This window comes from Pseudomonas sp. FeN3W (assembly GCA_030263805.2).
GTDB lineage: Bacteria > Pseudomonadota > Gammaproteobacteria > Pseudomonadales > Pseudomonadaceae > Stutzerimonas > Stutzerimonas stutzeri_G.
The window spans coordinates 1,167,760-1,224,323 of sequence record CP136010.1 but is presented as its reverse complement, the minus strand read 5'-3'; the positions used below and the strand labels follow the sequence as shown (position 1 = coordinate 1,224,323).

52 protein-coding genes, 1 tRNA gene and 2 pseudogenes (2 of these 55 only partly in view) are annotated in these 56,564 nt (G+C 61.2%); 30 read left to right on the top strand and 25 right to left on the bottom strand.

Going from position 1 to position 56,564, the window contains the following annotated elements; all coding sequences use genetic code 11:
- On the bottom strand, positions 1-538 hold the 5' portion of the coding sequence (locus P5704_005585; GenBank protein ID WOF79965.1) for a DUF6279 family lipoprotein. It extends 326 nt beyond the left edge of the window; the window shows 538 of its 864 coding nt (coding positions 1-538); the start codon lies at positions 536-538; its stop codon lies off the left edge, out of view.
- Positions 539-717: 179 nt separating this feature from the next.
- Here P5704_005585 and P5704_005580 point away from each other — a divergent pair, with 179 nt between their 5' ends.
- Entirely contained in the window at positions 718-906 is a 189-nt protein-coding gene (locus tag P5704_005580; GenBank protein WOF79964.1) for a hypothetical protein, read from the top strand.
- A 30-nt stretch (positions 907-936) separates the two neighbouring features.
- Here the strand turns inward: P5704_005580 and P5704_005575 are convergent, their stop codons facing one another.
- From P5704_005575 to P5704_005560, 4 genes are all read right to left on the bottom strand, one after another.
- Positions 937-1,485, bottom strand: coding sequence for a hypothetical protein (locus P5704_005575; GenBank protein ID WOF79963.1), 549 nt, complete (start codon positions 1,483-1,485; stop codon positions 937-939).
- A 78-nt stretch (positions 1,486-1,563) separates the two neighbouring features.
- Positions 1,564-2,334 (bottom strand): ABC transporter substrate-binding protein, encoded by a 771-nt coding sequence (locus tag P5704_005570; GenBank protein ID WOF79962.1) that lies wholly within the window; start codon positions 2,332-2,334, stop codon positions 1,564-1,566.
- A gap of 107 nt (positions 2,335-2,441) precedes the next feature.
- Positions 2,442-3,167, bottom strand: coding sequence for an RNA pseudouridine synthase (locus tag P5704_005565; GenBank protein WOF79961.1), 726 nt, complete (start codon positions 3,165-3,167; stop codon positions 2,442-2,444).
- Positions 3,168-3,247: 80 nt separating this feature from the next.
- On the bottom strand, positions 3,248-3,427 hold the full coding sequence (locus P5704_005560; GenBank protein ID WOF79960.1) for a hypothetical protein: 180 nt from the start codon (positions 3,425-3,427) through the stop codon (positions 3,248-3,250).
- Positions 3,428-3,604: 177 nt separating this feature from the next.
- Between P5704_005560 and P5704_005555 the strand changes: the two genes are divergently transcribed.
- The 3 genes from P5704_005555 (at position 3,605) to P5704_005545 (ending at position 8,127) form a co-directional block, all read left to right on the top strand.
- Positions 3,605-4,753, top strand: coding sequence for a PQQ-dependent sugar dehydrogenase (locus P5704_005555; GenBank protein ID WOF79959.1), 1,149 nt, complete (start codon positions 3,605-3,607; stop codon positions 4,751-4,753).
- 165 nt (positions 4,754-4,918) lie between these two features.
- A complete protein-coding gene (locus tag P5704_005550; GenBank protein WOF79958.1) occupies positions 4,919-7,249 on the top strand; it encodes a glucose/quinate/shikimate family membrane-bound PQQ-dependent dehydrogenase in 2,331 nt (776 codons plus the stop codon).
- 41 nt (positions 7,250-7,290) lie between these two features.
- Positions 7,291-8,127 carry a S1-like domain-containing RNA-binding protein gene (locus tag P5704_005545; protein ID WOF79957.1) on the top strand — a complete coding sequence of 279 codons (837 nt, stop codon included), beginning with the start codon at positions 7,291-7,293 and terminating at the stop codon, positions 8,125-8,127.
- A 44-nt stretch (positions 8,128-8,171) separates the two neighbouring features.
- Here the strand turns inward: P5704_005545 and P5704_005540 are convergent, their stop codons facing one another.
- Both P5704_005540 and P5704_005535 read right to left on the bottom strand, forming a co-directional pair.
- Complete coding sequence (locus tag P5704_005540) at positions 8,172-8,753, bottom strand: DUF488 domain-containing protein (GenBank protein ID WOF79956.1); 582 nt, start codon at positions 8,751-8,753, stop codon at positions 8,172-8,174.
- A 3-nt stretch (positions 8,754-8,756) separates the two neighbouring features.
- A complete protein-coding gene (locus P5704_005535) occupies positions 8,757-8,969 on the bottom strand; it encodes a DUF2945 domain-containing protein (GenBank protein ID WOF79955.1) in 213 nt (70 codons plus the stop codon).
- A gap of 531 nt (positions 8,970-9,500) precedes the next feature.
- Here P5704_005535 and P5704_005530 point away from each other — a divergent pair.
- The 11 genes from P5704_005530 to P5704_005480 all read left to right on the top strand — a co-directional run bounded on the left by P5704_005530 (position 9,501) and on the right by P5704_005480 (position 20,320).
- Positions 9,501-11,582 (top strand): glycoside hydrolase family 5 protein, encoded by a 2,082-nt coding sequence (locus P5704_005530; protein ID WOF79954.1) that lies wholly within the window; start codon positions 9,501-9,503, stop codon positions 11,580-11,582.
- Between the two features lie 447 nt (positions 11,583-12,029).
- Positions 12,030-12,797 carry a hypothetical protein gene (locus P5704_005525; GenBank protein WOF79953.1) on the top strand — a complete coding sequence of 256 codons (768 nt, stop codon included), beginning with the start codon at positions 12,030-12,032 and terminating at the stop codon, positions 12,795-12,797.
- Positions 12,794-13,219: a phage holin family protein gene (locus tag P5704_005520; GenBank protein ID WOF79952.1), complete on the top strand. Its 426-nt coding sequence runs from the start codon at positions 12,794-12,796 to the stop codon at positions 13,217-13,219. The genes P5704_005525 and P5704_005520 overlap by 4 nt, the downstream gene beginning before the upstream one ends.
- Complete coding sequence (locus P5704_005515; protein ID WOF79951.1) at positions 13,216-13,974, top strand: DUF3618 domain-containing protein; 759 nt, start codon at positions 13,216-13,218, stop codon at positions 13,972-13,974. The genes P5704_005520 and P5704_005515 overlap by 4 nt, the downstream gene beginning before the upstream one ends.
- 239 nt (positions 13,975-14,213) lie before the next feature.
- Positions 14,214-14,289: transfer RNA gene (locus P5704_005510), tRNA-Thr, on the top strand.
- 407 nt (positions 14,290-14,696) lie between these two features.
- Complete coding sequence (locus P5704_005505) at positions 14,697-14,951, top strand: DNA-binding protein (protein WOF79950.1); 255 nt, start codon at positions 14,697-14,699, stop codon at positions 14,949-14,951.
- Positions 14,948-17,296, top strand: a complete 2,349-nt coding sequence (locus tag P5704_005500; GenBank protein ID WOF79949.1) for a bifunctional DNA primase/polymerase — start codon at positions 14,948-14,950, stop codon at positions 17,294-17,296. Before P5704_005505 ends, P5704_005500 begins: the two co-directional genes overlap by 4 nt.
- Positions 17,297-17,920: 624 nt before the next feature.
- A complete protein-coding gene (locus P5704_005495) occupies positions 17,921-18,430 on the top strand; it encodes a hypothetical protein (protein WOF79948.1) in 510 nt (169 codons plus the stop codon).
- On the top strand, positions 18,420-18,671 hold the full coding sequence (locus P5704_005490) for a hypothetical protein (protein ID WOF79947.1): 252 nt from the start codon (positions 18,420-18,422) through the stop codon (positions 18,669-18,671). The genes P5704_005495 and P5704_005490 overlap by 11 nt, the downstream gene beginning before the upstream one ends.
- A gap of 625 nt (positions 18,672-19,296) precedes the next feature.
- A complete protein-coding gene (locus tag P5704_005485) occupies positions 19,297-20,043 on the top strand; it encodes a hypothetical protein (protein ID WOF79946.1) in 747 nt (248 codons plus the stop codon).
- Positions 20,027-20,320, top strand: a complete 294-nt coding sequence (locus P5704_005480; GenBank protein ID WOF79945.1) for a hypothetical protein — start codon at positions 20,027-20,029, stop codon at positions 20,318-20,320. Before P5704_005485 ends, P5704_005480 begins: the two co-directional genes overlap by 17 nt.
- A 102-nt stretch (positions 20,321-20,422) precedes the next feature.
- Here the strand turns inward: P5704_005480 and P5704_005475 are convergent, their stop codons facing one another.
- Positions 20,423-20,932, bottom strand: coding sequence for a DUF4145 domain-containing protein (locus tag P5704_005475; protein WOF79944.1), 510 nt, complete (start codon positions 20,930-20,932; stop codon positions 20,423-20,425).
- Between the two features lie 6 nt (positions 20,933-20,938).
- On the bottom strand, positions 20,939-21,643 hold the full coding sequence (locus P5704_005470) for a DUF5343 domain-containing protein (GenBank protein WOF79943.1): 705 nt from the start codon (positions 21,641-21,643) through the stop codon (positions 20,939-20,941).
- A gap of 128 nt (positions 21,644-21,771) precedes the next feature.
- Between P5704_005470 and P5704_005465 the strand changes: the two genes are divergently transcribed.
- The gene (locus P5704_005465) at positions 21,772-22,284 is read left to right on the top strand and encodes a hypothetical protein (protein ID WOF79942.1); all 513 of its coding nucleotides are present in this window, start codon (positions 21,772-21,774) and stop codon (positions 22,282-22,284) included.
- Positions 22,285-22,372: 88 nt separating this feature from the next.
- Here P5704_005465 and P5704_005460 read toward each other — a convergent pair whose 3' ends face one another.
- The 5 genes from P5704_005460 to P5704_005440 all read right to left on the bottom strand — a co-directional run bounded on the left by P5704_005460 (position 22,373) and on the right by P5704_005440 (position 26,039).
- Entirely contained in the window at positions 22,373-23,572 is a 1,200-nt protein-coding gene (locus P5704_005460; protein ID WOF79941.1) for an integrase family protein, read from the bottom strand.
- Between the two features lie 243 nt (positions 23,573-23,815).
- Positions 23,816-24,028: a YhfG family protein gene (locus tag P5704_005455; GenBank protein ID WOF79940.1), complete on the bottom strand. Its 213-nt coding sequence runs from the start codon at positions 24,026-24,028 to the stop codon at positions 23,816-23,818.
- A 631-nt stretch (positions 24,029-24,659) separates the two neighbouring features.
- Positions 24,660-25,415 (bottom strand): hypothetical protein, encoded by a 756-nt coding sequence (locus P5704_005450; protein WOF79939.1) that lies wholly within the window; start codon positions 25,413-25,415, stop codon positions 24,660-24,662.
- A 71-nt stretch (positions 25,416-25,486) separates the two neighbouring features.
- On the bottom strand, positions 25,487-25,801 hold the full coding sequence (locus P5704_005445; GenBank protein ID WOF79938.1) for a type II toxin-antitoxin system RelE/ParE family toxin: 315 nt from the start codon (positions 25,799-25,801) through the stop codon (positions 25,487-25,489).
- Positions 25,767-26,039 carry a type II toxin-antitoxin system Phd/YefM family antitoxin gene (locus tag P5704_005440; protein WOF79937.1) on the bottom strand — a complete coding sequence of 91 codons (273 nt, stop codon included), beginning with the start codon at positions 26,037-26,039 and terminating at the stop codon, positions 25,767-25,769. The genes P5704_005445 and P5704_005440 overlap by 35 nt, the downstream gene beginning before the upstream one ends.
- A gap of 849 nt (positions 26,040-26,888) precedes the next feature.
- Here P5704_005440 and P5704_005435 point away from each other — a divergent pair.
- Positions 26,889-28,850: a methyl-accepting chemotaxis protein gene (locus P5704_005435; protein WOF81176.1), complete on the top strand. Its 1,962-nt coding sequence runs from the start codon at positions 26,889-26,891 to the stop codon at positions 28,848-28,850.
- A gap of 167 nt (positions 28,851-29,017) precedes the next feature.
- On the opposite strand, the pseudogene P5704_005430 reads toward P5704_005435, so the two are convergent.
- Positions 29,018-29,212: pseudogene (locus tag P5704_005430) on the bottom strand (hypothetical protein).
- 52 nt (positions 29,213-29,264) lie between these two features.
- The gene (locus tag P5704_005425) at positions 29,265-30,815 is read right to left on the bottom strand and encodes a sensor domain-containing diguanylate cyclase (protein ID WOF79936.1); all 1,551 of its coding nucleotides are present in this window, start codon (positions 30,813-30,815) and stop codon (positions 29,265-29,267) included.
- A 199-nt stretch (positions 30,816-31,014) separates the two neighbouring features.
- Between P5704_005425 and P5704_005420 the strand changes: the two genes are divergently transcribed.
- The 7 genes from P5704_005420 (at position 31,015) to P5704_005390 (ending at position 39,093) form a co-directional block, all read left to right on the top strand.
- Positions 31,015-31,725, top strand: a complete 711-nt coding sequence (locus P5704_005420) for a response regulator transcription factor (GenBank protein ID WOF79935.1) — start codon at positions 31,015-31,017, stop codon at positions 31,723-31,725.
- Positions 31,722-33,065, top strand: a complete 1,344-nt coding sequence (locus P5704_005415) for a histidine kinase sensor domain-containing protein (GenBank protein WOF79934.1) — start codon at positions 31,722-31,724, stop codon at positions 33,063-33,065. Before P5704_005420 ends, P5704_005415 begins: the two co-directional genes overlap by 4 nt.
- Positions 33,066-33,254: 189 nt before the next feature.
- Positions 33,255-35,339, top strand: coding sequence for a TonB-dependent receptor (locus tag P5704_005410; GenBank protein ID WOF79933.1), 2,085 nt, complete (start codon positions 33,255-33,257; stop codon positions 35,337-35,339).
- 110 nt (positions 35,340-35,449) lie between these two features.
- The gene (locus P5704_005405; GenBank protein WOF79932.1) at positions 35,450-36,748 is read left to right on the top strand and encodes a class I SAM-dependent methyltransferase; all 1,299 of its coding nucleotides are present in this window, start codon (positions 35,450-35,452) and stop codon (positions 36,746-36,748) included.
- Positions 36,749-36,845: 97 nt separating this feature from the next.
- Entirely contained in the window at positions 36,846-37,133 is a 288-nt protein-coding gene (locus P5704_005400) for an iron transporter (protein ID WOF79931.1), read from the top strand.
- Positions 37,130-38,758, top strand: a complete 1,629-nt coding sequence (locus P5704_005395) for a PepSY-associated TM helix domain-containing protein (GenBank protein ID WOF79930.1) — start codon at positions 37,130-37,132, stop codon at positions 38,756-38,758. The genes P5704_005400 and P5704_005395 overlap by 4 nt, the downstream gene beginning before the upstream one ends.
- Positions 38,755-39,093 (top strand): DUF3325 domain-containing protein, encoded by a 339-nt coding sequence (locus P5704_005390; protein ID WOF79929.1) that lies wholly within the window; start codon positions 38,755-38,757, stop codon positions 39,091-39,093. Before P5704_005395 ends, P5704_005390 begins: the two co-directional genes overlap by 4 nt.
- A 56-nt stretch (positions 39,094-39,149) precedes the next feature.
- Here P5704_005390 and P5704_005385 read toward each other — a convergent pair.
- Positions 39,150-41,013: pseudogene (locus P5704_005385) on the bottom strand (NAD(P)/FAD-dependent oxidoreductase).
- 256 nt (positions 41,014-41,269) lie between these two features.
- Between P5704_005385 and P5704_005380 the strand changes: the two are divergent.
- The gene (locus P5704_005380) at positions 41,270-43,156 is read left to right on the top strand and encodes a sigma-54-dependent Fis family transcriptional regulator (GenBank protein ID WOF79928.1); all 1,887 of its coding nucleotides are present in this window, start codon (positions 41,270-41,272) and stop codon (positions 43,154-43,156) included.
- A 31-nt stretch (positions 43,157-43,187) separates the two neighbouring features.
- Here the strand turns inward: P5704_005380 and P5704_005375 are convergent, their stop codons facing one another.
- The 6 genes from P5704_005375 to P5704_005350 all read right to left on the bottom strand — a co-directional run bounded on the left by P5704_005375 (position 43,188) and on the right by P5704_005350 (position 49,656).
- Positions 43,188-44,171 carry a lipid A deacylase LpxR family protein gene (locus P5704_005375; GenBank protein WOF79927.1) on the bottom strand — a complete coding sequence of 328 codons (984 nt, stop codon included), beginning with the start codon at positions 44,169-44,171 and terminating at the stop codon, positions 43,188-43,190.
- A 77-nt stretch (positions 44,172-44,248) separates the two neighbouring features.
- Positions 44,249-45,313, bottom strand: coding sequence for a hypothetical protein (locus tag P5704_005370; GenBank protein WOF79926.1), 1,065 nt, complete (start codon positions 45,311-45,313; stop codon positions 44,249-44,251).
- A 3-nt stretch (positions 45,314-45,316) separates the two neighbouring features.
- Positions 45,317-45,565, bottom strand: a complete 249-nt coding sequence (locus tag P5704_005365) for an acyl carrier protein (protein ID WOF79925.1) — start codon at positions 45,563-45,565, stop codon at positions 45,317-45,319.
- Positions 45,562-47,463, bottom strand: a complete 1,902-nt coding sequence (locus tag P5704_005360; protein ID WOF79924.1) for an HAD-IIIC family phosphatase — start codon at positions 47,461-47,463, stop codon at positions 45,562-45,564. The genes P5704_005365 and P5704_005360 overlap by 4 nt, the downstream gene beginning before the upstream one ends.
- A 21-nt stretch (positions 47,464-47,484) precedes the next feature.
- Positions 47,485-49,023 (bottom strand): MBOAT family O-acyltransferase, encoded by a 1,539-nt coding sequence (locus tag P5704_005355; protein WOF79923.1) that lies wholly within the window; start codon positions 49,021-49,023, stop codon positions 47,485-47,487.
- Positions 49,024-49,425: 402 nt separating this feature from the next.
- Entirely contained in the window at positions 49,426-49,656 is a 231-nt protein-coding gene (locus P5704_005350) for a hypothetical protein (GenBank protein WOF79922.1), read from the bottom strand.
- Positions 49,657-49,861: 205 nt separating this feature from the next.
- On the opposite strand from P5704_005350, the gene P5704_005345 reads away from it, so the two are divergent.
- From P5704_005345 to P5704_005325, 5 genes are all read left to right on the top strand, one after another.
- Positions 49,862-50,737, top strand: coding sequence for a YihY/virulence factor BrkB family protein (locus P5704_005345; protein WOF79921.1), 876 nt, complete (start codon positions 49,862-49,864; stop codon positions 50,735-50,737).
- A gap of 153 nt (positions 50,738-50,890) precedes the next feature.
- On the top strand, positions 50,891-52,006 hold the full coding sequence (locus P5704_005340; protein WOF79920.1) for a glycosyltransferase family 1 protein: 1,116 nt from the start codon (positions 50,891-50,893) through the stop codon (positions 52,004-52,006).
- Complete coding sequence (locus P5704_005335; protein ID WOF79919.1) at positions 51,999-52,760, top strand: DUF2334 domain-containing protein; 762 nt, start codon at positions 51,999-52,001, stop codon at positions 52,758-52,760. Before P5704_005340 ends, P5704_005335 begins: the two co-directional genes overlap by 8 nt.
- The gene (locus P5704_005330; protein WOF79918.1) at positions 52,757-53,749 is read left to right on the top strand and encodes a lysylphosphatidylglycerol synthase transmembrane domain-containing protein; all 993 of its coding nucleotides are present in this window, start codon (positions 52,757-52,759) and stop codon (positions 53,747-53,749) included. The genes P5704_005335 and P5704_005330 overlap by 4 nt, the downstream gene beginning before the upstream one ends.
- Before the next feature lie 86 nt (positions 53,750-53,835).
- Positions 53,836-54,027 carry a CsbD family protein gene (locus P5704_005325; protein WOF79917.1) on the top strand — a complete coding sequence of 64 codons (192 nt, stop codon included), beginning with the start codon at positions 53,836-53,838 and terminating at the stop codon, positions 54,025-54,027.
- A gap of 79 nt (positions 54,028-54,106) precedes the next feature.
- Here the strand turns inward: P5704_005325 and P5704_005320 are convergent, their stop codons facing one another.
- Together P5704_005320 and mutS are read right to left on the bottom strand one after the other, a co-directional pair.
- Entirely contained in the window at positions 54,107-54,430 is a 324-nt protein-coding gene (locus P5704_005320; protein ID WOF79916.1) for a ferredoxin family protein, read from the bottom strand.
- Positions 54,431-54,551: 121 nt separating this feature from the next.
- Positions 54,552-56,564: the 3' portion of a DNA mismatch repair protein MutS gene (mutS, locus tag P5704_005315; GenBank protein WOF79915.1), read on the bottom strand. Its footprint extends 567 nt past the window's final position; the window shows 2,013 of its 2,580 coding nt (coding positions 568-2,580); the start codon falls outside the window, past its right edge; the stop codon is at positions 54,552-54,554.

Below are 56,564 nucleotides of genomic sequence, written 5' to 3'. Positions count from 1 at the left end.
CGCGTTGTCGCTGGTCCGCGTTCAACTGGCCGAACCAGTACTGCAAACGCTTCTGCATGCGCTCGGCGCGCTCGCGAATCTGTCGCTCCAGCGGAGGAGCCAGGTATTTCTCCCGGTATTCCTCTCGATTTTCCGCCAGCGCGTTGCGCAGTTCGGTGACCTGCTCGTCGCTCAGGGCACGCAGCAGGTCCGTTGCGGTGGGGGTGATCTGCACGGCAATGCTGTGCATGGCGTCGCGGACGCCGCGGTACTGCGGCTCGAGGTCGCGGCGATCGAGCTGTCCGCTAGCAGTTTCGTGCTCCAGCCGTTCGAGGCTGGCCAGCAGTTCCGGCAATTGCGTGCTGCAGTGCCAGGCCAGATGCTCGCGCAGGCGTTCTCGCAGCTCGTCCTTCTGATGGTTATCCAGGTCGAGATAGTCGTTGAGCGTCCAGGGCACGACCATATCCAGGTTGCGATAGACCAGGGTGGCGCGGCTGCAGCCGTTCAATAGCATGGCGCAGAGCAGGGTCAGCAAGAGCAGGCTGGCAATGGGGCGCATCGTCTTTCCTCGCGGGCGTCAGCGGCTGTTCTGTAGAGCCACGGCAGCGACGGGGGTTCGGCTGGGAGCCGTTTCGTCGGTGCCGGCGAGCAAAGGCGCCTGGCCTGTGGTCTTCCCTACATCGAGTCGTCCGGCGACGGCGGGACGGCCGACTTACCCAGCAGCAGTGGAGAAAAGCCATGACCTCTCAGATCAAGCACCTCAGCGGCGAAGATGTACCCAAGGCCTGGCGCCCGACCTGGGCGGTGTGCTGGGTGGTGGAGTTGAACGGCACCATCGTCGGCGGCCCCTATGCCACCGAGCAGGAGGCGCGTGCGGTGGCCGATGGTGACGAGGAGCCGCGGATCTTGCAGACCCCCGCGCCCTGAAACGGTAACCCCAGGCGCCTGGGGCCGTAGCTAGCGGGCCTGTTCCAGACAGTGCTGCGGGCAGGGCGCCTGATACGGGACCGATGGCGGTGGCGGGGCGACCAGCTGATTGACCAGTTCCAGCGATTTGTCGAAGGAGGGATAGCCACTGCGCGCGACATCCAGCTCGCCGTAGGCGTCGCGGTAGCGTTCCGCGCGGGCCTGATCGGCTTCGTTGAGCAGGTACGGCTCGTGGTAGATCTTGTAGAGCAGCGCCACCGCATGGGGGTGGCCCTTGCGCTTGGCCTTCTCCAACAGGTCCAGCACCTCCGATGGCTCCGGGCCCTGGCGGACCAGCAGCAGGGCCTGGTAGAACTCCGTCTCGCCGCGCCGATCCAGCTTCGCACTGCGATCGAGCAGCGCCTGGGCGAGCTCGTAGCTGTCTTCGTCGCCGATCGAAATCAGAATCTTCGCCTGCATCAGGTCGTTCTGGTAAAGCAGCCGCTCTGCACGACACTGGTCGTTCCAGACGCTGTCGCAGGATTGAGTGGCGCAGCCGCCGAGGGTCAATAGCAGACTGACCAGCAGTGCCTTTTTCATGGCTGAATTGGTACTCCGTTCTCTTTTCGCCAGTATGAGCCGTGCCAGCTTCGATTCGCCAGTGGCGCTTACGTTCGCTCAATAGTTCGGGCAGGGCGCGCTCATCTCTTGCAGGCCATAGCGTCTGAGCAGGGTCTGCCAGCGTGCGCTGTGCGGCAGGTCGGCGATGAGCTGATGCACGAACTGCGTGGTTTCGGCCGGCAGGCTGGCGGTCATGAGCACATGCCGGTCGAAGACGTAGAGCGGAAGTGGCGAAATATGCAGCGGTGCGTCAGGCACCTCGGTCAGGCTGAAGAACAGCCGTGAGGAGCGCGGCATCAGCGCGACATCGATGCGCTGGTTGAGCAGCTTGTTCAGGTTCTGCAGATCGTTGTGCACGTTTTCGCGCTGGATCAGGCCCTTGTCGATGTCGTCTTCCAGCGCCCGGTAGCGATGACCGAGGATCCCGCCCATGCGCAGGCCGTGCAGCGACTTCGGGCCGTCATAGTCGACCGGCTTGTCGCTATGGGAAACGAAATCCTGGATGTCGCACAGCAGCGGCCGGGTCCAGCTGGCGCCGGCGGTGAGGCGCTGTGGAAAGAAGTCCGGCGTGGCCCATAGCAGGATGCCGGGTTCCTTGTTCTCGAGGCGCGCATCGAGCCGTTTGCGTGGCAACTGGGTCAGCTGGAAGTGATAGCGGTCCTGGTTGGTCGGATGCTCGTTGAGCAGTTGCACCAGCGCTTCGGAGAGCCCAGGGTTCTGTCCGGAGGCAAAGGGAGGCGAGGGTTGGTAAGCCCATACGGCGACGGGCTCGGCAGCCAGGATGCTCAGCGGGAAAACGGTCAGCAGCAGGAGCATCAGTTTCTGCATCGCGGTCCTGTCTTGAGTGAGAACGCCATCGTGGCGAATTGCCCTCAAGACTGATTCAGCAGAACAGGTAAAGCAAGCGTGCTCCGCCGGCCGGCGCTGGCGAGGCCTCAGAAACGCTCGTGCTCGCCGAGAAAACGCCACTGGCCGGCCGGTAGTTTGGCCATGGACAGGCGGCCGATACGAATGCGTTTGCAGGCAAGCACCGTCAGGCCGATGGCTTCACAGAGCAGGCGGACTTCGCCGGGTGCGGGTTCCTTGATCACCAGGCGCAGACGGTTTTCGCTCTGCCAGCTGACCTTGGCCTTGGCTAGGATCTTGCCGCGGTGGCCGATGCCCTTGGCGAGCAACGCCAGCCCGTTCTCTTCGGCTTCGCCGCTGACTTCGACGACGTATTCCTGCTCCAGCTTGTCGCGTGCGCTGGTGAGCAGGCGGATCACTTCGCGTTGCTGGCTGAAGACGGTCAGCCCGCTGGCGTCGGCGTCCAGGGGCAACAACAGGTTCTGCTGGAGCAGATGGCGCTGCAGTGCTTCGTTGCGGCTGGGGTCGTCGCTCCAGTGCTCGCTGGCCTGAAGTACGCGGCGCGTGCCGTCGACATCGGCACCGATCACCAGTCCGGCGGGCTTGTGCAGGAGCAGCGTCACAGGCGCGATTTCCCTCGCGGTGGCACCGGCTCGCAGTTCGACGCGCTGTTCGGGGCGCACCTTGATGAACGGCGCTTCCACCAGTTCTCCGTCGACCGTTACCCAACCTCCCTCGATATACAGCTCGGCCTCGCGCCGGGAACAGCCGAGTTGCTCGGCGAGGCGTTTGGCAAGGCGTACGGGGTCGGTCATGGTGCGCTCGGAGACGAGAAAGAGGAGGGGGTAGAACGCGGCGAGCCATGATAAAGCCGGCTCGCCGAAAGCGGTTCAGATCACTTCTTGCTGATGGTGATCTGGCGGGATGGGCCCTGGGTCTGACCACTCACTCCGTTGGGGATGGTCTGGACTTCACCGCCGGCCTTGATGAAAGCGGCCATTTGCGCAGCGAGGGACTGGCTGGTTTCGGTGGCGGGTTCGGGCTTGCGCTTGGCGCTGGTGGTTTTAGTGGCCATGGATCGCTTTTCCTTTAATCAGTCGAACCGGGCATTATACAGATTTGATCAAAATTTGTTCAGGTTTTTGCTGGCCGTCATTTCTTGAAGCGTTTTTGCAACCATCCGACGAGCCGTCTGGTCTTCAATTAGCCGCGAAATAAGCGTTTCTCGACATCGATACCTGAGAGGAAGACCATGCTGCGCCATGCCATTCGCACCACGCTCTGTGGCTTTGCCATCGCCGCTTCGCTGCAGGCTGCCGCCGAAACTGAACGCCACTCCAGCGAGGCGGGCCCGGTAACGGTCAAGGAGATCGTCAGCGGCCTCGAGAATCCCTGGGCGCTGGCCTTTCTGCCGGATGGCAAGCGCATGCTGGTGACCGAACGGCCCGGTCGCCTGCGCGTGGCCGGTCTGGACGGCAGCCTCTCCGAGCCGCTTGCCGGCGTGCCGGACGTCTTCGCCCGCTCCCAGGGTGGCTTGCTCGACGTGAGATTGTCGCCGGCCTTCGAAGCGGATCGCCTGGTCTATCTGACCTATGCCGAGGCCGGCGATCAGGGCAAGGCCGGAACGGCGGTCGGACGCGGCCGATTGAGCGACGATGCCAGTCAGCTGGAAAACTTCGAGGTGATCTTCCGTCAGCTGCCAAAGCTCTCCACCGGAGTGCATTTTGGCTCGCGGCTGGTGTTCGACGGCAACGGACATCTGTTCGTCGCGCTTGGCGAAAACAACCAGCGGCCTACCTCGCAGGACCTCGACAAGCATCAGGGCAAGGTGGTGCGCATCGGCCTGGACGGCAGCGTGCCGGAGGACAACCCCTTCGTCGGCCAGGACGGCGTGCGGCCGGAAATCTGGTCCTACGGCCATCGCAACCAGCAGGGAGCCGCTCTCAACCCCTGGAGCGGCGTGCTCTGGACTCACGAACATGGCCCGCGCGGCGGTGACGAGGTCAACATTCCGCAGGCTGGCAAGAACTACGGCTGGCCGATGGCGACTCACGGCATCAACTACAGCATGCTGCCGATCCCTGAAGCGGAGGGCGAAACGGTCGAGGGCACCGAGCCGCCGCACCACGTCTGGAAGAAATCGCCGGGCGTCAGCGGCATGGCGTTCTACGATGCCGAGCGTTTCCCCGGTTGGCAGCACAGCCTGTTCATCGGCGCGCTGGTGGATCAGTCGCTGATACGCCTGCAGCTCGACGGCGACCGCGTGGTCGGCGAAGAGCGCCTGCTCAAGGACCTGGGCGCGCGCATCCGCGACGTACGCGTCGGGCCCGACGGTTACCTCTATCTGCTGACCGATGCGGGCGACGGTAAGTTGCTTCAGGTTGGTCTGGACGCTCAGTAAACGTCAAAAGGCGGGGCTTCCACCCCGTCGCGGCAAGTCACATCACGCCAATCTCCGTTGTGCACGGAGCATTCCCGCCCGTCGCCTGTCCCACTTTCATGATGGCCAGCCTTGCTGGCCGTCGCAGTGTGGTGGCTCGAATAACAAGATCGAGGGAGATAGGCCGTGGCTGTGGTCATCAGCGGAGTGTTCTGCATCATCGTCGGGCTTGCGCTCGGTGCGGGGGGAGCGAAGGTCGTCAGCCTTGGCGGTACCTGGTATTTCGCCATTGTCGCAGGGGGATTTCTGCTGACCGGGATCCTGCTGCTGATGCGCCGCCGTGCGGCGCTGTGGGTTTACGCGCTACTGATGCTCGGGGCGTTCGGTTGGGCACTGTATGAAGTGGGGCTGGACTGGTGGCAACTGGCGCCGCGCGGCAGCATCATCGCGCCGCTCGGGTTGTGGCTGCTGACGCCCTGGATCGCACAGCGGCTGGGCTGGCAGCACTTCGGTTTTCGCGCCTGGGGTGGCGCCGCGCTGCCGCTGATGCTGGCGGTCGTGCTCTGGGGGGCCGCAGCGGTGTACGCGGTTGGTCATGACAGCCACGACATCAAGGGCATGCTGCCGCGGCCCTTGGCCGAAGCGCCTGCCATGGACGATGCCGTACCGGCCGGCGACTGGCACGCCTATGGACGCACCCAGCAGGGTCAGCGCTACTCGCCGCTGGCGCAGATCACGCCGCACAACGTCGAGCGGCTGGAGCCGGTGTGGCACTACCAGACCGGTGATCTGCGCGGTCCGGACGACCCGGATGAAACCACCTATGAAGTCACGCCGCTCAAGGTCGATGACAGCCTGTACCTGTGCACACCGCATAATCTGGTCATCGCGCTGGACGCCGAAACCGGCCAGGAGCGCTGGCGCTTCGATCCCGAGGTGCCGCATTCGGTCAATCGCCAGCACCTGACCTGCCGCGGGCTTTCCTACCATGCATCGCCGCCGACGGCCGAGGGCCAGGTCTGTCGGCAGCGCCTGTTCATGCCGACCGCCGATGCCAGGCTGATCGCGCTGGATGCGAAGAGCGGCGAGATCTGCCCCGGCTTCGGCGATGACGGTGCGGTGGATCTCTGGGCGAACATGCCCCACGTGAAGGAAGGTTTTTACTATTCCACCTCGCCGCCGGTGGTCGCGCGTGATCTGGTGATCGTCGGCGGGGCGGTGAATGACAACGTTCGCGCCAACGAGCCGTCCGGCGTCATCCGTGCCTATGACGTCTATACCGGCGAGCTGAAATGGAACTGGGATCCGGGCAATCCCGATGAAACAGCGCCGATCGCCGCCGGGCAGACCTACAGCGCGAGCAGCCCGAACAGCTGGAGCATTTCCAGTGCAGACGAGGTGCTGGGCCTGATCTACGTGCCGCTGGGCAATCAGGTGCCGGATCAGTGGGGCGGACAGCGCAGCGAGAACAGCGAGCGTTTTTCCTCGTCCATCGTTGCCCTCGATCTGGATAGCGGCCAGCTGCGCTGGGTTTTCCAGACCGTGCGCCATGACCTCTGGGACATGGATGTGCCGGCGCAGCCGAGCCTGATCGACATCCAGGCCGCGGACGGCCCGGTACCCGCGCTGGTGGCGCCGACCAAACAGGGCGACATCTATGTACTCGACCGCCGCACGGGCGAGCCGATCCTGCCGGTGCGTGAGGTGCCGGCGCCGCAGGGCGCGGCCGAGGGCGACTGGGTCGCCAAGACGCAGCCAGAGTCGGCATTGTCTTACGAGCCACCGAAGCTGCAGGGCAAGGATCTGTGGGGCGCCACGCTGATCGACCAGATGATGTGCCACATCCAGTTCCACTCGCTGCGCTACGAAGGGCGTTACACGCCACCATCGACCCAGGGCACCCTGGTCCATCCGGGCAATTTCGGCGTGTTCAACTGGGGCGGTGTAGCCGTGGACCCGGTGCGGCAGATGGTCTTCAGTACGCCGGCCTATCTGGCCTTCACTTCGAAGCTGATCCCTCGTGAGGATGACGAGACGACCTACGTGTCGGAGCAGGAGCCGTTCCTCAACGAAAACTTCGGTTCGCCTTTCGCCGTGGAGCTGAAGGCCTTCGTTTCGCCCATTGGCCTGCCTTGTACCGCGCCGCCGTGGGGCTACGTGGCCGGCGCCGATCTGCGTACCGGCAAGACCCATTGGCTGCGCAAGAACGGCACGGTGCGCGATCGTGCGCCGATTCCGATGCCGTTCAAGATGGGCGTGCCGAGCCTTGGCGGGCCGATGCTCACCGCCGGTGGCGTTGCGTTCTTGAGCGGGACGCTGGACTACTACCTGCGTGCCTACGATGTCAGCACCGGTCGCGAGCTATGGAAAGCGCGTCTGCCGGCCGGCGGTCAGGCCACGCCGATGACCTACGAGAGCCGCTCTGGTCGGCAAATAGTGGTGGTGGTCGCCGGCGGACATGGCTCGCTGGGCACCAAAGCCGGTGATTCGGTGATCGCCTATGCATTGCCACGCTGACTGGCGCTAGAATCGCCGCCTTTACACTCGGGACCGCCCACATGGCCGCCATCGGACGTTACAACAGCCTGCAGATCGTCAAGCACACCGGTTTCGGCCTCTACCTCGATGGCGGCCCGGACGGCGAAATCCTGCTGCCCAACCGCTACATCCCCAAGGACATGCCGACCGAGGTGGACGACTGGCTGAACGTCTTCATATACCTCGACAGCGAGGACAAGCTGATCGCCACCACCGAAAAGCCCAAGGTGCAGGTCGGTGAATTCGCCAGTCTGAAGGTGGCCGAGATCAACCGGGTCGGATTGTTTCTCGACTGGGGACTACCCAAGGACCTGCTCTTGCCGCACTCGGAAGAGAAGCGGCCGCTGCAGGTCGGTGATTACTGCGTGGTTTACGTTTACATCGACAAGCGCACCCGGCGCATTACCGCCACGGCACGCCTGGATCGCTACCTGGACAAGACCCCGGCGAATTACAAGGTAGGAGAGGCGGTGGACCTGCTGATCGTCGAGGCGACCGAGCTCGGTTTCAAGGCGATCATCAATGGCCAGCACTGGGGGCTTATCCACAAGAACGAGGTGTTCAAGTTCCTCCGTGGAGGCATGCGTGAGCGCGGCTATATCAAGGAGCTGCGGCCCGACGGCAAGATCAGCCTGAGCCTGCAGCCGGTGGGCAGCGAGGCGACCGATGCCCTGCAAGCGTTGATCCTGCAGAAACTGGAAGAAAACCAGGGCTCGCTGGACGTCAGCGACAAGAGCCCGGCCGAGGAAATAGCCCGTCGCTTCGGCGTCAGCAAGGGCAACTTCAAGAAGGCCATCGGTGGTCTTTACAAGCAGGGTCGTATCGTCATCCACCCGGATCGCATCGAACGCGCCTGAGCCAATCCCATAGCCGGGTGGTCGCAATGACCACCCGGCGGCTGCTACAGATCCAGGCTGATCTGCCCGCTGCCGGCATCCTTTCTCAACGACTCGCCTTTGCCCTCCGCATAGCTCAGCTGCCCGTCGACCAGGCGGGCGGGGGCGGTGAACGGGTGGGCGGCCGGCGGCTTCTCGTCCTGGATATGCAGGACTTCGATACCGCGGATTTTCAACACGTCCGAGACCAGCGAACGATGGCAGCGCCACCAGAGCAGCTCGGCGCACATCATCGCCGTGCGTCGTTGCGCCGCCATTTCCAGTAGGCGCTGCAGGCCGCGGTCGAATTCATCGCTGCGCAGATGGTCGGCATAGCCGCGAAAGGAGCTGTTGCGCCACGCCAGGTTTGACGAATCCTTCAGAGGCCGCCGTCTGCCGCCCAGTTCCTCGATCCATTGATAGTGCAGCCCGTGCGCTTCCAGACCTTCGCGCAGGGCTGCCTCGCTGAACTGCGGCAATCGCCTTGAGCCGGGAAAGCGGCGGACGTCGGCGATGGCCTCGATCTGATGGTGGCGCAGTATCTCGATCAGTTGCTCCAGCGAGCGCGTCGAGTGGCCGATGGTCCACACCGTGGCTGGTTGAGCCATGCCTCAGCTCAGCTTCCTTAGTGCCGACTCTTTATGCATCGCCACATGGTCGGTCTTGTCGCTCTTGATCTCGTATTGCGGGGCGTCCGGGCTGGCGCGCCGTGTGCGGCCCATGAATTCGGTGTCGGCCGTGTGCACTCGGGTGATGTGGCCGCTGACCCGTCCCGCTTCCGAATTCCAGCTGACGTGATCGCCCACTTTGTACTTATGGCTCATGGTGCCTCCGTTTCGTCGTTCGGTAAGGCATCGGACAGCCATCGGCCGACGAAAATCGGTTGCTTCCGACACTTGGTTTTTATCCCAAGCAGAGGGCTATTCACCTCTCCACCATATACCGTTCGTCGGCAAGATCGATAGCGGTTAATCCCTTTAATAATTGCCAAAGTTCAAAAAGTCGGCGCTTGTTTTTGCGTCAAGTAACCAACTAGGGCGGTTAAACGCAATATCAATTCGACATCTACCGCCGTGTGCGTAATGGCATATTAATGTTATTTTCTGTTTATGGCGTTTTTCTGGCGATCTATTACTGGCAAAAAAATTTCCATTAATTTTTTGAACCTATTATAAAGCCGCCACGCAAGACGATTGACCGGTTTGTTCAGGGGGTGGACGGCGGGAAATTTCTTGTGAACGGTTCGTTTGTTGTGACACCGCGACCCTCTTCAAGAGCAACGCCCCACGACTTATCGACCTCCCGTTTCTTTTCGAAGGCTCCGCCTTTGAAGTAGTAAGTTCCGGAGAGACTCAATGTCCACCAACCTGTTTTCCGGTGCCCGCAAGGCACTCGTCGCTTCCATCGCTGCCGCTGTTCTGCTGGGTGGCGCCACTGTTGTAACCACGCCTTATGCCGCTGCATCCTCGGTTGCCGCTGTATCGGTTTCCGCCAAGATCAACGCGTTCACCAACAGCGATTGGCTGAACGGTATCTGGCGCACCGGCGCCGGCTTCTCGATCCCCGCCACCTCCGCAAACCGCGCCGCGTTCGTGGCCGGCGCTTCGGTACGACTGGCAGACGGTCAGGTACGCAAGATCAGCCGCGCGCAAATCGTCGGCAGCAACATGAGCATCTTCCTGGAAGGTGCAAAGCTGGACGGCAACAAGGTTGGCGCACCGCAAGTGGTCACCATCGGCAGCACGGCCGTAACGGCCCCGGACACTTCTGCTCCGATCACTACACCGCCTACCGTTACTGCGCACTCGACCAGCATCAACGCATTCACCAACAATGATTGGCTCAATGGTGTATGGCGTAAGTCGCCGGGCTTCTCCATTCCGGCAAGCGCTGCCAACAAGGCTGCTTTCAAAGTTGGAGCGACAGCAAAACTGGCAGATGGCCAGGTTCGCAAAATTACCCAGGTACAAGTTGTTGGCGCCAATATGAGCGTCTATCTGGAAGGTGCGGCAGTTAACGGAAGTGTCGTCGGCGCACCCAACAAGTTGGCGCTGGCTACAACTTCGACTACCAGCCCGGCTCCGACTCCGGCGCCCAGTGCTCCGACCCCTTCGGTCATCGCCACCAGCAACCTGAACAACTACACCAATGCTCAATGGCTCAACGGTATGTACCGTACCGCTGCAGGCTTCTCCATCCAGGCAAGCAGCGCCAACGTGGCGGCATTCAAGGCTGGCGCTTTGGTGAGGCTCGCTGATGGTCAGACCCGCAAGGTGCTGCGCGCTCAGCTGGTCGGCAGCAACATGAGCGTCTTTCTTGACGGCGCGGTAATCAACGGTACGACCCTGGGCTATCCGAAGACCATCTCGGTGGTCAGTACGTCGACCGGCACTCCTTCGTCTCCTGCTCTGACTACCCCACCGGTAGAGCCAGCACCGGCTCCGGTGCCCACCGCACCTGACACCACCAATGGCAAGCCGCTGCTGGTTGGCGTCAATCTGTCCGGCGCCGGCTTCGGTCCCTCGGTTGTTCCCGGCAAGCATGGCACCAACTACACCTATCCTGCCGAGTCGTACTACAAGAAGTATTCCGACCTGGGCATGCCGCTGGTTCGCCTGCCGTTCCTCTGGGAGCGTATCCAGCCCAAGCTGAACTCTCCGCTGAACGCCGAGGAGTTCGCCCGTCTGAAGCAGTCGCTGGATTTCGCGCAGAAGCACAACGTCAAGGTGATTCTCGACCTGCACAACTACTACCGTTATTACGGCAAGCTGATCGGCTCCAAAGAAGTGCCCATCAGTTCCTTCGCCGCGGTATGGAAGCAGATCGTGCAGCAAGTAGTGAACCACCCGGCCGTCGAAGGCTACGGCCTGATGAACGAGCCGCACTCGACCAACGGGCTCTGGCCGCAGGCTGCCCTGGCGGCTGCTCAGGCAATCCGCACCGTCGACTCCAAGCGCTGGATCTACGTAGCAGGCGATCGCTGGTCGAGCGCTTTCCACTGGCCGCACTACAACACTCAGCTGGTCACCAACCCGTGGATGCGCGATCCGAAGAACAATCTGGTTTACGAAGCGCACATGTACGTGGACAAGGATTTCTCGGGCAACTACTTCGACAAGGCCGAGAAGTTCGACCCGATGATTGGCGTCAACCGCGTCAAGCCCTTCGTCGACTGGCTCAAGCAGCACAAACTGCGCGGCTACATCGGTGAGCACGGCGTACCGGATTTCTCGCCCTCGGCCATCGTCGCAACCGATAACCTGCTGGCCTACCTGCGTCAGAACTGCATCCCGAGCACCTATTGGGCTGCCGGTCCCTGGTGGGGCGAGTACGCGATGTCCCTGGACGTAAGCAGCGGCAAGCACCGTCCGCAGCTGCCGGTTCTGCAGAAGCACGCCAAAACCGCAAACAGCTGCACCAGCATCGGTCCGCTGTAACGACAATCCGCGCAAGCAAGAACGGGCCCCTGGGGGCCCGTTTTTGCGTTCCGGTACTTGTATGGCAGTTACAGCTCGTCGGCTCGCTGTAACGGGTCGTTTTGCCTATTGAGCTGACCCGCTGGTCACAGCTGCAGTGCTTTTGCCGTTTCGCTTGTTCGGCCCACACATTGTCGTAAGCCAAGCCGCACGCCGGCTGCGCGCCATCGCAGGCAGATCGTCATTGGATCTCGCCGTTACACGTCTTCGCTCTCTGTCGAGCGCCGCAGGTAAGTATCGGCCTCGAGGCCCCGTACCGCCTGGCCAAAATCACGGAACTCGAAAATTGGGGTCCGGTCACCATTTATGTGCGTATTGAAATCGCACAGCCGCGGAACCCCGCATTGCTGTGCTTCACGGACCGTGGTCATCCGGCCAAACCCTATGACCCTATAAAAGGTGGACAAAATGACGACACCCGATGAAGAGATCACAGGTTACGGCGGTCAAGCCAGAACCGACGCCAACGTCCAGTCAACGAGCACTTCCGCTCAGCCCACCGGCCAGACGGGCCAGGCTGGCACCACGCAGACGAGCAGCTCAGCTTCCGCTCCGAGTGCCGAGGAGCTCAAGGCGAAGGCGCGCGAAGCCGGCGAGCAGGTCAAGAACCAGGGCAAGGCACAGCTGGACAGCTACCGCGGTACGGCCGCCGATGAGCTGGAAAAGGTTGCCCAAAGTGCCAAGGCGGCAGCGGCGGAACTTGAAAACCAGGATCGCACGGGCCTGTCCCATTACGTCTCCGACATGGCGCAGAGCATGGTCGACCTGGCTGACAACCTGCGCGGCAAGAGCGTCGATGAACTGGTAGGCGAGGTCAATCGCTTGGCTCGCAACAATCCGGGCCTGTTCATTGCCGGCAGCGTTGCGCTTGGATTCGGCTTGACCCGTTTCGCCCGCGCTTCCAGCCACCGGGCTGAATCCGCTGCTCGCGAACCGACGACCGACTACGGTCATTCCGACGCCAGTCGCCCGCATCCGACATCGCCGCTCGGCGTTCCGGCAGACGTGACCGCCGAGACCCTGCCAAGCCAGTCCGAACTGGACTCGCGTATTTCCAGTGGCGCACCGGGCAATACCGTCGGCAGCGTAAGCAACGCTGGCATGGCGCCGTCCACGGGCAGCACCAATGGCATAGGCGGCACTGGTAAAGGCACAAACGGAGGGCTTAATCGATGAACGAGCAACGCAACCTCAATTCGCCTTACGAACCCGGCAACTCCGAGCACGATAACTCTGTCGGCGGTTTGCTACGGCAGCTGACCCGCGAAGTGCCGTCGCTGTTCACCAAGGAATTGGCGCTGGCCAAGGCCGAACTGAACGAATCGCTGCGTGCCACCAAGGCTGGCGCTGCCAGCGTCGCAACTGGCGGTGCGGTGCTCCTGGCTGGCTTTATCATCCTGCTGATGTCGGCGGTCTACTTCCTCAGCACCATGATGGAACCCTGGCTGGCCGCGTTGATCGTCGGCGTGGTCGTGGTGGTCATCGGCCTGATCATGGTCTCGGCCGGCAAGAAGAAATTCGAAGCCTCTTCGTTCAAACCCGACCGCACCATCCATTCGCTGCAAAAGGATAAAGAAGTCGTAAGGGGGCACGCATGAGCACGCATAACCAGGTTGACATAGAAGCACAAAAGGATCCGGACACGCTGGAGCGCGAGATCGACCAGCAGCGCGCCGAAATCGGCAACATCGTCCACGCGCTGGAAAGCAAGCTCTCCCCCGGACAGATGATCGATACCGCCCTCGGTTATGCCAAAGGCGGCGGCGGTGAGTTCCTGCACAACCTCACCGATACCGTTAAGGCCAACCCGGTACCGACGCTGCTCACCTCTATCGGTCTGGTATGGCTGATGGCCGGGCAGAACCGCCGCCCGGACTACAGCGACAGCGTTTCAACCGGTCCGTCGATGACCGATAAACTGGCCGACAAGGCCTCTAATCTCAAGCAGCAGGGCAGTGGCATCAAAGACAAGGCGGCGCAGATGAGTCATAGCGCCTCCAGCTCACTGGGCAATGCCCGTCATCGTGTCAGCGACTCCAGCCGGCACGCCGCGGAAAGCCTGAGGCACACCGCAGACCGTGCACGCGGCGGTTTCACTCAACTACTCAACGAACAACCGCTGGCACTTGGCGCCATGGGTATCGCTCTCGGCGCGCTGCTGGCGGCCTCGGTTCCACCGACCCGTCGTGAAGACGAACTGATGGGCCGGAAGAGTGACGAGCTGACCGGCAAGATCAAGGACAAGGCCCGAGAGGGCTACGCGATGGCCAGCGCCGAAGGCGAGCAACTGGCCGGCCAGGTCAAGCACGACCTGGAGCGCGACCACGGCCAGCCCGCGTCGCGACCGCACTGATCGCCTGATGCGGATTGCAGTATCGAGGGCGATGCGCACGGGCTTGAGTCCAACCGCAGAACCCCCGATAATCCGCGGCCTGGCGCCGGTGTAGCTCAGTAGGTAGAGCAGCGCATTCGTAATCGGTGCACTTTGTCTCGATAAATCGGCTGTAAGCCTTGCGGCACTAGGCTTGCAGCCGATTTGGTTCGAAACAAGGGAGCGTCCCAAACACGAATTGAACAACACCGACAGCCGATGCCGCTTTAGCTCATCTGGTAGAGCACATCATTCGTAATGATGGGGTGGCCCGTTCGAGTCGGGCAAGCGGCACCATTTTGTCGATAAAAGGCCACCTGCAATGGGTGGCTTTTTTGTTTTCAGCCTCGACAGCCCCGGCGGTGGCCGACATTGCAGCCTTCGGTCTCCTCAGGTCGCGTGTGGCGCTTGCGGCGCAGCTTCGCCTGACGCTGAGCTATCAGGTCTGTTTCGACGCGACATGCGGGCACCTGGACGGTCGGGGGAAGTGCTGGTTTTCATCGATCAAAATCCATGTAACGATATGAACCAATCGAGCTTCAATGGCTCGAGGGCTTGCCATCAGGCCAGCCAGAAGTGCTTTCAGTGGCAAGAACAGCTGAGACCCGCCCTTTGACTGAAGGGAGCAACGGGTTCTTTTCCGCGACGTACAGCGGGCAGTCTTCCCGCGGCTATGCCGCACGACTGAGCTGGAGTGCCCTGAGATGGCTTACCACCCGAAAACCCTTACCCTCGAAGAGCTGGCTGTACTTCACGCTCTTCCCGACGATGTACTTGTCAACTCAGCGGAGGCTGCTGCCTTCCTGTCCCTCAAACCAAACTCGCTTAACTGGTACCGCTGTTACGGCGGTGGCCCCAATTACGTTCGCGTTGGCTCGAAAGCTATCCGCTACCGCCTGGGCGATCTGCGCGCCTATCTCGCCGCCAGTAACGCGAAGCGGAAAGGGGGTGGCCAATGAACAGGCAAAAAGAAGCCCGCGGGCAAGGCGGGCTCCAGGGGAACACATCAAAGGGGACTTACGGAAGCAATGATGCCGCCGCACTTCCTCAAAAAACACCGTTGATTGACGTTGACAGTCTGATCCGCGCTGGGCTGACATTGATTCCCCTCCATCGCTGGAATGCTAAAGACACAAGGGGGCGCCCTCGTGGCAAATCCCCTATCGACGGCAGCTGGCAAGTGAAGGACTACTGCAACGAGGCGGTACTGGAACGCGCTAAGCGGGACGGCTTGAATGTAGGAGTACGCCTGCCGGCTAGCTGGGTAGTTCTCGACGTGGACCCGCGGAATTTCGAAGGTGGCGTTGATAGCCTTGCGAAGCTGGTGGCCGACTCAGGGATCGACCTGTCCTCCGCGCCACACGTCATCACGGGCTCAGGCGGCCACCATTATTACTTCCGCAAGCCTGAAGACCTTTCGCTCATGGACAGCCTGGAGAACTATCCGGGGATCGAATTTAAGAGTCTCGGCCGTCAAGTGGTGGCTCCTGGCTCAATCCATCCGTGCGGCAAGCGCTATGAGTGGGACGACCTAACGCCCCCGCCCATCGAAGCACCTCAAATGCCTGAATCGCTACTTTCTCTGGCGAAGCGGCCTGTCAGGGCAAACGGAGAGGCTGCAGGTTACGGCGAATTGACGCCCGAGATGCTCGCCGAGACCCTGGATCAGCTCGACCCTGACGACTTTAAGGACCATGACTCTGAGTGGCTGCCGCTGATGATGGCCTGTCACCACGCAACTGCCGGCGAAGGTCGTCAGGAGTTCATCGACTGGTCCACTCAGGCCTCAGGGTATGAAGACCACGGCTACCTGATCGGTCGCCGCTGGGATTCGCTGCATGCCAACCCATCAGCTGGCCGGCGAGGCCGCCCCGTAACCATTAAGTACCTGTACAAGGTCGTTCAGGCTGCCGGCGGTGAAGTCGCACGAGTCCAGCCAGAGTGTGACTTCGAAGTCTGGGAGGATGAAGAGTTTGGCCTCGGCGTGGATGACGCTCTCATGCGTCAGCCGCCGAAGCTGTCCGCTCTCGATGCCATCATCGAGGAAATGAACGCGCGGCATTACGTTGTGCTGGATAGCGGATTCCAAGTTATCACGGAGGAGCGCGATCCAATTTTCGATGGACGTGTCCGTTATCAACGCCTGTCCAAGAGCGACTTTCGTTCAGCCTATGAAAACCAGCTTGTAGAGAAGGGCGACAAGCTGGTGACGAAGGCCGACCTGTGGCTCAAGAGCCCCCAACGTAGGGCTTATAAAGGCATCATCTTTGACCCTTCGCGTGAGCACGAAGGTTGGTTGAATATGTGGAAAGGCTGGGCCGTCGAGCCAAAACCAGGCGACTGGTCGCTACTGCGCGAGCTCATTCGTGACGTTCTTACCGATGGGGATGCGGAATCGTTTGAATATGTCCTTAACTGGATGGCGTTCATGTTCCAGTACCCTGAGAAGGTTGCGGAAGTTGCCATTGCATTCAGGGGGTTGAAAGGTACTGGCAAGGGCACCCTGGGCCGCGCGCTGTTCAAGCTATCCGGTGCAAGCGGGCTTCACATCAGCTCACCTGGGCATCTTGTTGGGCGCTTCAATTCACACCTACAGAACTGCGTATGCCTCTTCGCCGATGAAGCATTCTGGGCTGGTGACAAGGCGGGGGAGGCGGTGCTCAAACAGCTCGTGACCGAGCCCACTTTGACCTACGAGGGCAAGGGGCGCGACGCGGTAACAGGCAAGAACCACGTTCACATCATCATGGCGTCCAATAACGATTGGGTCGTTCCTGCCGGCATGGACGGGGAGCGAAGGTTCGCAGTGTTCAACGTGAACGAGCGCCGTTTAGGGGATCGAGAGTTCTTTCTCGCTTTGAACAAGCAGCTCGATGAAGGAGGGCTTGCCGGTCTGCTGTTCGACATGCTTCAACGAGATATCAGGGGCTGGCACCCTAGGGACAACGTGCCGAGGACCGAAGCACTGGCTGAGCAGATCGAGATGAGCCAGGGGGCTGAAGAGTCTTGGTGGGACGGCTTATTGGAGGGTGGGCGTTTACCTGGTTTGATGGACGAGCTGCCTTGGAGTGAGGAGGCGGTAGAAGCGGACACCGAAGAGCTCTATTTGAACTACGTGGCGTACGCAAAGATGCTTGGTGTGAGGCCCAGGGATAAGAAAGGGTGGGCCATGAAGATCAAGCGCAAAGCGGGCATCGGCCAGCGGCAGGTCTCCCTTGACGGTGGGCATAGGGTCTGGAGATGGGTATTACCCCGCCTTGACGAGGCTCGCTCTACTTGGGCGAAATCAATTGGACGCGGCTGACAGCACAGAGGGCAATTCCGGCCACGGACTTACGGTCGACCTATCGAAATGATAGGTCGGCCGTTTTTCTTTATAGATCAATAATTTATGCTCTGAACGCACTAACGCTCGCTCGCACTAACGAGTCTTGCGTTCGCCCGGATAACGAGCCGAAATTAAATAGCTAAATACTAAATAGCCAAGGTAGCATTTAGTATTTATTTATGGATTATTCTATTCTTATATCTTATTTATTGTTTGTGAAGATAGTGAAGATAGTGAAATATAAGAAAAACAAGGCTTTGGGACGCACGGACTTTATTAAGGGGCACGGACAATAGTCCGTGTGGGTCTGAACTTAAATCGAGCGATCAACCGTGGCCGACCTTAGCGGGGCGTCGGTGAATCAAGGGGCACTTGCGCAATCCTCCCTCCTGCCCGATAAGCCTCTACGCTGAATCGCTATAAATATTGTCCTCTCTACCGTGCCAGGCCTTACCCTCACGTGCGTAGACCCTGGCCGTCTAATCAATGATCTGAGCGCCCCTCAATCTAAGCTGTTGTTTCTCATTGATATATGAGGGCATGCCCGCGCGCATAAACACGGCACGATAACTTTTAAAACCAGTTAACTGAGGTCGTGCCATGACCATTAAGAAGTTCACCCCTGAAGTTCAGGACCTGTTTATTCAGATACTCGAAGACACCGCATCGCCTAAACAGGCGGCAGCGGCGTGTGGCATCTCTCGTACTCTGGCATTCGAGTACAAGCGAAACGACCTGGAATTTCGCCGCCGTTGGGAACAGGCAATTGATGTCGCGATGGATGCCCTGTTGGACGAAGCCTATCGACGCGCCTGCATCGGGGTGGAAGAGCCTGTTATTTACCAGGGCCAAGTTTCTATGACTCGCGATTCAACTACCGGTGAAGAGCGCCCGCTGACTATGCGGAAACATAGTGATCGGCTCTTGGAAGTGATGCTCAAGTTCCGCTATGGCGACCAGCTGGCCGACCGACTCCGCGTGAAGGTAGATGACACAGGCCTCAGCGCCGATGCACTCCTGAAGATGAGCAGCGAAGACCGTAAGGCTCTGACAGGCCTTCTGGCGAAGTACAAGGCGAGCGAAGACGAGGGTGAAGACGATGGCGAATGAAAAGTTAACCGTGGCCGAAGCCCTTCATCGGGCCGAGATGATCGATCGCACCCTGGATGCCTGGGAAGTGACCGCACCTGAAGGTGTCGCTGCGCTCGGCGGCCGTGATGCGCTTTCACCGCTTTGCGAGATGACTTGCATCGGTCCGGTGCCTCGGCTGCCACAGGCCGAATGGGAGCGCTTGAGCAATGAGTATGAGGACCGCCGGTGGTGGTCCGGGAAAGGCGGCTATGGAAGCTAATAGCAATAACGCCATATCCGTCGAAATAGACGGAGTAGCGTATTCCAGCATTAGTGAGGCGGCGCAGAAACTCGGCCTCTACTACTCGCTTGTGAACTATCGAGTTAGTAGCCCCAACTTTCCAAATTACCGCAGGCTGGGCGAGACCACCCGATGCCTCGTGAAGACCTTCGAGGAGAGGGCGATAGCGAAGCCGCTGATTGAACCCAAACCGTGGCCGTTCGATGGAGGAGTTCGACGCGCTCAGGTGCTCAACCCCAACTTTAATCCGCCCCGCGTCATTCGCAAGATGGGTTGGATTCGCTGCATGGCCTGCAGGCGTTACCACTTCTCTCAAGACGTAGCGAGGGTGCGAATTTGCAGTCCCTGCGGCGGCAACGGTGGCGATAAATTGCACAAAGGCTGATTGATCGTTAGCAGGTCCCTCAGCCCAAGCCCTTGAACTGCAAGCAACCACATAGACTGCAACACTGGCCGAACACGCCTGAACAACGTGGGGTTACGCTGAACAGCTTGCTCGACAAATTGGCATTCAACCGGTCGACATTGGCGTCGACCTTCCCAGTGGCCTGGGAGAGTGCTCGTTAACGCGACCGGTGGCCCCCCAACCACTGGAGCAATGAGCATGAAAGTCGAACTCGTCCAAACCCCATTCCTCACCGTCTCTGAAATCGGCGAACTCGCCTCCGGCCTTGATAGCCTGCATGGTCGTGTCCTCAAGACCATCGAACGCCTGCAGTCAGACGTAGACGCCCGCAAGGCTGCAATTGCCGAGCGCTGGAAGCTGGTTGACCTGAACCTGACCACTGCAGAGCGTAACCGCTTCGCCGAGCAAGAGACCTCCGCAGCTATCGGGCAGATCAGGGACGCCGCTACCGATGAAGTCGATGCCTTCTACAAGCAAGCCGGCGCCCTGTATAACCCGCTGGTAGCTCAGAGGCTCTATTACGAAAGCCCTGTGAAGGTGCTTGCTCGTGAAGCCCTTGGAGATGAGCGCCGCTCGGCCTACCTCCAACAGCTTTCCCTTGCAGGTCCCGCCGAGTTGGCGCACTTCGGCCAGTTTGCAGTCGGCACCAAGAACAAAGCGTTGGGCGCAGCTGTACTGTCCCGCCTCGACGCGCTTCCCATGAAGGAGCGCCCGTTTACGCCTAACGAGTTTGCCACTGCCATGGAACTCGATGCCTACATCAAGGCGCGCGAGTACCTGAAGATTGGTGAACTGCGCTTCCAGGGGCTCATTGTCGCCATCCGCACCTGGAAGCAGGGGCGCTCCAACCCCATCAACACCCTGAGTCTGGCGCTGCGTAGCCAGCAGCTCGACATGAACGTGCTCGACTCGCTGGAGGATGACGATCATGGACAGGACGAATAAGTATCGGCGAGAGGATGGCTGCTACCCTGCAGGCCATCCGTTCACCCTGGCAATCACCGCGTTCGTGATGGTGCTTATGGGCAAGGGCAGTCGGTTTGCTGCCTTGTCCCAACAGGCGAAGCAGGAGGGAATCGCCATCGGAAGTGACGTGTTCGATGAGGCAGCAGAAATACTGGGTGTGCCTTATTGCGACAAGCTGGACCTGTACGTCCCTCGGGCGGTAAAGGACAAGGCAGAGCGTCTGCCGAGGCATCAAATCACCAATGCCTTCGCCTGAGGCCTGTTCCTGTCGTGCTTAAAAGGGTCGTCCATCGTGGCGACCCTTTTCATTTCAGCCGCTTGCGGCCACCCGCGCGCCGATCAAACATGAGGCGTCGTGCTATTTCAATCCTGCGAGGGTTATTAATTCCTGAATCACGACTCGCAAATCAGGAATTAACTTATCAATGTCTTGCCTGTGGGCTACAAAATATCGGCTGTGAGCTGACTTGTCCCCGACGTCTTTCAATCTAGGAAGCGCGGCTTTGGCATTTCTACTTAGGTTCCATGTGTTCTCGGCGAGAAGCTTCGATATTAAGTCACCTAGATAGAGAAAATCGCCACCACCATTTTTAATTCTGTCTGCTATCCCTCGAGCCTCGAAAAGCTCGATAATCAAGGTCTCAATCAGTCTTCTTGTCATGACGGCCGAGGCGTCGTACCAGCCTCCTTCGTATGACCCGTTGATCTGGTGAACAATCTTTTCCAGATAAGGGCGTGTCCCCCTTACGAGGGACACATATACAACGGGCTCATCGTGGCTAGGTGCGCCTTCCTCCGGTGGAGGATTTTTGGCTCTTACTGCGTCGCGCAGTTCTTTCGCAATTGCTAAGGTTCGAGAAATAGTCATTACTATTTACGCTCGGAAGTCCTTAAGGTGCTTAGCCATGCTTTCAAATATCTTGTCTATTTGTTCAGGTGGGCTTTCTGGCGAGATATGAATCTGTATATCGATATGGAGCTTGGGAGTGAATCCAGTTACGCCTACGCTTGAGTTTTCACTCGGAGCTTCGGGAACTGCCGGGATTTTTGATTCAGTGCTCTTGCCATTCACTTGGGAGGGTGTCGATTTGCGTACCGTTTGCTTCACCTGGCTAGCTGCACGTGGGCTTTTTGCTTGCTTAGATTCTGCTTTTTCGAGATCGCCCTCCAATAGCATTAGGAAAGTCGTTCCATACATCCGTGCAGCGCTTTCGCCAACTTTGGAGTAGCGGGCAAACCAAGAATTTACGTCCTGCGCCTGAACGTCGGGGCCATGAAATAGGTCTAGGAGCTCTTGGGGATATATCTTCTCTAAAATCTCTTTGCATACCTCGGGGTATTTGGAGTCATCCCTCCACTCGTACGCGAGGTCGCTGGGCTTCCCATCTTCGAGCACTAGGCCAAATGTTCTCAGCGAAGGGAGAATGTTTGCGCTCGCGGATGGCTCTGACATGGATAGTGCGCTAGCGACGTAGCTAGGGGAAACTTCGGCGGGAACCCTTTGCTTAAACTTTTCGCGAAGCGTGAACCAAGATGATTTAGGGATTTTGGGGAAGCTGCGCTTTTTGTCTTCTGCCACGTTCAACTCCTTTTATACGTAGTGTTCGGAAAGCTGATTGCCACTATTTCGATACTATACAAAGCGCTGGGGCTCCTGTCTCCAGGCTTTCACAGCATGATGGAGGCTCGTATATACGGAGGGTCGTCATGGACCTTGAAAGCATGAGCATGGCCGAGCTGCTGGATATCCACAACGAGCTGGCCGACACGAAGGCGGGACCGAAGACGTTCGCGTCCAAAGCGAAGCTGATCGAGCGAATAACCAAGACGGCGGAGGCGAAAAGCATCGACCTGGGCTCTTTCAGGCAGCGTAGCGAGCCTGAGGTAGCCGTCAGGGATGCAGAGCAACAGACCGAGCGCACCGAAGCGCCAGAGGCTACGACAGAGACAAAGCCGAAGCGCGGCAAAGGCGTGGGTGACCTCGCCCGAGCACTCATCATGGATGAAGCCGGCTATCCCTATCAGCTGATCGCAGCAATGGTAAACGCCCAGGTGGACGGCGCTTCGGCATCACCTAAGTCGGTTGCATGGTATGCCAGCAAAATGCGAAAGGCTGGCATCGACGTGCCCGCCAGGAAGAAGCACTTCTCCGCTGACTTGAACGAAGAGGATTCGGCGGAGTGGCTGGCAGGTGTGACGGTCACCCCACCCGCCGAGTGAATGTTTCTGCCGTGGAAAAACAAAAGGCCTCCACCCCGGAGGCCTTGTTGTTTCAGCAGCTTACGTTTCGAAGGGCACCGACAGCGGATTAGGCAGCCTTCTGTTCAGCTGCCGCCTCTTTGAGCACTGGTGGCCATACACCAGGCGTCCATTGCAGCCCGAGCCGTTCGAGAATGTGCCCGGAAGCCTTTTCTTGGTAGGGCCGAAGGTGCTCAGGGCCGACATGGATGTAGCCCATGGTCACGTTGCTGGCTGCGTGGTTGAGCAGGTATTTCAGTTCCAGCAAGGGCACGCCTGACTCAACGGCCAAGGTGGAGAACACATGCCGCAAGGCATGACCTGTCAGCCCATTCAGCTCGTGTTGCGCAACCTCGGTGACGTGCCCCGACTTCGAGTCCGAAGGAAAGAGCCACTTTGTCTTGCGATTAATGCGAGGCGCTTCGGTTGCCCGATGGCCGAGCAGGTCTTTCAACGGGCCTGACAGAGGCAGATCGAATGCTCGATTTGTGCCGCCTTTAGGGTTGGGCACATGCAGGCATCCATCGGACAGGTGCTCAAGGCGAGCTTCGCAGGCTGAGGTCCGACGCATGCCGCTCAGCAGCATGAACAGATGAAGGTCTCGCCTCACTGGGTTCAGCTCCAGGACGGCTTTGCCCCACTCTTTAAGCTGTTCCGCGTTGGCATCCACCTTGCGACGCCTTAGCCCGTGGTAGTCCACGTTCAAGCAGGGGTTGGCCGGAAGGTCGGGATGCTCGCGAAGGCCTCGGTTATAGAGGGCGCGGAAGATGCGGAAAACATTGTCTGCCGAGGGGGCGCCATTCTCTTTGGTGATCCGCTTGTGCCGCTCCCTGACAGCGGCCCTGTTGCTGCCAATATCGGCCAGCGGCCTATCCAACCAGTCGGAGAGGTATTGCTCGCAGTTGTACCTGTAGTCCGAGGCGGTGCGAGGGGAGAGCTTTTTGGCGGCAAGGTGAAGGTCCAGCGCCTCCCTGAGGGTGATGCCTTTTACCCTCGCTTTGCGCTTCTCTTCATTTGGATTCACACCTGAGCGCATCGTCACCAGCGTCTGCATAGCAAGCTCTCTTGCGGCCTTTGCCGTCAGAGACGGATGGTCGCCCAGCTTGACCCTGACCTGCTTCCCGTTGACGAGGCTTTGGACGTAGAAGCCTTTCTTGCTTTTAGAGACGATAAGGTAGAAACCGCGCAGTTCTGGGTCCGCATACAGGGTGGTCTTATCAGTCACCGCCGAAACACGTTCGACCAGGGCTTGGGTGATTTTGGCTTTCATTAATAGGTGCTCCGAACAAAGCATAAACACGCTTTTTTGCCCCATGAAACCTGTGTTCAGGCCAGGCAAAACAAGCTCGAAACCCTATTAAGTCGAGCATTTTCAATGCTGTAAGCGATTTTCCGTTCTAATTTTTGCTTCGAACCAAATCTTCACAAAAGTGACGCGCGCCGATTCGTAATGCGAAGGTCGCAGGTTCGACTCCTGTCTCCGGCACCAATGAAATCAAAGGGTTAGCTTCGGCTAGCCCTTTTGTTTTTGGGCTGGTGTCCCACAAGTGTCCCTTTCTTGTCCTGCGTTCTGTAATGCTTCCAGCGCGGCTTGCCGGGTCGGGAGCTCGCGGTCTGCATCAGCGGGCGTCACGTCGAATCCCACGAGGCGTAGGCTCGCTATGTAGCTGGATCGACGGACCCGTGCGTAATACGCGCGCTTTGCTTCCAAAAAAATGTCGGACACGCTGTTCGCCTCGCTTTAGCGGTGATTCTGGGCCAAGAGTGAAAGCGGCGAAAGCGTCAGCACAGTCGCGAAGTGATCCGGCGCCAGATGTGAGTACCGCATCGTCCGGCACGGGGATGGTCCGTACGCGGCCATTCTTCGTCCTGGCGAAGCGAACTTGCTCGTTCAGCAACTGGTTACGGGTGATCGACTCCGCTTCATCCCATCGAGCACCGGTAGCCAGACAGAGCTTGGCGACGGGCAGGGTGTGGCTGTTGGTCGACGCGGCGCATTTATTCAACACCAACCGGCATTCGTCCAGGGTGAAATATCTCAGTCCAGCAGTCGTTGCTAAAAAGACAGGCCTTGACCGGCGGCGCTGGGGGGGGCTGTTGCGCACAACCTGAAGGTGAGGGTACGCATCGAGGACATGGACGCATTGCTTGATGCGTTTCCTGAATACGAGCTGTGGATCTGGAAGGGGGCGTAGATCCCGCGAAGGGTCAGATCAGCCCGACCTACGCCGAAGCGGACCTAAAGTTGGCAGTACAAAACGCGGGCAGCAAATAACAGCGGAAGCGGCCCGGCGATGGTTTGTCAGAACATAGATTTGTTCGGCTACGACAGTCGTACTATTTCTTCTAAGGAGGTACTACCGCGGACGACCATAATGCTTGCGCACGGTGGAGATATCAGACAATAAATCTTCCGTTGTAAAGCTTTTGAGAAGTGCCTCGCGGTAGCTTTCTGTAATCTTCTTTAGTTCTTGCAGGCGATCAGCTGGTTTTTCTTTGAGCAAATATTCTTCTAAAGCATCGAAGAAAGCATCGCCATCATGGATGCTGACATCCAATATCGTTTTTTCCCTACCGTTACAGCCATATAGAAATTTTTCAATCTCGCGCCGGTCCTCGGTGGTTGGTTCTGGGGAGAACCAAAGAGTTCGATACGTACCATCAGGCGAGGCTGGAAATGTGCCTGGATCTGTCTCTGCTAGCGGAAGGCGCCCCGTAGCCAGTAGGTTTTGAGCTTCAAATAGAATTCCTGTCTTGCCTGGAATAAGGCTCCTATAAGTTTCAGCAAAGTTGTTGTCGACTAAGCGAAGCTCGTCTAACAAATCGTATGTTAGGGTTTCCATTACTGTGATGTTTGATGATTGTCGAGCGATCAAAGAAGATAAGTAATAGGGGCTAAGATAGAAGCAATGACGGTTGCTGATCTTTTTATGTGATTCGAGAGCGGCTTCTAGCTCATCTAGCAAAGCCTCGTATAGCTCTAATATTTCGTAAGATTGAATCAATATAAGATGCAGTCGCGCGGCGTTGCGTCGATTTCCACGCTTACGGACATACTCCGCTATGGCTATAAAATCGAGCTTTTCAAATAGGAATTTGAGAAGTTCTAGCATGGGAAGCCTCAGGGGTAGGTGTCAGCGATGAACCCGCTAGGGTTGATGGGGTGTACTTGGGAAGAAGTTCATTACATGCGCTTGGAAGCACTGCCATAAACCTTGCTTCGCTCTCGCTTACCTACAGCGATCACCGTGACGACGAGTCGGCTGTCGATTACTTCATAAACCAAACGATAGCCGATGGAGCGGAGCTTGATCTTGTAGCAGTTGGGCATATCCCGAAGCTTGTCGGCTTCCACTCGGGGATTCGTAAGGCGTTCTTTCAGCTTCTTGGCGAACTGCAGCTGGATCGTATTGCCCAGCTTGCCCCATTCCTTGAGCGCTTGAGTGTTGAACTCCAGCGCGTACTTAGTCGGCTCCGCCGGCTTGCGCGATGAGGGCATCGATATCTACTCGTACAGTAGGTTCACCAGCGCGGGCGCGTACGATTTCAGCCAGCCGCAGATCGTCAATCAGCTCCAGCATGGCTTCATAGCGTGCGGGTGGCACGGCATAGAAGGCTGGCTCGTTTCGATTGAGGATCACGACCGTTTCGCCGCCACCTTCGCGGATGGTGCCCATTGGGTCCTTTTTTAGTTCTGTCACCGACGCCGCAACGTCAGCCAGTACCGTGTAAGTCATCGCCATATCCACCTGTTCTCTGCTATCCGCGCTTCTAGGGTGCCTGAGCTCTATCTGTGGGCCGAACCGTCACGCTTCGTTGAGCGAATGTGGGTTCTCTACTGTGGGCCGAGCTATCTTGATTAAGGTCTTCGTAAGGTCATTTGTGCGAATGGGGTAAGCGCGCATAGCGTAGCACTCTGAAAAGCACTCTGTAAGATGTTTTTTGATGTGCTTTATGCCCTTGAGGCGTGCAGCGATTGGGTGTCCCAAAACGGGCTGAAATCTACAGAGAGCGGGGCAGGGCGACGACGAAGGCAAGCTGGAGGCCCCGTTTTTACTGACTTCCAGCTTTTGCGATGACAGGTGCCGATCTTTCGTAATGCGAAGGTCGCAGGTTCGACTCCTGTCTCCGCACCAATGAAATCAAAGGGTTAGCTTCGGCTAGCCCTTTTGTTTTTGGGCCGATCTCCCTTCTTGCCAGCCTCAGGCTGCGTTGCCTCCTTCACCTCTAGGCTTCCAGCTCAAGGAAGGCTTGTTTCGTTGCATAAACCTCGAGCTCCCAATCCCTTCTCCCAAGCTGGCCAGCCCCCAACGAGGTTGGCAGCTAGTTGGCAGCCGCCGTTGTACCCGACAACCGGCATTAGATTGACGTTAATTTATTGACTTTGGTCAGGGATGCACGCCTGTGCACCAGAAAGAATACCTGCCTGTTCGAGACAGTCGCTGATAAGCGCTGTGGGGCCGTTTCTCCTGCGACGCGTCAGCAATCGATCACCGATAAATCGCTTCCACGCGCGTGCCGAGCGGTGCGCGCACATCCTGCCTTCTGCCACTCGTAGCTCCATGACCTGGAGTACTGAGGTACACATGCTTAGAAACATTCCCTTGAGTGCGAAGCTTCTCTTGATCCTGGCGTGTCCGATGCTCGGTTTTCTGTGGCTGGCAAGTCTGTATGTCGCTGACAGCTACGCCACCCTGAGGCAAATGGAGCGCACCGTCGAGGTCAGCGTGGCTGCGCAGAACGTGAGTCGGCTGATTACCGCATTGCAGCGTGAACGTGGTGCGAGCGGCGTCTATCTGGGGAGCCAGGGGCGGACCATGGCGCGGCGCCTGCCGGGAATGCGGCAAGCGACTGATGAAGCGTTCAGCGCCATGCAAGCGCTTGCCAAACAGGACGGCTCGCAGCTCGGGAGCGTCTTGGCTTCGCTCGATGAGCTTCAGGCAACACGTTCGCAAATCGACTCGTTCGCAATCAACAGCATCGACTCCGGTTCTCGCTTTACTGGCTACATCAAGGCGTTGATCGGTTTTACCCACAAGGTTGAGCGCAGCGTGCAGGACGTCACGCTTGCACGAGCGTTAGGCGGGCTCAATCAGTTCGTCGAGATGAAGGAGCGGGCCGGTCGCGAGCGCGCGTTGTTGGGCGTGGTGTTCGGTCAGGACAGGTTCGACGCGGCGCTGCTTGCCTCCTTCAGCCGGAACCTGGGTGAATTCTCGGCCTATATGGATGGCTTCCGTCGTGCGGCCTCGGAGCGCTTCGTCCGTTTGCTCGACGAAAAGCTGCAGCAGCCGAGCGCCCTTGAAGTCGCACGTCTGCAACGTCTGGCTTTCGAGGTGCCGACCGGGCAGAGCCTGGGTATCGATAGCGAGAACTGGTTCGATACGGCGACCAGCCGGATCGACCTTATGGGTGAGCTGGAGCAGGCCTTGTCGCAGGATGTGGGCACACTGGCCGCTCAGGCTCGCGATGAGGCACGCAACGCGCTTTGGCTGACGCTCGCCGCGGTGATCATTGCGCTGCTGGTGGTGACAGGCCTTTCCTTCCTGATCATGCGCAACATCAAACGGGCCGTGCAGGATGTGAATCATGCGCTGTTGTCGCTTTCGGCTCGGGATCTGACCGCAACGGCGCACTACGAAGGCAGGGACGAGTTTGGCGAAATCTCGCGTAACCTCAATCTCATGGCTGTCGAGCTCAAGCAGGTCGTGGGCGAGATCAGCAACGCCACCGCGCAGGTGGCCACGGCGGCGGAGGAGTCCTCCGCGGTGACCGTGCAAACGAGCCAGAGCATCGATCGGCAGCGGCAGGGAACCGAGCTGGTGGTTACCGCGATAAACGAGATGAGCGCGACCGTGCGCGATGTTGCGAGAAGCACCAGCGATGCCGCCGAACTCTCGCAGCACCTCAACGCCAATACTGCGCAAGGCCGAGCCGAAGTCGAGAACACCATCGAGCTCATTCGCCAGTTGTCGAGCCAGGCCGATCAGACTGCAAGCATCATTGCGGACCTCAAGCGTGAGAGCGATTCGATCTCGTCCGTGCTGGATGTAATCCGCGGCATTGCCGACCAGACCAATCTGCTCGCTCTGAACGCGGCTATCGAGGCGGCGCGAGCAGGGGAGCATGGCCGCGGCTTCGCTGTCGTTGCGTCCGAGGTGCGCACGCTTGCCCAGAAAACACAGGAATCCACCGGCAGCATTCAGGACATGATTGCCAATCTCCAGGGCGGGGCCGACCGGGCCGCGCGCTCGATGCAGGAGACGCTCTCCAAGGCTCAGAACGGCTCGAGCAACATCGGGCGGGCCGGGGAATTGCTGGCGGAGATTGCCGAGGGAGTGTCTGCTATCAGTGATCGCAACCTGCAGATTGCCACGGCGGCGGAGGAGCAGAGCGCGGTGGCCGAAGACATCAATCGCAACGTCGTCGAGATCAACGATGTCGCGATTCAGGTGAGCGCCGGTGCGGAGCAGACGGCGATGACCAGTCTGGAGCTTGCGCGCCTGGCCGAGCAGCAACAGCAGCTCGTTGGTCGCTTCAAGGTCGCTTGACGCGTGCGTCTGCTGAGCTGAATCCGTAAGCCCGGCCGCAGCTGGGCCGAGGTTGGGGGCGGTGAGGGGCGCAGCCATACGTGGCTGCGCCCTTCTTCGTTACAGCGTCGCGATGCCTGCCTGCAGGGTGCGGGGGCGCCCGGGTAGGCGCAGATGCTGCCCCAGGCTTCCCGCGTGCTGGCTTCGGGCATGTTGGAGTAGCCGCGGTTTACCGCGAAGCCGTTGCGGTAGAGCTCCTGGGGGCTGAAGCCGCGTACGAGCAACTCGGTCAGGCTCTGACCGCCGAAGTTGTTGCCGTGCTCCACGCCGCTGGCGTAATCGAGCGCATCTTCAAGGCGCGTTGTGCCGATGTCTTCGACGATCTAGCACTCTGCGCAACGCGGATGAACTACGGTTGCCAAGCGGCCCGGGCGCTCAAATGGCGGCGAGAACGACGCGGTCGCGGCCGGCTCTTTTGGCCTGGTATAGCGCTTCGTCCGCGGCCTTGAAGGTCGCCTCGGGCGATGCATGATTGTCGCTGCAGGCGATGCCGATGGACGCCGTCACCGGTGCGCCAGTCGGACTTGCAGATTGCCGCAGGCGAGCGAGCAGGCGCTCTGCCGCAATGCCGGCGCCGGCGGCGTCGGTCTCGGGCAGCAGCATGAGGAACTCTTCGCCACCCATGCGGCACAGCACGTCGGTGGGGCGTGAGCAGTCCTTCATGATCTCGGCGAGAAAGCGCAACACCTTGTCGCCCACGTCATGGCCGTGTTGGTCGTTGACCTGTTTGAAGTGATCGAGATCCAGCGTCACCGCCGCGTAGCGCTGGTCGAGCAGCTCGAACTGCTTGAGCGCCAAGTCGAGGCCGCGGCGGTTACGCAGACCGGTCAGCGGGTCGGTCATGGACGCCGCTTCCAGCGCTCCCATCTTCTGCTGCAGCAGGGAGACGCCGGCGAGCATCGCGACCTTCAATCGCGAGACCTCGAAATACCAGGAATTGACCGTCGAAATACGGCTGGCCGCTTCCGGCGCACCCCAGTGTTCGGCGGTGTCGGCCAGGGCGCGAATGGGTCTGGAGATAAGTCTGGACAGCCACCAGAACACCGCGAGCGAGATGAGGGTGAACGGCACCGCATTGAGTAGCGTGGTACGTGTCAGTTGTTGGAGCTTCACCGTGATGGCTGCGGTCGGGCGCTGCGCGATGATGCCCCAGCCGGTGCTCTGCACCGGCGCGAAGCCGGCGAGCATGTCGACGCCAAGTGTATTGATGACGCGCTGGCTGCCCTCCTGGCCCGATAGCACTTCCCGGACCACCGCATTGTCCGATACGTTCTGGCCGACCCGCTTGCCATCTTCGTGGAAGATCAATCGGCCCTGGGTATCGACCACGTACAGGTAGGAGCCGTCGCGGTAGTAATGCACGCCGAGCAGGCCGTGCAGCGCGTTGCGCTCGAGCAGGAACAGCGAGGCGCTGATGTAGCCGAGGTAGCTGCCATCGGGGGCGAAGATAGGATGGGTCACCGCGATCAGATAGATGCCATCGGTGGCAACGTAGGGATCGGTGGTCAGCGGCTGGCGCTCTTTAAGCGCACGCGTCGCGCCTGCGCTGTTGACCTTGACCCCAACCAGGCCGGCGCTTTCCGGCGACGCCGAAACGATCTCCCCGGCGGCGCTGACGATGACCGCCCGGCTGAACTGCTCGCTTTTGAGCTTGAGCCGTTCGGTCTCGTTGTCCCGTGCGATCGGGTCGGCGAAGCGGGTCGACAGCTCTTCTGCGGCATAGGCGAGCTCGCGACGGCTATTAAGGAAGAATTGATCGGTGGTGTCGGCAAGTTTGCGTGCATAGGCCCGGTTTGCCTCCAGGGTCTGCTCGAACAACTGGTCACGCTGCGAACTGTAGCCGGCGAAGAAGCTGTTACCGAAGGTCAGCAGGCCAGCGACGAGTGCCAGCAGCAGCGTGAGTTTCTGTAGATCCAGCCGGGACATGCAGCTTCAGTCTCTAAATACGTGCTTGGCGCGGGCCAATGGAGTTTTATCGTGCAGACTTCTTGCGAGCGGAAGCCAAAGGCAGGCCATGATACAGGCGCCGTACCGTCAGGAGCAGTTCCCCGAGGAAAAACAGGGCTGGCAGATGATATGAGTTCGTGGATAATAATCGATCTCATTCGTCCTGCGCCTACCGCTCATGCCCGATACTACCGCCCTTGCCACGCGTCTCCTGGCCGTCGAAGACGACCCCATATTCGCCCGGCACCTGGTGGATCATCTGCAGTCGATCGGGTATTCGGTCAGTCACTGTACGGACGGCGAGGAGGGGCTCTCCCGGGTGCAGACCGAGCACTTCGATCTGATCCTGATGGACATCATGCTGCCCGGTGCCAGCGGCCTGGACGTCTTGCAGCAGTTACGCCGTCGCCGCGGCGTGCCCGTCATCCTGATGTCCGCACTGGGCAACGAGCAGGATCGCATCACCGGTTTCAGCCAGGGTGCCGACGACTATCTGCCCAAGCCCTTCAGTCTGCTGGAATTGAGCGTGCGCATCGAGGCGGTGCTGCGGCGCGTGGCCTATGAGCGTTCGGAGGGGCAGCCTGCGAATGATTGCGAGCGCTTGCACTTCGATGAGCTGAGGCGCGATGTCGCGGTGGGTAATCGATGGGCCGGCCTGACGCCCAGCGAGTATCGTGTGCTGGTGATGCTCTGGCAGCACGCCGGCACCGCATTGAGCAAGGCTTACCTTTATCAGCAGGCGCTGCATCGCAATTATTCGAGTCATGATCGCAGCCTGGACATGCACGTGAGTCATCTGCGGCGCAAGCTGAAGGCGCTTGATTGTACGGCGCTGCAGCTGGAGACCGTATGGGGCACCGGCTATATGGCCACCCGGGGCGAGCGATGAGCCTGCCTTCGCGCCATTCGTTGTTCTGGCAACTGGCGCTGCTGCAGATCGGCTTCTGCCTGTCGTTGATCTGGCTGAGCCAGTCCTGGACGCAATATGTGCGTGATCGCAGCAGCTATCTGCCAAGCGAGTCGCGAGAGCAACTGCTGCACTACGCCGCTGACGCCGAGCGAAGCTGGCGCAACGGTGGTGGCGAAGGTGTGCATCGCTGGCTGGAGGCGTTTCGTCAGACTCAAGACACCTGGGCCGTCGTGGTCAGTCCCGACCTGGATTCGCTGAGCGTCCGCTCGCTCGGCCGCGATGATTACGCGCGGCTGAAAATGGTGCGCGGGATCGACTGGCGAATCAGCCGCCGCGGCGCAGGGCCACCTTATATAAGTGTTCCATTCCCGGAGCACCCGGATGGCGGGCAGTTGATACTGCAGTTGCCCGAGCGGCTGATGCCCAGCACCTCGATGTTTCTGCTGCAAGTGGTCATCAATATCGTGGTGCCAGGCGTGCTGGCGCTGCTGCTGTGCGGGTTGATCTATCGGTTGTTGATCCGTCCTCTTAAGCGGCTGCAGGCTCAGGCCAATGCGCTACGGGCGGACCAACTCGGCATGCGTGGGGGCGCGCTGATCGACCGTCGCGATGAGCTTGGCGAGCTGGCCCAGGCGTTCGACCACATGGCCGAGCGGCTGCAGAGCGCGGTGTCCTTCCAGCGCCAGTTGCTGCGTGACCTGTCCCATGAGCTGCGCGCACCGCTCAGTCGCCTGCGCGCGGCCGCCGAACGTGAACCTCGCGCCGGCGCGCTCAGCCGTCGGGTGAACCAGGAGGTGCAGGGCATGGAGCAGCTGATCGGCGGCATTCTCGAACTGGTGTGGCTGGATACCGAGCGTCCGTCGCTACCGCGCGAAGCGGTCGATGTCGGCGCGTTGTGGGACGTACTGCGCGACAACGCCTGTTTCGAATCCGGCTGGGGCCCGGCGCGGCTGCCGTGCGACCTGCCTGAAGACTGCCGGGTTAGCGCCAACCTGAACGGCCTGGCCCAGGCACTGGAGAACATCCTGCGCAATGCCATCCGTCATTCGCCTGTTGAAGGCTGCGTGCGGCTGGCTGGCCAGCGAGAGGAAGGATGCTGGCACCTGTGGATCGAGGACAGCGGCCCCGGCGTGGCAGCGGACCAGCTGGAGCTTATCTTTCAGCCTTTCACTCGCCTCAATGCGGCCCGACCCGGTGGTGATGGGTTTGGCCTGGGTTTGGCGATTGCGCGGCGCATGGTTCGCCTGCAGGGCGGCGAGCTCTGGGCGGAACCTCTCGATCCCGGGCTGCGCCTGCATCTGACCTTGCAAACTGTATAGTTTGTAAATGCACTTTACTCTCAAATGAGAATCTCTAGCATTCGGTTGCCTGCGCAACATACAAACGACGCGTTGCGCGGGCTGACGCACGCTTAGTTATCCATTCCCATAGCCTAGCCCTGCTAATAGTCCAAGCATGGAAGGCATGCCTACGGGCCGGGGAATATTCGAAGAACCAGAGATAAAGACATGCCAACCCTCAAAAGCCCTCTTATCGCAACGCCACATCCCACGTTCCAGAAAACCCTCATCGCAGCCACGCTGGCCACATTGGCATATTCAGCCTCAGCACAGGAACGGCTGGAGCTGGATTCGATTGTAGTTACTGCCTCGGGCTTCGAGCAAAACATCAAGGATGCGCCAGCCACGATCTCCGTCATCACGGCCGAGGAGTTGAAGAAGCGTTCCTATACCGACATCACCGATGCGTTGAAAAACGTGGCGGGGGTGCAGATTGTTGGCGGCGGCGTTGAACAGTCGATCATGGTCCGGGGCATGACTTCGGCTTACACCCTCTTCCTCATCGACGGTCGCCCTGCCCAAGGTAACGATGCGTTCTCCGAGAGGGGTTCTCAGCAGGGTACCCCTATCAACTTCCTGCCGCCGCTCGAGTCCATCGAGCGCATTGAGGTCATCCGCGGCCCGGCATCGTCCCTATATGGCTCCGATGCCATGGGCGGCGTGATCAATATCATTACCAAGAAGGTGTCGAACGAGCTGAGCGGCAGCATCACCACCGAATATACGGTGCCGTCCAAGTCCAACGAGCTCAATGAGGATACCTGGCAAACCAGTGCTTACCTCAACGTACCGCTGATCGAGGATGTCCTGGGTCTGCAGCTGACCGGTGCTTACCACGATCAGGACGAGAGCAACTTCGTAGGTGGCAGCGACGCCGCGGCCACCGATCCCGAATACGAAAAGCGTAATGTTGGCGGAAAACTGTCCTGGAATATCAACGAGCAAAACAATCTGACGCTCGGCCACACCTATACCAAGCAGGAACGCTGGAAAAACCCAGGTAGAAGCCTGCTCGAGACTGACGATCCGAGCTACACCGAGTCCATCAAGAAGAATTACTTCATCGAGCATGATGGAAATTACGGCAACGTGCTGGCCAAGACGTACATCAACTACGACAACTCTGAAAATGCCACCACGCTAAATCCCGTAACTGGTAAGGGCATCGAGTACGAGGTAATCACGGCCAATACCCAGGCGACTTACTTCATCGGCTCTCACGCCATCACGGGTGGTTTGACGCACAAATACGAGAACCTGGAACACAACTCCAACGGCCTGCGAGAGCCGGTAGTTGCAGACGCCAACGCCACCGTCGAAATGAATCGCTATCAGAACTCCATATTCCTGGAGGACAACTGGAACCTGACCGATGATTTCATCCTGACTCTGAGCGGACGCTACGACGACAACCAGGCTTTTGGTGGCCAATTCAGTCCAAAGGTTTATGGCGTCTACCACCTGAACGACAACTTCACCATCAAGGGTGGCGTCACCACCGGCTACAAAGCGCCTGACCTGCGCTCCAGCGCCACTGACTTCGGTTCCACCTCAATGGGCGGCGTGATCATCGGCAACCCAGATCTGGTACCAGAAACCAGCCTCAACCGTGAAATCGGCATCGCTTACGAAGAGCAGGACCTTGGGCTGCTCACCACCCTGACCGCCTACGTGATCGATTACGAGGACAAGATCAATCGTACCGGCCGGGTTTGCCCTCAGGACCCCACCGAGAGCGTCCCATGTGAATACAACGGCACGACGTACCCAGGCCATCGCTTCGGTTACACCGCCTACGAGAACGTCGACGAGGCGGAGCTGCGCGGTATCGAGTGGACCCTGGACTACCGTCTGCTCGACAACCTGACCTATCGGCACAGCTACACCTACACCGAGACCGAGCAGAAGTCGGGCGACTACAAGGGCAAGCCGCTCAACGATGTAGCCAAGCACATGTTCAACGCCTCGCTTGACTGGCAGGCCACCGGCCGGATCAATGTCTGGACCCAGTACAACTACCGCGGCAAGACCTCCGGTCGCTGGCAGACCGGCACCAGCGGTTCCCAAACCAACGGTTTCCGTTACCCTGCATACAGCTTCGTTGACGCTGGCGTAGCCTTCAAAGCGACGAACGACCTGACCTTGAAGGCGGGTGTCTACAACCTTGGCAACAAGGAAGTCACCACGGATGGCGAGTACGCCTACAACCTGGACGGCCGACGCTTCATCTTCTCGTTGACCCAAGCGTTCTAAAGCGCTGCAAGCGATGCTCCCTGCCGATCTGCTTTCGCCAGGGAGCATTCGCGTGTATGGCATTAACGTATCGAGCTCCGATCGCTCGGCTCGACGAGGTTCAAGTCGACATGAATACATATGATGGCTACGTGATGGACGTCGCTTATCCGCCGCATTTCCACAAGGAAATCCAGCCCGTCTGGCTAGCCAGCCTGGCTCAGTTCTTGGGCACGGCTGCTCCCGATATCACCAAGCCCTACTCCTATTGCGAGCTGGGTTGTGGCATGGGCATCAACCTGCTGGTCGCCGCTGCGACGAATCCGCTAGGCCAGTTCGTTGGTGTGGATGCCAACGAGAAGGCGCTGGCCATCGCCAGAGAGGCAGCAAAATCAGTCGGTCTGACGAACGTCCACTTCGTTCACGCAGATTTCGCCCACTTTGCGCAGAGTAACAATCTATTTTTCGATTTCATCGTCAGCCATGGTGTCTGGTCGTGGATTGCGCCGAACCAACAGAAGCACATCCTTCAGGTGGTTGCCAAATTCCTAAAGCCCAAGGGGCTCTTCTATTTGCACTACATGTGCCATCCAGGCGCGACTCAAATGATGCCGGTGCAGAAGCTGCTGAATGACCTGGCTCGACAGTTGCCAGGCTCTTCCGAGCAGAAGCTGCAAGCTGCGCTGGATTTCGTATGTGAGCTGGACGTCGCCGGCACTTTCATAGATCAGCCCAACTTGAGCGAAAAGATAAAGTCACTCAAGCAGAAACCTGCCTGTTATCTCGCCCATGATTTCCTGACCGACAATTGGGCTCCGCAGCATTCGACCGATGTTCATCAATCGGTGGCACAGACCGGCGTTACCTATATAGGCAGTGCCAGTGCCTTCGACAATTTGGACAGCCTGTCCGTACCGGGCGCCGTACAGCCGCTTCTGGCAAAGCTGGCATCGCCCGCGCTAAGGGAAACGGTCAAGGATCTGGCGAAGAATCAGCATCAGCGCAGCGATCTGTTTCAGCGTACTCCGGTTCGACTGGCCCAGCAGGACGTTCTACAGCAGGTCGATGCCCTTCGGCTACAGCTGATGCCCCAAGCGCCACGCTCAGGCGCGCTGTCGTTCCAAACGCCAATCGGGGAAATCCAAGGCCCTGACGACATTTTCTCACCCCTGCTGGAAAAGCTAGCCGAACGCCCCACCACTTTTGCCGAGCTAAGACAGCTGCCCGCTTTTACCGAAAAGCTCGGCACGTTATCGCAAGCGTTGCAGATGCTGATGTGGCAGGGCCATATCCATCCGCAACGTCCGGATGGCCTCAGCTGCAGCGACCAGGCAAGCAAATTGAAAGCATGGATCGAGCGGAACCAACTGAAATTGAAAATTGTGGAGGATTGCGGAACAGCCGTTAACTACCTGGCTGGCAACTCATGAAAAACGATGACGCAACACAGCGTGGTGTTCGTTTCGGTCTGTACGTTTCGCCCGGCCCCAACTTCGTATCCTGTTCAATAATGAAGAGAACGCACCGATGAAAGCCCCTTCACAGCCCTGGCCGGTAGTATCGCGAACCCTCGCGGCCGTGCTGGGCGGCTACGTGTTCACCTACTGTTGCACGGCGGCGCTGGCGCGCTTGCTTCCTCTGGCAAAATCCGATGCGGTAGTAGTCGCGACGCTGGCAGCCTTTATCATCTATACGGCGGCTATCCTCTGGGCCTTTGGTTGCCGCAGCGCATGGCGTGCCTGGGCCGTGATAGCGCTGGCCCTGCCGCTGGCTCTGATTGGCTTCTGGCCACAATTGCTGGAGCGCATCGGATGAAGAAGCAGAGCTTCACGCAGTCCATGGCCTGGCTGCATACCTGGGGTGGCCTGCTGTTGGGGTGGGTGCTGTTCGCCATCTTTCTGACCGGCACACTGGCGGTGTTCGACAAGGAAATCGATGGCTGGATGCGCCCGGAGGTGCCTGCTTACGCGGGCAGTCAGGAGGAGGCGCTGCAGCGTGCGGTCGATTATCTGCGGGCGCGCCACGCCGATGCGCCGAACTGGAACATCAATCTGCCCAGCGAGCGCTCGTCGAACCTCAGCGTGTCGACTGGTGAGCAGCGCCGCGGCGGCGGGCAACTGCTCGATCCGGCGACCGGCGAGCCGATCTCGGCGCGGGAAACGGCGGGTGGCGGGTTTTTCTTTCGTTTCCATTTCACCCTGAACATGCCGCGCAATATCGGTATCTGGGTGGTCGGGCTGGCGGCCATGGCGATGCTGGTAGCGCTGATCAGCGGTATCGTGATTCACAAGAAGATCTTCAAGGATTTCTTCACCTTCCGCCCCGGCAAGGGGCAGCGCTCTTGGCTCGACGCGCACAATGCCAGTGGCGTGCTGTTGTTGCCCTTTCACCTGATGATCACCTACACCGGGTTGGTGATCTTCTACCTGCTCTATATGCCCGCTGCGGTGGACGTCCTGTATGACGGTGACCGGCAGGCGGCCAGCCGCGATCTGCGAGGCGGCGCTGCGGAGCAACGAACCGAGCGTCCGCCAGCCGGCGGGCGTGGCCAGCAACGCGATGCCGGTATGGATCAGGCAATGGCAGGGCGCTCCGACGTCACTGCGCAGTCGGCAAGCGCTGTGCCCCTGGCGCCGCTCGGGCCGATCCTGGCGCAGGCCGAAGCGGCGATGGGCCCGGTCGGCGGGCTGTCCATCCAGAATCCGGGGCGGCCCGATGCGCGCATCGACGTGCGCCCCGTGCTCGGTAACCGAATCGAGCTGACCAAAGGCCGCAGCATGTCATTCGATGGCGTCAGCGGCGTCGTGCTGCGCAAGCCCGACGAGAGCCGGCCGAGCCTGCTCACGCAAAGAGTCATGGCGGGGCTGCACTTCGCCCAGTTCGGCGGCTATCCGATGCGCTGGTTGTACTTTCTCTGCGGCATGGTCAGTTGCGCCATGATCGCCACCGGCCTGCTGCACTTCTGCATCAAGCGCCGACGCAAGTACGCCGAGCAGAGCGCCGCATCGCAGCGTTTCCATCGCCTGGTGGAGTCGCTCAACCTGGCAGTGGTGGTCGGCCTGTCATTGGCCTGCATCGGCCTGCTCTGGGCCAATCGGCTGCTGCCGGTTCAGCTGGCCCAGCGTGGCGAATGGGAAGTGCGTGTGTTCTTCCTGATCTGGATGGTCGCGCTGGCCCATGCGCTGTGGCGACCGACGCTGCGCGGCTGGGCCGAACAGCTGGCGCTATTGGCGCTGCTCTGTGTCACGTTGCCGCTACTGAACATGGTGACTGCTGGCGGCGCGCCATGGGCGGATCCGACGCGGCTATGGCTGGAGCTCACCTGTGTGACGATGGGCGCGATCCTGCTGTGGCTGATGCGCAAGGTCACGCTGCGCACGGGCACTGTGCAGGAGCGACCGCGCCGCGCGGCGATGAAGCTGAAGGAGATGCACCCATGATGCTGCCGTTCGTGGCTGGCCTGCTGCTCGCCTATGGCGGCATGGTCGGGTTGTGTCAGGGCATGGAGCGCAACTTCAAGCTGGTCTGGAAGCGCGAGCCGTCGCGGGTGCTGCGCCATGCATTGCGCGTGCTCGGAACAGTCTTGCTGGCGGGCAGTTTCGCTAGTTGCGTCTGGGCCTGGGGTTGGGCGATGGGGCCGGTGGGCTGGTTTGGTGCGATCTCGCTGGCGGCGTTGCTAGTGGCGTGGCTGCTGCCGTATCAGGCGCGGGCCGCCGTGGTCTTCCCTGTCGCGGGTATTCCGTTGTGGCTGTTGGTCTGGGCGGTGGCAGGCTGATGACGAAACAGGCCCGCACCGGCGGGGCCTGTTTCGTCTGGTGGTCAAGGCGGCTATCAGCCCTGGTGATAGCTCGGCGCGAGCTTGTAGACCGAGGTGTCCAGCCCCTCGAAGCGTGCCTTCAGCTGCAATGCCAGGTACAGCGAGTAGTGCCGTGACTGGTGCAGGTTGCCGCCGTGGAACCAGAGGTTCTGCTGCTGGGTTGGCTTCCACATGTTGCGCAGCTCGCCTTCGTACGGGCCCGGGTCCTTGGTGGTGCCGGAGCCGAGGCCCCAGCAGCGCCCGACCTTGTCGGCGACGTCCTGGGAGATCAGTCGCGCCGCCCAGCCGTTCATCGAACCGTAGCCGGTGGCGTAGACGATCAGGTCGGCCGGCAGGCGGCTGCCATCGTCGAGTACCACGGCATCCGGCTCGATGTGAGCGACGCCGAGACCGGGCCCGCTTTTCAGCTTGATGGTGCCGTCGGCGATCAGCTCGCAGGCGCCGACGTCGATGTAGTAGCCCGATCCGCGGCGCACGTACTTGAGGAACAGGCCGGATTCGTCATCGCCGAAGTCGAGCATGAAGCCGGCTGCAGCCAGGCGATCGTAGAAGGCTTTGTCGCGTTCCTTGACCTGCTCGAAGGCCTGGCGATGGAACTGCGGCAGCACCTTGTAGGGGATCGAGGCGAACAGCATGTCGGCCTTGTCGGTGGTCAGCCCGCTCTCGACCGCATCCTCCGAATAGAGCGGGCCGAAGACCACGTCCATCAGGGTGTCGGAACGCACGATATGGGTGCTGGAGCGCTGCACCATGGTGACGTCCGCGCCGTTCTCCACCAGGTCCGCGCAGATATCGTGGGCCGAGTTGTTGGCACCGATGACCACCGCGCGCTTGCCACGCCAGGCGTCGCCGCCGGGATGCTGGCTGGAATGGTGTTGCTGGCCGGCGAAGGTCTCCGCACCCGGATAGACCGGCACGTTGGGCACACCGGACATGCCGGTGGCGAGGATCAGCTGCGCGGGCTTGAGCGTCATCGGTTTGCCGTCGCGCAGCACCTCGACCGTCCAGCGGCCCTCGGCTTCGTCGAAGCTCGCCTTTATGCACTCGGTTTTCGCCCAGTAATTGAGATCCATGACCTTGGCGTACATCTCCAGCCAGTCGCCGATCTGGTCCTTGGGCGTGAAGATCGGCCAGTGATCGGGGAAGGGCAGATAAGGCATGTGGTCGTACCAAACCGGGTCATGCAGGCACAGCGACTTGTAACGGCCGCGCCATTGGTCGCCGGGACGCTCGGCCTTGTCGACGATCAGCGTTGGTACGCCGAGGCGCTTGAGCCGTGCGCCGAGGCCGAGGCCGCCCTGGCCGCCGCCGATGACCAGGCAGTAGGGCTGTTCGGTGATGCCCAGCGCGGCTTCCTCGTCGCGGCGCTTTTCCAGCCAGTTGCGCTTGTCGGCCAGGCCGTGGCCATGTTCGGCGCCCGAGCGGTTCCTCGTGCCCCTTCAGCTCGCGCATGGTGGTCAGCAGTGTCCAGCACAGGCCGTCCTTCAGCCGTACATAACCCTTGCCGCGGGCAACATCGGTTTCCAGGCTGATCCAGCCTTCGAGCACGCCGCCGGCCAGGCTCGCTTCGCCTTCGAGCTTCCAGTTGTCCGGCTGGGTGGCTTGCAGGCGGCTTTCCAGCATGTCGCGAATGTCGGCCTTGCCTTCGAGGGTGATCAGGTTCCAGCTGAACAGCACGAGGTCACGCCAGTGGCAATCTTCGGCGAACAACTCGAGCGTGCCATCGATGTCACGCTGGGCCAGGTGCTGGCCGAGGCGTTCGACCCAGGCGGCCAGTTGTTCGGTGGCGGTGCGGGCGGTAGTAGCCTGGCTGTCGCCGCCGAGGTCACTGCCGTTATCGGTTTTCAGATCGAAGGGAACGTCGTTGCTGGGACGCATGGGGGGTCTCCTGGTCTTTGTTGTTATTCACGGGGATACCGTGCTTCCAGCAGAGCAAGCGCCGGGCCAGCCCGCGGCGCACAGCGTCGTGGCTGGCCTGGAGTCGTATCGGGACTGGCCGGTCGAGACTGCGCTGTACCATCCCTGGCGCGGTCGGGGTGACACTCTGTACCAAGCGTGGCACAGCATGCGGCGGCCGGGTGATTGGCCTATGCTGGGCGCAAACCGCCTCGAAACATCGCGGAGAACAACAAGAATGACCTCTCGACTCAGTCAGCATGTGCACCAGGTCCTGAGCTTCGGTGAAGGCACGTCCGCCAGCCAGGGCCCGGCTGCCGATCCCGCCATTGCACGTTCCTGGCGCCGTTGCCTGGAGCAGCATCAGCTGGACCCCACCAGCCTGCGCGCGCCCTGCGTAATCGAGCGTCCGCGACTCAACGAGCACCGCGAGCGGCTGGACCGGGTTATCGCCGTCGCCCACTGGCAGATGAACAGCCTGCACCAGCAGCTGGGCAGCAGCGGACATGCGGTACTGCTGACCGACGCCAGCGGCGTAGTGATCGACAGCGTAGCCGATCAGGCCGAGCGTGCGCAGTTCCAGCGCGCCGGACTGTGGCTCGGCGCGGTGTGGAACGAGGCGACCGAGGGCACCAATGGCGTCGGCCTGTGCCTGCTGGAGCGCCAGGCGCTGACCATTCGGCGTGACGAGCACTTCCGTGGCCGGCACGCAGCACTGACCTGTTCGGCGAGCCCGGTGTTCGATGCCGAGGGTGGGTTGCTCGCCGTACTCAACGTGTCGTCGGCGCGTGAGGATTTGTCGCGCCAGCGGCGTTTTCACACCATGGCGCTGACCAACCTGTCGGCCAAGCTCATCGAAAGCTGTTTCTTCCTGCAGCACTGCGAGGGCAACTACCTGCTGCGCTTCCATGCCCAGCCCGAATACATCGGCCTGCTCAGCGAAGGCCTGCTGGCGTTCGATGGCGAGGGACGGATCACCGCGATCAACGAAACCGCGCTCAACCTGCTCGCCAGTAGCCGCGAGGCGCTATTAGGCCGGCCCTTGGAAACTGTGCTCGATGTGCGTCTGGATCAGTTGCTGGAGCGTGCGCGACCGCAGCCGGGGGCTTGCTGGCCCTTGCATACCCATGACGGTCAGCGGCTGTTCTGCCAGCTGCGCGGGCCGCAGATGCGTGTGGTTGCCGCGCCGCGTCAGGAGCCGGCCGACGTGGCGGGCCTGTGCCTGCTCGATCCGTCAATGCGCAGCGGTTTCAGCCGTGCGCTGAAGGTGCTCGAGCGGGACGTACCGGTGTTGCTGCAAGGCGAAACCGGCACCGGCAAGGAGGCGTTCGCCGGTGCGTTGCATCGCGCCAGCAGCCGCGCCGGCCGGCCATTCGTGGCACTGAACTGCGCGGCGATTCCGGAGACGCTGATCGAAAGCGAGCTGTTCGGCTATCGCGGCGGCAGTTTCACCGGCGCGCGTCGCGAGGGCATGGTCGGCAAGCTGGAGCAGGCCAACGGCGGCATTCTCTTTCTCGACGAGATCGGCGACATGCCGTTGGCGCTGCAGACGCGATTGCTGCGTGTGCTGGAGGAGCGCAAGGTCACCCCGCTGGGGGCTGCCGCACCGGCCGAATTGAACATCCGCCTGATCAGCGCCAGCCATCATGACCTGCGCTCGCTGGTGGCCAGCGGCGCGTTCCGTGAGGATCTGTACTACCGCCTTGGCGGGCTGATGGTCGCGTTGCCGCCGTTGCGCGAGCGCAGCGATAAGCCGGCGTTGCTTGATCATCTGCTGGCGGAAGAAGCGCAAGGCGAGGCTATCTGCCTCGAGCCGGCTGCACGGCAGGCCTTGCTGCGCTACAGCTGGCCGGGCAACGTGCGGCAGCTGCGCAATCTGTTGCGCACGTTGGTGGCGCTGAGCGAACAGGGTCGTATTGGGCTGGACGAGGTGCTTGCTGTATTGCCGACCGAAATGGGCGAGGTCGAGGCACCGCGTGATCCGTTGCAGTCGGCCGAGCGCGAGGCGCTGCTGAGCGTACTGCGCGAGCGGCACTGGCAGGTCAGTCGGGTGGCCGAACAGCTCGGGATCAGTCGCAACACGCTCTATCGCAAGCTGCGCAAGCACGGCATCTCGCGTAACTGAACGGCGGGCGTGAACGCCCGCCGTCACGGAGTCAGAGCGCGGTAGACAGGGTGATCGAGCCGAATTGGTCGTGTTCCTGCTGGCCCTGGAATTCGCGGGTGCGCCAGACGCTGGCGAACGCCAGCTGCCAGCGGCTCCAGGTCAGTGCCACGCCAAGCTTGGCGTCGCCGACCCACTCGCGGCGGTCCACCGAATGGCTGTCCTCGAAGGTGTTGCCGTCCAGCAGCATGTTGTGCGCCATGTAGCGCCCTTCGACATTGGCGAAGCCGTACCAGGCGAAATCGCCACCCGGTCGGAAGAACTGGCTGCCGCTTTGCGCCGGCGTTACCGCGGGGATGCTGAAGCTGCGCTGCAGGTTCTGCCCCAGGCGCAGGCCCAGCCCGGCCGAGCCATAGCTATAAAGGTTGCCGAGGGCGAAGCCCACGCTCGGGCCGTATTCCAGCTCCAGCCCGGCGAAGCGCTCCTGCAGCCACCAGCGATGCTGATAGCCCAGATTGACGAAGGGCTCGTTCTCCAGCTGGTTGTCCCAGCCGTTGGGTTCGTCGCTGTCGGTCACCTTGTGCACGGCACGCTGCAGGCGTTTGCCACCGGCGGCCGGGCCGACGATACCGACATCAAGGTGCAGCCCTTGCGCGGCGCGCCAGCCGTCGTACTGGGTGTCGGAGAACATCGACATGCCGGCGAACAGCAGTCCGGCGTAGGGGCGGTCATCTTCGATCAGCGCTCGGGTTTCGATTTCCTCCGGCGTGTAGATCTGATGACCGAAGCGATAGGAGACGTTGTCGACGGCACTGCCCGACCAGCCGGGCAGCAGATCGGCGAAGCGTCGCGTCCAGCTCTGTTCGTCCGGTTCGAAACCCCAGATGACTTCCAGGCCATTGGTGTAATGACCATCACTGCCCGAGGCGATGATGTCGTTCTCCACCTTGATGGCGAGGATGTCGGCATGGCTGACGATGGGGGCGGTGATGGATGCGGCGAGCAGGCACAAGCACGGCAAAGAACGAGAATGCATGATCAAACTCCTGGCTTACGTTCTTGTTTGTATGTTCTTTCTCGGACCATCACCGCTTCCAGCGGTTCGCTTGTTGCTCAAGGCGCGTCGTATGTGCCGTTTCTAGCCAGCCCCGACTCGCTGACCATCTGCTGCCTGGCTTCCTGCAGATGCTCGGCCAGTGCCACGGTAAAGCCCTGCACGGCTGACCAGCGCAAGTGAATGGCATCGACGAATGCGGCCGGTGGGGCAACCCATTCCCGGTCGGCGTTCCAGTACTGCGCGTGGGTGTTGTCGGCGATGGCGGCGTTCAGTTTGGCGTCGAAGCGGGCGAGAAAGCTGCCATCACCATCGACCTTGGCCTTCCACTGCGGATGCAGTGGCGTGGAAACCACCAGCAGCTGGCGTTGTTCGTCCTCCAGGCGTTTCGACAACTGGCCCAGCGCGGCGAAGCAGCTGTCATCCAGTGGGTCCGGTTTGTCGTAGAACAGGCCACGGTCACCCTGCGGTTCCAGCGGCCCGTCGCCGTGACGGGTGAACACCAGTGGGTCCCATTCGATCTCGTTGGCCCGTTGCGCCTTGACCGTCTGCGCATTGCGCAGCAGCGAGCGCGGCGAGAAGTAGCGCATGTAGTAGCCCCAGCGCGAGGCCTGCTGATAGACGTACTGGTCGGCGTGAGTGCGGTCGAACACCGCATCCGGCACCTTCCAGCAGCCGGCGAAGTCCAGCGGATCGACGATCATCACTACCTGGCGGATGCTTGGTTCGCGGTCCAGCAGCCAGTTGGCGACATAGCTCGACTGGTTGGCGTGCAGGCCGCAGAACGCACCGTTGAGCGGGCGCAAGCCGGGCGTCTGCTCGATCAGCACGTCGCCATCGACATGGCGCCAGGCGACCGAGGAACCGACGATCAGCAGGTTCGGATCGGCGATGGGGTTGTGCCGTAGAAAATGCAGCTTTTCGTCCACGCACAGGCTGTTGGAGAAGGCTGGTGGCGGCAGGTTGTCGGTGTGATTGAGCCAGGCGAGCAGGACGGCAAAGCCGCCGAGCATCCCGAACAGCCCGGCGAACATGCCCAGCAGGTAACCGGCACGTATCCGCCGCTGATCTGCTTCGGCCTGGTCGGCAACGCCGTCCGGGCAGGTATCGACGTACCTGGCCATGACTTAACGTCCTCCGAGTTTGGTCTGAATCAACTGGGCGAAGTGGCCGACGTTCTTCAGCGACTCCAATTCGGCGGTGCGGAACTTGATGCCGAAGCGTTGCTCGGCGGCCACGATCAGCAATACATGGGTCTGGCTATCCCAGCCATCGATGTCGTCAGCGGTGGTTTCGGGGGTGAGGACGATGTCGTCATCGTCGAACACGTCGTGGAAGACCTGGGTCAGCGCCTGGAGAATGTCCTTTTCGTTCATGCTTGCACCTGAATGTGATGATGGATGAGGGCGCGCGAGGCCAGCTCGTAGCGCCAGAAACTTGCATCGCTGGTGGCGTTGGCAGGCGCGGGTCGCTGCTCGAAGCCCAGCCGTGGGTAGTGTTCGGCGACCATACCGTTGCGTTCGGTGGGGCGGTATTCGCCGACCAGGGCGCGCCAGCCGGCAGCCGCTGCCGCATCGGCCAGCACCTCGAGCACCGCTTGCTCCACCTCGCGTCCCAGCACCCGGCAGCTCATCAGCCAGCTGTCGATCAGCAGTTCGTCAGCCTCGATGGCTGCATCCGGTCGCGCCAGCACCACGCTGATCAGGCCGTTATCGCCGAACTTGTCTTCCAGCCGCAGGGCCAGCGCGATGGCCTGCGGATCGCTGGCCATGCGCTCGACTTCGGCTTCGGTATAGCGGCGGGTGGTGAGGTTGAACTGATTGGTCTTGTTGATCAGCTGGGTGGCGCGGGCCTGCTCGGCGGTGCCGATGCGGCTGACGCGCAGCACCATCTGCAGCCCGCGCAGGTAGCCGTCCATGTCCGTGGCCTGACTCAGCGCGGCCTTGCGTTCGGCATTCAACGCATAGCTGCGGCCACGTTCGGCGTCGTCGGAGGTAAAGGACACGGCCTCGAAATAGCCCGCCGCGGCTATGCGCGCGGGGTAGTCGGCGACATCCTCGGGCAGCTCCGGTACGGCGACTTCCGGCAGCTCGCGGCGCACGATGTCGCGCTCGGCAGGGTTGTCGTCGACGAAGACCAGGCTGTCCAGGCCGATATCGAGGATGCTCGCGATGCGCCTCAGGTTGCCGGCCTTGTCTTCCCAGTTGGCGACGAAGGCCGCGATATCGCTGCGCTTGAGTGCCATCTCGGTATGTTCAAAGGCTGCTTCGGCAACGTGCAGGTCGTTCTTGCTGCACACCGCGAGGATCACCCCGCGGCGCGCCAGCTGCGCGGCATAACGCTGAAAGGCGAGAAATGCCTCGCCGCTGGGGCTGCCCTGGCCGAGCTGGATACCGTCGATGCCGTCGTCGCCGATCACGCCGCCCCAGAGCGTGTTGTCCAGATCCAGCACCAGGCATTTGCGCGACAGCCCGGCAGTGGCTGCCGCGATCCGCGCAAAGTGTTCGCCATAAAGCGGTGCCAGGGTCGGGCTGACCAGCTGCTTGGCCTGGTGCCAGCGCACCGGCTCGGCCAGCCCGTCGCCATAGGCAGCCGCCTGCCAGGCAAGATCGAGCAGCAGCACGCCATCCCCACGGGCAGCGGCTCGGATGGCGGCATTCAACCGTTCGATGACTGCCCGCGGCGAAGCCGGCACCAGTGCTTCGTAAGCGCCGAACAGTGGCGGCGTGACCGGCACCAGCGTTTGCTGCACCACCTGCGCGGCATAGCGCTCGCGGGCCCGGCGCCAGAGCATGCGCAGCTCATCGACGCGTTCCGCCACGGCGGCATCCACCTCCGCCTGGCTTGCCTGCAGGGGCAGTTGCAGCGGCGCGTCATGGGCGTCCAGCGCCAGCAGCACCATTTGCGGGGCGAAGGCGTTCAGCGCCGGATCATCGGCCAACAATGCCTGGCGGTACATGCCATAGGGCGCAACGTGCAGCGACAGCGCCAGACGCCGTTGCAGCCCGGCCACGCGGATGGCCGGCAGCAGGTGATCGACCGTATGCGAGGACAGTAGCGCCACCCGCAGCGGCGTCAGCCGTGCCGCCGCGGCATGCTGTTCGATACCCGCGGCGGCCAGCTTGTCCAGCCGTGCGGTCAGGGTGAAATCCCGCTGATAGGATGCCAGTCGGACGGCTTCATACAGGCGCTGCAGCGGATCATCGATACGTTTGGCTTGGCTGATCGCGGCGGAGAGGTCCGGGTGCGCCGGCAGCCAGTGAAGTTGTTGCATGCCTGGGACTCCTTGTCGTGGTCAGAACTGGAAGTAGAGGAATTCGGTCGGCGCCATGGAAAAGGCGATCGCCAGGGCGAAGAAACCGAGCACACCGACCGCCATACCGTGGATCGCCGATGGGCGCCAGGCGCTGACCGGCAGCAGCCGTTCGGTCCAGTGCGGCTGGGCCTGGAAGTTGAGCGCGGTGCGGAAGTGGCCCATCCACTGCTGCACGTTGGGCATGCCCCAGACGAACACCAGCAACGCGGCGATATAGACGAAGTCGGAGCGATCCATCGCCGTGCTGGTCGGGCTCAGGCCGAGCATGCCGGCGAGGATCGCCATGGCCGCCGGTACGTCGCTGGCGCGGAAGAACACCATCGCCACCACCACGCAGCCAAAGGTCAGCGCAACGGCCGCGGCCTTGTGCCACCAGATATCGCTGTCCAGCTTCCAGCCCTGACGCGCCTTCCAGGCCCGCCAACCATGGGCCACCACCAGATAGAAGCCGTGCAGCAGGCCGAACGCGACGAAGTGCCAGCCGGCGCCGTGCCAGATACCGGAGATGAACATGGTGAATACGGTGGGGTAGGCGACCAGTGCGAAGAAGGTACCGGCCGTCATCTTGCCGCGCCGTGGCTGTGGCTTGCCGGCCGCCATGCGCGCGCGGGTCACGCGCAGCACGATGGGGTTGTAGATGTAGGCGGTGAGGAAGCGCGTCAGCGTCATGTGCCAGCGCGACCAGTAGTCGATGACGTTGCGCGCCTTGAACGGGCTGTTGAAGTTCGCCGGCAGGCTGATGCCGAACAGCAGCGCCAGGCCGATGGCCATGTCGCTGTAGCCGGAGAAGTCGAAGTAGATCTGCAGCGTGTAGGTCAGCGCGCCGGTCCAGGCATCGTAGAACGCCGGGATGCTGCCGTCGGCAGCCAGGCTGAAGACCGGCGTGGCTTTCAGCGCGAGGGTGTCGGCGATCACCACCTTCTTGAACAGCCCGAGCAGAAACACCGTGGTGCCCAGCGACAGGTTGTCGATGCGCGCGCGGAAGCTGTCGCGGTCGTTGAACTGCGCGAGCATTTCCCCGTGGTGGGTGATCGGCCCGGCGATCAGTTGCGGAAAGAAGCTGATGAACAGGCAGTAGTTGGCGAAGTCGTGTTCTTCCACCACGCCGTCATGGGCATCGACCAGGTAGGCGATCTGCTGGAAGGTGAAGAAGGAGATCGCCAGCGGCAGGATGATGTCTTCCACCCGCCAACCGAGATCCAGCGCCGCATCCAGCGTACCGAGCAGGAAGCCGGTGTATTTGTAGTAGACCAGCAGCAGCACGTTGGCCGCGACCGCCAGCCCGAGCACCAGACGTGAGGGGTGTCGGCGCAGGTAGCCACCGAGCAGATAGTTGACCAGCATGCTGCCGACCAGCAGCGGTACGTAGACCGGGTTCCACCAGCCGTAGAACACCAACGAGACGACGGTCAGCCAGATCACCGCGAGCCGCTGTCGGCCCGATCCGGTCAGCACGAAGAATCCAATCAACACCACCGGAAGAAAGCCGGCGATGAATTCCACTGAATTGAAAAGCATCTTCCCTATCCCTGCTCAGCATACGTGCATCGCTGCTCAGGCCGCCGGCAAGGCGGGGCGAGTCATCCATTCAGTCCTGGCGCCACATCGCCGGCAATTCTTCCTGATCGGCGTTGCGGCATCCTCGGTCCATCATTGGGTGCTCGCTCGGGCTACGGCCATCGTGGCCGCCTTCCCCTGAGCTCCTTTGGCTCGGACGTGAACGTGTAAGAAAAAGTTTCAATGTTTGTTGTGCCGCCGGGCGCTTTATTGTCGCAGGCCACAAAGTCCCCGGCTGGCCTGGCCTGCGGCTTATATCCGTCAGTCGGGAAAGTTCCCAGGCGTTCTTGGGCTTCGTAAATTCGAGCGCCAACGAACTGCTTGCGATATCTAGCTGACCACCCGGGAATGCACGCCTGTCGTTCAGCGGACGCTGCTCAACCCTGCACTGCTTCGCGCGCGCTGAACGCCTATCGAGGCGGCGGGTGGCTCGACCTTGCGCTGCAGGTGCCGCACAGTGCGCTTGAGGCGCTGCACCTTGTCTTCCAGCTGGAAGACCTTGCGGTTGTTATAGAACATGCCCAGCACGAACCCCACCGAAGTGAAGACCAGGCCATAAATGAGTGCGGCTTCATAGAGATAGCTGGAAAACATCCTGTCGTCCTCTGCGGGTAGTGGCCTACGCTCGTCGAGCGAATCAACCCGGAATGGGCTGATGCCAATCTGCCCTTGTGTGACAGGGCACGCATTGAAAACGTTCCCGGTGCACCGGCTGCGTCAGATGTTCAGCAGCGAACTCTCCAGCAGAGCGGTCGTCCCATTTTCTAGACCGCACATTTCACTGATTGGGGACACATCGATGGCCATGCTGGACACCCGCGGTATCGGGGCCGTGACCTTGCTCAAGCGTACGTTCAAGGAATTCGGCAACGACGACATGTCGACCTATGCCTCGGCGCTGGCGTACCGCGGCCTGTTCTCGATGTTTCCGTTCCTGCTGTTTCTTATCGCCTTGCTCGGCTTTCTCGATCTGCAGAATTTCTTCGACTGGTTGCGCATGCAGGCCGCACTGGCCTTGCCGCCGATGGCGATGGAGCAGATCAATCCGGTCATTGACCAGTTGCAGGAACAGAAGGCAGGGCTGCTGTCGTTCGGTATCGTCGTGGCGCTGTGGACGGCTTCGGTCGGTTTTCGCACGTTAATGAATGCGATGAATCGTGCCTACGACGTGGAGGAGGGGCGACCGAGCTGGAAGCTGATCCTGCTTTCGTTGGCGTACACGGTGGGTACCGCCGTGTTGCTGCTGTTGTCGGCCGGGTTGATGATCGTCGGGCCGCAGGTGATGGAGTGGCTGGCCTCTCAGGTCGGCCTGAAGGACGTCGTCGTGCTGCTCTGGACCTGGCTGCGCTGGCCGGTGATCGTGCTCATGCTGATGCTGGTGGTAGCCCTGCTGTACTACGTGGCGCCGGATGTGAAGCAGGAGTTTCGCTTTATCACGCCGGGCTCGGTGCTGGCTGTGCTGGTGTGGATTCTCGCCTCGATCGCGTTCGGTATCTATGTGCAGAACTTCGCCGATTACAACGCGACCTACGGCAGCATCGGCGCCATCATCGTGTTGCTGCTTTATCTGTATATCTCCTCGGCGGTGCTGCTCTTCGGTGCCGAACTGAACGCGGTGATCGAACACGCTTCGGTCGAAGGCAAGGATCCGGGCGAGAAGGTGCCGAACGCCTGAGACGCCGTCTGGCGCTCCGCTGCGAACAACCCTTCTACGTAACGGTCATCTATTTCATTACAGAATTATTCCGCAGGGATTGCGGAGCATGTTGCCGGCGCGCGACATGCCCGGTGCGCCGGAGTTCTGCTATGGGACCGACGGAGAAGTACCTTGCATATCGCGGATATGACCATGTTCTATGCGCCCGCCAGTGGTGGCGTGCGCACCTACCTCGAGGCGAAGCATCGCAGGCTGCAGCTCTACTCCGGCGTGCGACACAGCATTCTGGTGCCGGGCGGCGACTACAGTCACAACGATGGCCTCTATGAGGTGCCGGCACCGATTCTGCCCTTTGGCAAGGGCTATCGCTTTCCAATCCGCCGCGCGCCCTGGCGCAATCTGCTGCGTTCGCTGCGCCCCGATCTGATCGAGGTCGGCGATCCCTACATGACCGCATGGGCGGCACTGGATGCCGGGCGCCGGCTCAATGTTCCGGTCATCGGTTTCTATCATTCCGATCTGCCGCTGCTGGTCAGCAACCGTATCGGCAGCTGGCTGGGTACCAACCTCAACGGCTACGTTTCAAAGCTGTACGGCAGTTTCGATCGGGTATTGGCACCCAGCGAAGTGATGGCCGACAAGCTCATTCATCTCGGCGTGAAGAATGTCTTCGTGCAGCCCCTGGGGGTTGATCTGGACACCTTCCGCCCCGAGCGGCGCGATGCCGGTCTGCGCCGCGAGCTGGGCCTGGCCGACGACACCCGGCTGATGATCTTTGCCGGACGCGGTTCGCGGGAGAAGAACCTGCACATCCTGCTGGAAACCGCGCGCCAGCTCGGCAAGCCCTATCACCTGTTGCTGGTGGGTTCGAGCATGCCACAGCGGGTGCCGGACAACGTCACGGTGATCGACCGCTTCTGTTGTGCCAGCGAAGTGGCGCGCTACATGGCCAGTAGCGATGTGCTGCTGCATGCCGGCAATCAGGAAACCTTCGGCCTGGTGGCGCTCGAAGCCATGGCCAGCGGTATTCCGGTGATCGCCGCGCGTGCCGGTGCGTTGCCGGAGCTGGTGCCGTTCTACAGTGGGCGCCTGTGCCGGCCGCTGGACCCGAGGGCCATGGCGCATACCGTGCGCGAGCTGTTCGAGGACGATCCACGGCTGCTCGGGCAGCAGGCGCGCCAGCATGTCGAGGCGCACCATGCCTGGGATGCCGTGGTGGCGGGGTTGCTCGCCCATTACCACGCGGTGCTCGGCACGGCGGACCTGCCGGTAGCCGTACATGGCTGAGGCGGCTCTGACGCTGGTGCTGCACGACGTGGCCGCGGAAACCTGGCCGGACTACCGGCCCTTCGTCGAGGCGGTGGACGCCATCGGCGGTGTGCCGATCACCTGGCTGGTGGTCCCGGACTTTCATCAGCGCAATCCGCTGGAGCGACAGCCGGATTTCCGCCGGCTGCTGGACCAGCGCGTGCAGCGCGGTGACGAACTGGTGCTGCACGGCTGCTACCACGCCGATCTCGAGCCCGCACCGAAGACGCCGCGGGACTGGTTCATGCGCCGGATATATACCCATGAAGGCGAGTTCTACGGCCTCGACGAACAGGCTGCGGGCGAGCGGCTGGCGCGTGGCCTGGAGCTGTTCCGGCGCCAGCAATGGCCGCTGCATGGCTTCGTCGCACCCGCCTGGCTGATGAGCGAGGGCACGCGGCGGGTACTGGCCCGTAGCGGGCTGACCTATACCAGTGATCCAGGCCATCTTTATCTGCTGCCTGATTTTTCTCCGATCAGGGCGCCGGGGCTGGTCTGGAGTGCTCGCAGCCCCTGGCGCCGTGGTGTGTCCTGGCTGGTCAGCGAACGGCAGCTACGGCAGAGCCGGCAGGCGCCATTGCTGCGGCTGGGCCTGCATCCGGTGGATATGCGCCACGAGTTCTCCCGGGGCTATTGGCTCGATGTGCTCGAGCGTCTGCTGCGGGACGGCAGGACCCCGCTGACCAAGATCGACTGGCTGCGCCGATACCGCCAGACGAGCGCCGTGGCATGAACCGGCGCTGGTGGTTGTTGGGCGGTGCTTTGCTCGCGGCGGCCATGGTGCCGCTTTTGCTTGGCGGCACCGGCCTGTTCGAACGGCTGCGCCATTTTCCGGGCAGCTTGTTGGCCTCCATGCTTGCCATGGTGCTGGTCGGCTGGAATCTGAATGCGCTGCGCCTGCGCCTGCTGCTCGGTCGGCGAAAGCTGGGGCAGCGCCGCGCATTCGGCATCGTGGTGGCCACCGAATTCGCCATTTGTGCGACGCCCGGGGGAGCCGGCGGGCCGCTGACCCTGATGGCGCTGCTGATGCGCCAGGGCGTGGCGCCGGCCAAGGGCACGGCGACCTATGCCGTCGAGCAGCTGAGTGATCTGCTGTTCTTCGCCTGCGCCCTGGTCGGTGTGCTGTTCTATGCACTGACCCACAAGCTCAACGCGCACATCGCCAGCCTGCTGGGCTTCAGCGTCGCGTTACTGATCGGTGTGATGGTGCTGCTGGCGCTGCTCGGCCGCTTCCACCGGCAGGTATTTCTGCTCAATGGCTGGCTGGTTGGCCGGTTTGGCATGAAACCGTCACGCAAGCGCCGTTGGGCACGCAAGGTGCTGGGCTTCCGAAATGCGCTGGTCGACTGTTTTCGCCTGCCGCGTCGTCTTCTGCTTGCGGTGTTCGGGCTGACCACGCTGCATTGGCTGCTGCGCTTCAGCGTGCTCTATCTGACGCTGCGCGGCCTGGGCAGCGAGTTGGCCTGGGCCTGGACCTTTCTCGTCCAGCTACTGGCGCTGACCGCCGGCCAACTGAGCCTGCTGCCCGGTGGTGCCGGTAGTGCCGAACTGGCATCGGCAGCGCTGCTGACCCCGATGGTAGGCAAGTCGACGACGGCGGCGGCGATTCTGATCTGGCGTTTCGTGACCTATTACTTCTATCTCATCGTGGGCGCGCCGGTCTTTCTGCACCTGGCGGGGCGGCCATTGCTGCGTCGTCTGCTGCCTTCGCGCCACGCGTGAGCCGTTCCGTTCCGATGGCCGGGGGAAACTAACGCTTCGCGTGGGCGGTCCACCCTATGTCACCAATGAGAAGCCAGGAGTTCGCCATGGGCAGTACTGAAGACAAGATCAAGGGCAACACCAACGAAGCCGTCGGCAAGATCAAGCAAGGCGTGGGCGAGGCGACCGACAACGAGCGCATGAAAGCCGAAGGCCAGCGCCAGGAAGTGAAGGGCGAGGCCCAGCAGGTCAAGGGTGATGTGAAAGACACCCTGAAAAAAGGCATCGACAAGGCCTGACCGGTCGACGTCTTACGGTAGTAAAAATGAAAATGCCCGCATCGCTGCGGGCATTTTTTTGTCTGGATTCGGCTGGCGATCAGCGCTCCAGATACTGCAGTTTGTCCTTCACGCCATCCCACTCTTCGGCATCGGCCAAGGCGTCTTTCTTCTCGGTGATGTTCGGCCAGACTTCCGCCAGATCCGCGTTGAGCTCGATGAACTCCTGCTGATCCTCCGGTACCTCGTCTTCGGAGAAGATCGCCTGGGCCGGGCACTCGGGCTCGCACAGTGCGCAGTCGATGCACTCGTCCGGGTGGATCACCAGGAAGTTCGGGCCTTCGTAGAAGCAGTCCACCGGGCAGACTTCCACGCAGTCGGTGTATTTGCACTTGATGCAGTTGTCGGTGACGACGAAGGTCATGTCTAGCTATCTCCTCAGGCGTGTCAGGTAGGCGTTACGGTGACGCCCCTGCGAGTAGGCGGCACAGGCAAATGCCGCTTATCAAAAAAATGCGCGCGATTCTAGCAGCTTTCGCGGCGTATCAAATGCGAGTTTTCAAGCTGTATAGCAGGTCCAGCGCCTGGCGCGGCGTCACATCATCGGGATTGATCCGCCCCAATTCCTCGAGCACCGGATGCGGCAGGCTGGCGAACAGGTCGCTCTGCATCGGTGGTGCCGGCTGGCCGGGCGCTATTCTCGGCGCTTCGTGAGGCAGGCTGGTGGTTTCCAGCCGCGACAGATGGTCGCGCGCGCGCTGGATCACCTCGCCCGGTACGCCGGCCAATTGCGCCACCGCCAAGCCGTAGCTCTGGCTGGCCGGCCCCGGCAGCACGTGATGAAGGAAGACGATACGCTCGTTGTGCTCGGTGGCCGAGAGGTGCACGTTGGCCACCACCGGCTCGCTTTCCGGCAGCACGGTCAGCTCGAAGTAGTGGGTGGCGAACAGGGAGAAGGCGCGCAGGCGGGCCAGGTGCTCGGCCGCCGCCCAGGCCAGCGACAGGCCGTCGAAGGTGCTGGTGCCGCGACCCACCTCGTCCATCAGCACCAGGCTGCGATCGCTGGCGTTGTGCAGGATGTTGGCGGTCTCGCTCATTTCCACCATGAAGGTGGAGCGCCCGCCGGCCAGGTCGTCGGACGAGCCGATGCGGGTGAAGATGCGGTCCACGAGCGACAGCTCGCAGGCGGCTGCCGGGACGAAGCTGCCGATCTGCGCCAGCAGCACTATCAGCGCGGTCTGGCGCATGTAGGTCGATTTACCGCCCATGTTCGGCCCGGTGATGACCAGCATGCGGGTGGCGTCGTCGAGTCCCAGATCGTTGGCGACGAAAGGTGTCTCCAATACCTGCTCGACCACCGGATGGCGACCCTGCTCGATGCGCATGCACGGTTGCTCGACGAAGCGCGGGCGGTTCAGGTCGAGGTTCAGCGCGCGCTCGGCCAGGTTGCTCAGTACGTCCAGCTCGGCCAGTGCGGCGGCGCTTTCCTGCAGCGGTGCCAGGTGGCCGATGAGCATTTCCAGCAGCTCGTCGTAGAGCAGCTTTTCGCGGGCCAGGGCACGGCTCTTGGCCGACAGAGCCTTGTCCTCGAACTCCTTCAGCTCAGGGGTGATGAAGCGCTCGGCGCCCTTGAGCGTCTGCCGGCGGATGTAGTCGGCCGGCGCCGATTCCGCCTGCTTGCTCGGCAGCTCGATGAAGTAGCCGTGTACGCGGTTGTAGCCGACCTTGAGATTGGCCAGCCCGGTGCGCGCCTTCTCGCGGGTTTCCAGGTCCATCAGGTACTGGCCGGCGTTCTCGGAGAGCGACTGCAACTCATCCAGCTCGGCGTCGTAGCCGGTCTTGAGCACGCCACCGTCGCGGATCACCGCCGGCGGATTGTCGATGATGGCGCGCGCTAGCAGCTCGGCCAACTCCGGGTAAGTACTGATGCTTTTTGCCAGTGCCAGCAGATGTGGTGCGACCAGCTCCTGCATGCCGGCTTGCAGCTGCGGCAGTGCGGCCAGGGCATCGCGCAGGCGCGCCAGATCACGCGGACGGGCGTTGCGCAGGCCGATCCGGGCGAGGATGCGCTCCAGATCGCCGATGTCCTTGAGTTGCGGCTGCAGCTGCTCGAAGCGGTAGTGCTCCAGCAGGCAGGTGATCGAGTCCTGGCGCGCTTCGAGGGTCTCGCGGTTGCGCAGCGGGCGGTTCAGCCAGCGGGTCAGCAGGCGCGAGCCCATGGCGGTCTGGCAGCGATCCATGACCGATTGCAGCGTGTTGTCACGACCGCCGGCCAGGTTGACGTCCAGCTCCAGGTTGCGCCGGCTGGCACCGTCGAGGATCACCGTGTCGTCGAGGCGCTCGTGGCGCAGGCTGCGCAGATGGGGTAGGGCGGTGCGCTGGGTTTCCTTGGCGTAGGCGAGCAGGCAGCCGGCGGCGCCGATGGCCAGGGTCAGGTTCTCGCAGCCGAAACCCTTGAGGTCCTGGGTGGAGAACTGCTGGCAGAGGCTCTTGAATGCTGAATCACGATCGAAATCCCAGGGGGCGCGGCGGCGCACGCCGCGGCGTTTCTCCAGCGG

Excerpts from the sequence above, each read along its gene's own strand:
- P5704_005580 (WOF79964.1), top strand. The coding sequence starts at position 718 with ATGACCTCTCAGATCAAGCACCTCAGCGGCGAAGATGTACCCAAGGCC.
- P5704_005575 (WOF79963.1), bottom strand. The coding sequence starts at position 1,485 with ATGAAAAAGGCACTGCTGGTCAGTCTGCTATTGACCCTCGGCGGCTGC.
- P5704_005570 (WOF79962.1), bottom strand. The coding sequence starts at position 2,334 with ATGCAGAAACTGATGCTCCTGCTGCTGACCGTTTTCCCGCTGAGCATC.
- P5704_005565 (WOF79961.1), bottom strand. The coding sequence starts at position 3,167 with ATGACCGACCCCGTACGCCTTGCCAAACGCCTCGCCGAGCAACTCGGC.
- P5704_005560 (WOF79960.1), bottom strand. The coding sequence starts at position 3,427 with ATGGCCACTAAAACCACCAGCGCCAAGCGCAAGCCCGAACCCGCCACC.
- P5704_005555 (WOF79959.1), top strand. The coding sequence starts at position 3,605 with ATGCTGCGCCATGCCATTCGCACCACGCTCTGTGGCTTTGCCATCGCC.
- P5704_005545 (WOF79957.1), top strand. The coding sequence starts at position 7,291 with ATGGCCGCCATCGGACGTTACAACAGCCTGCAGATCGTCAAGCACACC.
- P5704_005540 (WOF79956.1), bottom strand. The coding sequence starts at position 8,753 with ATGGCTCAACCAGCCACGGTGTGGACCATCGGCCACTCGACGCGCTCG.
- P5704_005535 (WOF79955.1), bottom strand. The coding sequence starts at position 8,969 with ATGAGCCATAAGTACAAAGTGGGCGATCACGTCAGCTGGAATTCGGAA.
- P5704_005530 (WOF79954.1), top strand. The coding sequence starts at position 9,501 with ATGTCCACCAACCTGTTTTCCGGTGCCCGCAAGGCACTCGTCGCTTCC.
- P5704_005525 (WOF79953.1), top strand. The coding sequence starts at position 12,030 with ATGACGACACCCGATGAAGAGATCACAGGTTACGGCGGTCAAGCCAGA.
- P5704_005520 (WOF79952.1), top strand. The coding sequence starts at position 12,794 with ATGAACGAGCAACGCAACCTCAATTCGCCTTACGAACCCGGCAACTCC.
- P5704_005515 (WOF79951.1), top strand. The coding sequence starts at position 13,216 with ATGAGCACGCATAACCAGGTTGACATAGAAGCACAAAAGGATCCGGAC.
- P5704_005505 (WOF79950.1), top strand. The coding sequence starts at position 14,697 with ATGGCTTACCACCCGAAAACCCTTACCCTCGAAGAGCTGGCTGTACTT.
- P5704_005500 (WOF79949.1), top strand. The coding sequence starts at position 14,948 with ATGAACAGGCAAAAAGAAGCCCGCGGGCAAGGCGGGCTCCAGGGGAAC.
- P5704_005495 (WOF79948.1), top strand. The coding sequence starts at position 17,921 with ATGACCATTAAGAAGTTCACCCCTGAAGTTCAGGACCTGTTTATTCAG.
- P5704_005490 (WOF79947.1), top strand. The coding sequence starts at position 18,420 with ATGGCGAATGAAAAGTTAACCGTGGCCGAAGCCCTTCATCGGGCCGAG.
- P5704_005485 (WOF79946.1), top strand. The coding sequence starts at position 19,297 with ATGAAAGTCGAACTCGTCCAAACCCCATTCCTCACCGTCTCTGAAATC.
- P5704_005480 (WOF79945.1), top strand. The coding sequence starts at position 20,027 with ATGGACAGGACGAATAAGTATCGGCGAGAGGATGGCTGCTACCCTGCA.
- P5704_005475 (WOF79944.1), bottom strand. The coding sequence starts at position 20,932 with ATGACTATTTCTCGAACCTTAGCAATTGCGAAAGAACTGCGCGACGCA.
- P5704_005465 (WOF79942.1), top strand. The coding sequence starts at position 21,772 with ATGGACCTTGAAAGCATGAGCATGGCCGAGCTGCTGGATATCCACAAC.
- P5704_005460 (WOF79941.1), bottom strand. The coding sequence starts at position 23,572 with ATGAAAGCCAAAATCACCCAAGCCCTGGTCGAACGTGTTTCGGCGGTG.
- P5704_005450 (WOF79939.1), bottom strand. The coding sequence starts at position 25,415 with ATGCTAGAACTTCTCAAATTCCTATTTGAAAAGCTCGATTTTATAGCC.
- P5704_005445 (WOF79938.1), bottom strand. The coding sequence starts at position 25,801 with ATGCCCTCATCGCGCAAGCCGGCGGAGCCGACTAAGTACGCGCTGGAG.
- P5704_005440 (WOF79937.1), bottom strand. The coding sequence starts at position 26,039 with ATGACTTACACGGTACTGGCTGACGTTGCGGCGTCGGTGACAGAACTA.
- P5704_005435 (WOF81176.1), top strand. The coding sequence starts at position 26,889 with ATGCTTAGAAACATTCCCTTGAGTGCGAAGCTTCTCTTGATCCTGGCG.
- P5704_005425 (WOF79936.1), bottom strand. The coding sequence starts at position 30,815 with ATGTCCCGGCTGGATCTACAGAAACTCACGCTGCTGCTGGCACTCGTC.
- P5704_005420 (WOF79935.1), top strand. The coding sequence starts at position 31,015 with ATGCCCGATACTACCGCCCTTGCCACGCGTCTCCTGGCCGTCGAAGAC.
- P5704_005415 (WOF79934.1), top strand. The coding sequence starts at position 31,722 with ATGAGCCTGCCTTCGCGCCATTCGTTGTTCTGGCAACTGGCGCTGCTG.
- P5704_005410 (WOF79933.1), top strand. The coding sequence starts at position 33,255 with ATGCCAACCCTCAAAAGCCCTCTTATCGCAACGCCACATCCCACGTTC.
- P5704_005405 (WOF79932.1), top strand. The coding sequence starts at position 35,450 with ATGAATACATATGATGGCTACGTGATGGACGTCGCTTATCCGCCGCAT.
- P5704_005400 (WOF79931.1), top strand. The coding sequence starts at position 36,846 with ATGAAAGCCCCTTCACAGCCCTGGCCGGTAGTATCGCGAACCCTCGCG.
- P5704_005395 (WOF79930.1), top strand. The coding sequence starts at position 37,130 with ATGAAGAAGCAGAGCTTCACGCAGTCCATGGCCTGGCTGCATACCTGG.
- P5704_005390 (WOF79929.1), top strand. The coding sequence starts at position 38,755 with ATGATGCTGCCGTTCGTGGCTGGCCTGCTGCTCGCCTATGGCGGCATG.
- P5704_005380 (WOF79928.1), top strand. The coding sequence starts at position 41,270 with ATGACCTCTCGACTCAGTCAGCATGTGCACCAGGTCCTGAGCTTCGGT.
- P5704_005375 (WOF79927.1), bottom strand. The coding sequence starts at position 44,171 with ATGCATTCTCGTTCTTTGCCGTGCTTGTGCCTGCTCGCCGCATCCATC.
- P5704_005370 (WOF79926.1), bottom strand. The coding sequence starts at position 45,313 with ATGGCCAGGTACGTCGATACCTGCCCGGACGGCGTTGCCGACCAGGCC.
- P5704_005365 (WOF79925.1), bottom strand. The coding sequence starts at position 45,565 with ATGAACGAAAAGGACATTCTCCAGGCGCTGACCCAGGTCTTCCACGAC.
- P5704_005360 (WOF79924.1), bottom strand. The coding sequence starts at position 47,463 with ATGCAACAACTTCACTGGCTGCCGGCGCACCCGGACCTCTCCGCCGCG.
- P5704_005355 (WOF79923.1), bottom strand. The coding sequence starts at position 49,023 with ATGCTTTTCAATTCAGTGGAATTCATCGCCGGCTTTCTTCCGGTGGTG.
- P5704_005350 (WOF79922.1), bottom strand. The coding sequence starts at position 49,656 with ATGTTTTCCAGCTATCTCTATGAAGCCGCACTCATTTATGGCCTGGTC.
- P5704_005345 (WOF79921.1), top strand. The coding sequence starts at position 49,862 with ATGGCCATGCTGGACACCCGCGGTATCGGGGCCGTGACCTTGCTCAAG.
- P5704_005335 (WOF79919.1), top strand. The coding sequence starts at position 51,999 with ATGGCTGAGGCGGCTCTGACGCTGGTGCTGCACGACGTGGCCGCGGAA.
- P5704_005330 (WOF79918.1), top strand. The coding sequence starts at position 52,757 with ATGAACCGGCGCTGGTGGTTGTTGGGCGGTGCTTTGCTCGCGGCGGCC.
- P5704_005325 (WOF79917.1), top strand. The coding sequence starts at position 53,836 with ATGGGCAGTACTGAAGACAAGATCAAGGGCAACACCAACGAAGCCGTC.
- P5704_005320 (WOF79916.1), bottom strand. The coding sequence starts at position 54,430 with ATGACCTTCGTCGTCACCGACAACTGCATCAAGTGCAAATACACCGAC.